Raw genomic sequence first — 55,773 nt, 5'->3', positions numbered from 1 at the left:
TCGACGATGCGCAGCCCTGGCGTGCCGCGCCGGACGAAGGCCAGGACCTGCCTGCCGTCGTCGTTCAGCGCCTTGACCGCCACCCAGTGGGCGAACAGGGCGCCGGTGGAATAGAACTTCTGGCCATTGAGCAGGTAACCGTCGCCGTCGGCGCTGATTCGTGCCTTGAGTTCCAGGGTGTTTTTGGTCCCGCGCTCCGGGCCGGCGTTACCGATGCGCCAGCCTTCCAGCACGCTCTGGAACAGCTGCTTTTTCTGCCGTTCGGTGGCGCTGCCGAGGATCAGGTTGAGAATGCCGAACTGGTTCTGCGGGATCTGTCCCAGGGCCGGATCGGCCGCGGCAATGATCGCGAAGACTTCGGCCAGGGTGACGAAGGAAACCTGCGGGCCGCCGTACTCACGGGGGATGGCAATACTGCCCAGGCCACTGCGGGTGAAGTGTTCGATTTCCGCCCACGGCAGCTTGCGCTGCTGGTCGCGCCGGGCCGCCTGCTGGCGGGCGACGGTGGCCAGTTCATGGGCGGCTTGAAGGGCTTCTGCGTCGTTCAGCAGAACCCGTGCGGGCAACAACAGGGGGGCGACATCCAGATCGCTCTGGACATTTGCATCGGCCAGATTGGACATCAGTGCCACTCCTTGGCTGCACGCAATGCCCTGGCGATCTGCACTGGGGTGATTGTGTTCCGGACCATACCTACCTCACATCTTTGGAAGTGCCGCGCCGTGGCGGCGAAATCGGGTTCAAGAATGTCCGGTGGTCCGGTGCATATACCCTATGCGCGTATAAAAATTAAATAAACTAACTTTTAGGAATATGTATAGAAGGGGTTTACGTATACGGCAGGTAGGAAAAGGCGAAGGGTAATGGGAGATAGATCTGAGGCCTGTAGCCGCTGGCGCAGCCTGCGCGCGGCGGCGTAGCCGTCGTAAAAACCGGGGCATACGGTTTTCCGGGCGCAATGCAGTGGCGGGCCTGGCGGCCGCTGTGTCGGAATGCCGCCCAGACCGATCGCAGCCTCGCGGAGCTCGGCAGCGGCTACAGGGGGGGCGGTTACAGGGGCGCGTGGTTTCTGTAGCCGCTGGCGCAGCCTGCGCTCGGCGGCGCAGCCGTCGTAAACCGGCGCATGCCATGTGTCTGGCGGAATGTGACGGCGGGTTTGCGTTCGCTGCACAGCCCATCCTGGGCTCGGCAGCGAGGGCGCCGCTCAGGCCTGGGGATGGCCCGAGGTGAGGAACTTGCTGAGGAATTGCCGGGTGCGTTCTTCCCTGGGGTTGGCGAACAGCGCCTTGGCTTCGCCCTGTTCGACGATCACCCCCTTGTCGAAGAAGATCACCCGGTTGGCCACGTCGCGGGCGAAGCCCATTTCGTGGGTGACGATGACCATGGTGCGCCTCTCTTCGGCCAGGCCGCGGATGGTCGCCAGCACTTCGCCCACCAGCTCCGGGTCGAGGGCCGAGGTCGGTTCGTCGAACAGGATCACTTCCGGCTCCATCGCCAGCGCCCGGGCAATCGCCACGCGCTGTTGCTGGCCGCCGGAGAGGCGCCGCGGATAGGCGTCTTCCTTGCCCGCCAGGCCAACCTTGGCCAGCAGTCCGCGGCCCAGGGCCAGCGCCTGCTCGCGGGGCGTCTTCTTCACCACCAGCGGGCCTTCGATGACGTTTTCCAGCGCGGTGCGATGGGGGAACAGGTTGAAGTTCTGGAACACGAAACCCACCTGCTGGCGCAGTTGCCGCACCAGGCCCTGCTGCTGGGTCAGCGGGCGGCTGCCATCGATCTCGATGTTGCCGACCTTGATCCGGCCGCTGGTAGGTTCTTCGAGGAAATTCAGGCAGCGTAAAAAGGTGGTCTTGCCCGAGCCGCTGGGGCCGATGATGGCGACCACCTCGCCTTCCGCCACCGTCAGGTCGATGCCATTGAGGACGGTCTGACCCTTGAACTGCTTCGTCAGTTTTTCAACCACAATCATGGGTTCAGGACTCCTGGTCGTGCCGATTGACCCGCTCTTCCAGTCGGTTCTGCAGGTGCGCCAGCACGCTGGCCAGAACCCAGTAGATCAGCGCGGCGGCAAGATACATGGTGAAGACTTCGAAGGTCCGGGCGGTGATCAGCTGTGCCTGGCGGAACAGTTCCGGGACCTGGATGGTGGCGGCCAGGGCCGTGTCCTTGACCAGCGAGATAAAACTGTTGCCCAGGGGCGGCAGGGCCGTGCGCATGGCTTGTGGCAGGATCGCCCGGCGCAGGGTCTGGGCCCGGGTCATGCCAATGCTGGCCGCCGCTTCCCACTGCCCGCGCTCGATGGAGCCGATGGCCGCGCGCAGGATCTCGCAGGCGTAGGCCGCCATGTTCAACGAGAAGCCGATCAGCGCCGCCGGCAGCGGGTCAAGCTCGATACCCAGCTGCGGCAGGCCGTAATAGATCACGAACAGTTGCACCAGCAACGGCGTGCCGCGAAAGAACGACACATAGACGCGGGCGATCCAGCTCAGCAGCTTGAAGCGCGACAGGCGCATCAGCGCCAGGGCGAACCCCAGCGCCAATCCGAAGAACATGCCGCCGAGGCTGAGGATGACCGTGAAATACGCGCCCTTGAGCAGGAAGGGCGCGGAGTTCAGCAACAGCTGCGTGGTTTCGGCGATTTGCTGGCTCAACTGCGGGAAAGACAGTTCGAACTGAAAACCTGCTTCCATTATTGAGTGACGTCAGCGTTGAAGTATTTTTCCGAGAGCTTTTTCAGCGTGCCGTCGGCGCGCAGTTCCTCGATTGCCTTGTTCACCGCGGCCAGCAGCTCGGGTTCGCCTTTGCGCAGGGCCACGCCGGCTTCCTGGCGGGAGAAGGGTTCGCCGGAAACGGCCAGGGTGTCGTTGGTTTTCTTGATCAGCTCGAAGGCGGCCAGGCGGTCCACCAGGATCGCGTCGATGCGGCCTACGCGCAGGTCCTGGTACTTGGTCGGATCGTCGTCGTAGGTCTTGATGATGGCTTGTGGCACGTTGTCCTTGAGCCATTGTTCGTAGTTGGTGCCCAGGCCGACACCGACCTTGTGCCCGGCCAGGTCGGCGGCGGTCTTGAACTTGCCTTCGTTCTTCTTCTGGGTCAGGGCCTGAATGCCGGAAACCGTGTAGGGGGTGGAGAAGTCGTATTTTTTCTTGCGCTCATCGGAGATGGTCACCTGGTTGATCACCGCGTCCAGACGCTTGGACTCCAGGGCGGCGAGGATGCCGTCCCACTTGGTCGGCTGCAGTTTGACCTTCACGCCCAGCTTCTGCGCCAGGGCTTCGGAGAACTCGACTTCGAAGCCGGCCAGCTTGCCGCTTTCGTCGACGTAGCTGAACGGTGGATAAGTGCCTTCCAGGCCGACGTTGATGGTGCCGGCGTCCTTGATCTTCTGCAGTTGCTCACCGGCAACCGCTTGCCCCAGCAACCCGGCACCGAGGGCCAGACCCAGCGAGCCAATGAGGATATTTCGACGTAGTGCGGAAAAAATCATGACAAGCCCCTGTGTTTTCTTATGCAGATGCGGTTGGGAGATGCAGGTCAATCGGTGAGCGGGAACGAGCGCCTTATCCTGCACTAAATGCAGCGTATGCGTCTCGCGGCAAATTCGCCTGCGGCGCGACTATAAGTGGCTGCTTATAGATGTAAAAATAATATAAATTCACATTGTTATTCTTTTTATAAATATACATCCCTGTAGCCGCTGCCGCAGGCTGCGATCGATTGGACGGCATTCCGACGTAGCAGGCGCAAATCCGGCGAACGTGTCTCTTCCGATACGCCGCATATGCAGGTTTTACGACGGCTGCGCCGCCGAGCGCAGGCTGCGCCAGCGGCTACAGGCATTTGTTAGGCAAACGAACCGGCATAAGCGAACAGCGCCGGCGCGCCGCCGGTGTGCAGGAAGATGATCGGGCCGTCGTCGAAGCGCTGGCGGCCGATGCCGTCGAGCAGGCCGGCCATGGCCTTGCCGGTGTAGACCGGGTCCAGCAGCAGGCCTTCCTGGCTCGCCAGCAGTTTCACCGCGGCCAGGGTGCCGGCATTCGGTTCGCCATAACGCGGGGCGAAATATTCGTCCCACAACTCCACCTTGAAGCTCTCCGGCAACGTCACCCCGAGCAATTCGGCGGTGCGTTCGGCCAGGCCCTGGACCTTCGGCCGTTGCGCTTCGTCGGTGCGCGACACGGTGACGCCGATCACCGGCAACTGCGGCAACACTTCGCTCAAGGCCAGGGCCAGGCCGCTGTGGGTGCCGGCGCTGCCCGAGGCCAGCACCACGGCGGCGAAGTCGAGCCCGCTGTTGTTGATCTGCTCCGCCAGCTCCAGGCCGGCGCGCACGTAACCCAGCGCGCCGAGGGCATTGGAGCCGCCAATCGGCACCAGGTATGGCTGCTTGCCGCTGCTGCGCAGGCGCTCGGCCAGGGCCTGCAACTGCTCGTCGGCGTTGTCCAGGTTCTCCACCAGCTCGACCTTGGCGTCGAACAGGTCGAGCAGCAGGCGGTTGCCGTTGCCCAGGTAATTGCCGTCGTCGGTGCCGATGGGGTTTTCCAGCAGGGCGACGCAACCCAGGCCGAGCTTGGCGGCCAGGGCCGCGGTCTGGCGTACGTGGTTGGACTGGATGGCGCCCGCGGTGATCAGGGTGTCCGCGCCCTGGGCCAGCGCATCGGCGGCCAGGTATTCGAGTTTGCGCAGCTTGTTGCCGCCCATGGCCAGCGGTGTGGTGTCGTCGCGCTTGACGTAGACATCGCGGCCCAGCCAGGTGGACAGGCGTTCGAGTTTTTCCAGGGCGGTGGCGCCGCCCAGCAGGTCGAGACGGTTAAAACGGTCGAGCTGTCGTTTGATCATGAGGCCGCACAGGTTGTCAGAGGTGTCAGGGACTATAGGCAGCGATATTTACCGGGGCAACCGTCAATCGCTTATGCCAAAAGGTACTTAGGCCAGCACAATTAGTTCTTAATTTGGCCTGGGACGCATACCGTAAAGTGACGTCGTTTACGCGGCCAGACCGTCCGGCCGCCTGAGTGAGGAGTCTTATCGTGAGCGAGCGTTCCAGCCATTGGCAATTGCAGACCATAGTCAGTCAACTGCGTGATGCCCGCGACCAGTGGCGTACCCGCAACGGGCGGGTCAGTGGTGAGCAGGGTGGTCGGGAACTGCCGTCGCGCGCGGCCATGGCCGAGATTCTCGAAGCACTGTGCGGCGCCCTGTTCCCGATGCGCCTGGGCCCGGTGGACCTGCGCGAGGAAAGCGAGGACTTCTACGTCGGCCACACCCTGGACGCGGCCCTCAATGCACTGCTCGCCCAGACCCGCCTGGAACTGCGTTATGCCGCGCGCCAGAGCGGCGAGGCGGACGAAGACGTCAACGCCAGGGCCATCCGCATCATCCAGGATTTCGCCCTGGCCCTGCCGGGGCTGCGAGTGTTGCTCGATACCGATGTGCTGGCCGCCTACCATGGCGACCCGGCGGCGCGCAGCGTCGATGAAGTGCTGCTGTGCTACCCGGGCATCCTGGCGGTGATCCACCATCGCCTGGCCCACCATCTGTATCGCGCCGGCCTGCCGCTGCTGGCGCGGATCAGCGCGGAAATCGCCCACTCGGCCACCGGCATCGACATTCACCCGGGGGCGCAGATCGGCCGCAGCTTCTTCATCGACCACGGCACTGGTGTGGTGATCGGCGAGACCGCGATCATCGGCGAGCGTGTGCGCATCTACCAGGCGGTGACCCTGGGCGCCAAACGCTTCCCGGCGGACGAGGACGGCCAGTTGCAGAAGGGCCATCCGCGCCACCCGATCGTCGAGGACGACGTGGTGATCTACGCCGGCGCGACCATCCTCGGGCGCATCACCATCGGCAAGGGCTCGACCATCGGCGGCAACGTCTGGCTGACCCGCAGCGTGCCGGCAGGCTGCAACCTGACCCAGGCCAACCTGCAGCATGACGATGGGTCGCAAAAATAAGCCGAGGTGCTTGCATTATGTAGCCGCTGCTGCAGGCTGCGATCGCCCCGAGAGGGGCGCCGCTCTGGGGTCTTTTGCAGGCCCTGCGGGCCTTGGCGCAGCCTTCGGCGGCGGCTACAGAGATCGGCATAATTTAACGCTGAACGATTCCCTCCGCGACACATCAGACCTTTCCTAAAACCTGCGAAATCAGGCGACCGCCGAGCCCGGCGATTAGTCCTTGCGCGCCTATCCGTGTTTAACTTGAACGCTTGTTCAAGTTAAACCGGCAGCTCGCTGCCCGCTCACAACAGGAGGCTTACCTTTGCTGAGTCCGATCTTTTCAGCCGCGTTTTACCCCCTCGAGGTGCACGTTTCATGAGTGCATCGTCCATTCCCGCCAGCGGCCTGATCCGCATGAATCCGCCGGTGTTCTACTTCGCCGCGAGCTTTATCCTGGCCTTCGGCCTGGTGGTCATTGCCCTGCCGGAACAGGCCGGCGCCTGGCTGCTGGCCGCGCAAAACTGGGCGGCCAATACGGTCGGTTGGTACTACATGCTGGCCATGACCCTGTACCTGATCTTCGTGGTGGTCACCGCCTTGTCCGGCTACGGCAAGATCAAGCTCGGTGCCGACCACGACGAACCGGAATTCAGTTACCTGTCCTGGGCTGGCATGCTGTTCGCCGCCGGGATCAGCATCACGCTGTTTTTCTTCTGCGTGTCGGAACCCCTGACCCACATGCTGCAACCGCCCCAGGGCGAGGCCGGGACCGCGGATGCGGCGCGCCAGGCCATGCAGATTCTCTTCCTGCACTGGGGCCTGCATGGCTGGGGCGTGTTCGCCTTCGTCGGCATGGCCCTGGCGTATTTCGCCTATCGGCATAACCTGCCGCTGGCCCTGCGTTCGGCGCTGTACCCGCTGATCGGCAAGCGCATCAACGGCCCCATCGGCTACGCGGTGGATGGCTTCGGCATCATCGCCACGGTGTTCGGCCTCGGCGCCGACATGGGCTTTGGCGTGCTGCACCTCAACTCCGGCCTGGACTACCTGTTCGGTATCGCCCACACCCAGTGGGTCCAGGTGGGCCTGATCACCCTGATGATGGGCGCGGCGATCATTGTCGCGGTGTCCGGCGTCGACAAGGGCGTGCGGGTGATGTCCGACATCAACATGCTGCTGGCCTGTGCGCTGCTGCTGTTCGTGTTGTTCGCCGGCCCCACCCAGCACCTGCTCAACACCCTGATCCAGAACCTCGGCGATTACCTCGGCGCCTTGCCGACCAAGAGTTTCGACCTCTACGCCTATGACGAACCCAGCGACTGGCTGGGCGGCTGGACCGTCTTCTACTGGGCCTGGTGGATCGCATGGTCGCCGTTCGTGGGCCTGTTCATCGCGCGGATTTCCCGTGGCCGGACCATCCGTGAATTCGTGTTCGGCGTGCTGCTGATTCCCCTGGGCTTCACCCTGGCCTGGATGTCGATCTTCGGTAACAGCGCCATCGACCAGGTGCTCAACCATGGCATGAGCGCGCTGGGCATGTCGGCCATCGAGAACCCCTCGATGACCCTCTACCTGCTGCTGGAAACCTACCCCTGGAGCAAGACTGTCATCGCTGTGACGGTGTTCATCAGCTTCGTGTTCTTCGTCACCTCGGCCGACTCCGGCACCGTGGTGCTCTCGACCCTGTCGGCCAAGGGCGGCAATGCCGATGAAGACGGGCCGAAATGGCTGCGGGTGTTCTGGGGCGCGATGACCGCGCTGGTCACCAGCGCGCTGCTGTTCGCCGGCAGCATCGACTCGCTGAAGTCGGCGGTGGTGCTGACCTCGCTGCCGTTCTCGATGATCCTGCTGCTGATGATGTGGGGGCTGCACAAGGCCTTCTACCTCGAGTCGCAGAAGCAGATCGCCCAGTTGCATTCGCTGGCGCCGGTGTCGTCGTCCTCGCGTCGTGGCAAGGGTGGCTGGCGCCAGCGCCTGAGCCAGGCGGTGCATTTCCCGTCGCGCGACGAGGTCTATCGCTTCCTCGATCAGACGGTGCGCCCGGCCATCGAAGAAGTGACCGCGGTGTTCGTCGAGAAAGGCCTGAACGTGATCACCCAGCCGGACCCGGCCAACGACAACGTCAGCCTGGAAATCGGCCATGGCGACCAGCATCCGTTCGTCTACCAGGTGCAGATGCGTGGCTACTTCACCCCGTCCTTCGCCCGTGGCGGCATGGGGCCCAAGGAGATGCGCAACCGGCGTTACTACCGGGCCGAGGTGCACCTGGCCGAGGGTAGCCAGGACTACGACCTGATGGGCTACACCAAGGAGCAGATCATCAACGACATCCTCGACCAGTACGAACGCCATATGCAGTTCCTGCACCTGGTGCGTTGATCGCGGGGCGGTGGCGTTTGTGCCACCGTCATCGCGGGCCTCAGGCCCGGCCCAATACCGTGAACAACACCAGCGCCGCCACCGGCACGCCGAACACCACACTGCCGACCGCCAGCTCCGTGCTCAGGGGCTGGCCGGCGTGGACCATCCCCACCGCGCCGTTGATCACCGTCAGCGCCAGCCAGAGTACGACGAAACTGTAGGCTAGGGTCTGGCGACCGAGGCCGAGCTTTTCGCCGATAAACAGCATCAGCGCCAGGAGAATCAGGCCGAAGCAAGTGATGATCGCGGTGTGCATGATGAAGTCCTCGCGGGCGGAATTCAGGGGTGAGTCCAGGGTCGATGGCGGTTCAAGGCTCCCGACCTAGAGTGTGGTCCAGGGAGTGGCGTCCTGCTCCGCGAAAAGCGAAGGCCGGGATCAGCAGGGTGGGTCGGGCGCATGAGTGTCTCCGCGAATAAGCCGGTGGAAAGCAGCGATGGCCCGGGGAGTGCCCGGGCCACCCATGCCGTTGTTTCAGCGAACGGTGGGCTTGAGCAGGTCTTCCAGGCCGATGCGGCGGAACATCTCGGCGCGCACCCGGTCGGCCATGGCATTGACGATCTCGGCACCGTCCTGGGACGGGTCGATATGCCGGCGCAACGGCCGGGAGCCGAAGGGCAGGCCGACGATCTCGACGATGGCCCTGGCCACCTCGGCGACATCGGCGTCAGCCGGCTCCAGGGCGGCCAGGCCGTCGAGTGCCTGCTCCGGCACACCGGCATAGGGGCCCTGGTTGTACTCGGCGGCGCGGGCCTGGTCGGCCGGGGCTCCGGAGTGCGCGAAGTGGTTGGTGCCCTGGGTGAAGGCGCCCGGCACGATGATCGAGGTCTCCACGCCCCAGCGCGCCAGCTCCCCGGCATAGGACACCGCCAGGGAGTCCATCGCCGCTTTGGCCGCGAAGTACGGCGCCAGGTAGGGCGGGGTGCCGCCGCGGGCGCTGCTGGAGGATACCCACAGCACCAGCCCCCGGCCCTGCTTGCGCAGTTGCGGCAGGGCCGCGCGGTTGACCCGCTGGGTGCTCAGTACGTTGATGTCGTAGAGCTGGGCGAACTGTTCGGGGGTGAAGGCTTCGGCGGGGCCGAAAGCCATGTGCCCGGCGTTGTGGATGATCACGTCCAGCCGGCCGCAGTCGGCGACTATCCGGGCGACACCGGCCTCGACCGAGGCGCTGGAGGCGACGTCCAGTTCGACGCTGCGCAAATCGACCCGGTGCTCGTCGGCGTAGCGCCGCACCTCGGCCACCTGAGGCGCATTGCGGCCCAGGGTTTCACGCATGCTGGCGTAGACGATGTGGCCGGCGTCGGCGAGGGCGCGGGCGGTCAGGGCGCCAAAACCACTGGAGGCGCCGGTAATCAGGATGACGGATTGCATGGCATTGATCTCTTCGGGTGAGGGTGGTTTCAGGCACGCCGGGGCAGGCGTTGTTGTACGGCGTGGGACAGCCAGCCGGCGAAGGTGCCCAGGGCTTGAGGTGGCTCAGACGAGCCCGCCGTTGGCGCGCAGGACCTGCCCGTTGACCCAGGCCGAATCAGGGCTGACCAGGAAGGACACGACGCGGGAAATATCTTCGGGTTGAGCCAGGCGCTCCAGCGGGGCCATCTTGGCGAAACCCTGGATCTGCTCTTCGCTCTTGCCGTGCAGGAACAAGTCGGTGGCCACCGGGCCCGGTGCCACTGCATTGACGGTGATATTGCGACCGCGCATTTCCTTGGCGAACACCTGGGTCAGGGATTCCACCGCCGCTTTACTGGCGATGTACACCGCGTAACCCGGCAGGTTCATGCCGACGGTGCTGCTGGAGAAATTGACGATGCGCCCGCCGGCGTTCAGGCGAGTCGCGGCTTCACGCAGGGTGTTGAAGGTGCCGCGAGCGTGGATGTTGAAGTTCTGCTCGAACAGTTCGTCCGTGTGTTGCGCCAGCGGCAGGACCTTGAGGATGCCGGCGTTGTTGATCAGCACGTCGACCTTGCCCAGTTGGATTTCGGTCTCGTCGAACAGGCGGCGCACGTCATCGGCGTTGGCCACGTCGGCCTTGACCGCTATGGCCCGGTGGCCGGCCTGGCGCAGCTCCACCACCAGGGCTGAGGCTTCGCTGGCGCTGTTGGCGTAGTTGATGGCGACGGCGAAGCCTTCGCTGGCCAGTTGCCGGGCGATCACCGCGCCGATGCCGCGGGAGGCGCCGGTCACGATGGCAACTTTCGAAGTCTGGGTAGTCATGGCGAATTTCCTTCTGGGTAACGAGTGATTGGCTGTGGTGTGGAAGCAGATTCACATGTTTACCCAGGGTGATAAATGCGCCAGAGTTGGCTTGACTGTTCAATAATCGCCAACAATCAATGAGCCCTGGAGCCCGTCGTGGATCAAGTCAAAGCGATGAAGGTGTTCGTGCGGATCTACGAGCGCAGCAGCTTCACCCTGGCCGCCGAGGACCTGAACCTGCCGCGCGCCACCCTGACCCATACCCTCAACCAGTTCGAGGCCTGGCTCGGTACCCGTCTGCTGGAACGCAGCACCCGCCGCGTGCGCCCGACTCTCGACGGCGAGGCCTATTACCAGCGCTGCGTACAGCTGCTGGCGGAGCTGGAAGAGGCCGAACTGGCGTTTCGCACGGTGGCGCCGAAGGGGCGTTTGCGGGTCGACCTGCATGGCACCCTGGCCAAGTACTTCGTGATTCCGGCCCTGCCCGAATTCATGGCGCGCTATCCGGAGATCGAGCTGTCCATCAGCGAGGCCGATCGTTTTGTCGACCTGATCGCCGAAGGGGTGGACTGCGTGTTGCGCGCCGGCACCCTGGGCGATTCGTCGCTGATCGGCCGGCGCGTGGCCGGCCTGCAGCAGATCACCTGCGCCAGCCCGGCGTACCTGCGCAAATACGGCGAGCCGAAGAGCCTCGACGAGTTGTCGCGGCACCGGGCGGTGAACTATGTCTCGCGCACCACCGCCAAGCTGTTTCCCTTCGAATTCATGGTCGATGGCGAGCTGCGGGAAGTCGCCATCGAGGGTGCGCTGTCGGTGTTCGGCGCGGAAATCTATGCTGCTTCGGCCGTGGCCGGGCTGGGCATCATCCAATGCCCGCGCTACCGCATGGCACAGCAGATTTCCCAGGGGCTGGTGCAGGAGATCCTCACCGATACCCCGCCGCCGCCCATGCCGGTTTCCGTGCTGTACCCACACAACCGTCAGATGTCGCCACGGGTGCGGGTGTTCGTCGACTGGCTGGCGGAGGTTTTCGCCAGGGCGGTCTGAGCAGGGCAGCGCCGGTCATCGCTGCTTTCTGTATTGATTGTCTGGATGTGTATAGTGTGTATTGTTCGCCTTTGACTGTGTACGGTGGCTTTTCGGGACGTATCGAAAGGACACGGCAATGCGCAGTCGGGAGCTGATCAGGATGATCGAGGAGGACGGGTGGTATCTGATCGCGGTCAAAGGCCGTCATCACCAATACAAGCATCTGCACAAGCCGGGGCGGGTCACTATTCCCCACCCGGATGCGGATCTGCCCAAGGGCACGATCCACAGCATCTTGAAACAGGCGGGCCTGAAATGAGGCCGGCCTTGAACGAAGAGGTCAACGAGATGAAATTCCCGGTCGTGCTGCACAAGGATGCCGACTCCGGATATGGCGTGATCGTCCCCGATGTGCCGGGCTGTTTTTCCGCCGGCCATACCGCGGCAGAAGCCTTCGAGAATGTGAAAGAGGCCCTGTCGCTGCATTACGAAGGCCTGGTCGCCGATGGTGAACCGCTGCCCCAGGTGCATGAGGTCGACGTGCATATCGACAACCCCGATTACGCCGGTGGCGTGTGGGGCATGATCGAGTTCGATATCACGCCTTACTTCGGCAAGGCGGTGCGCTTCAACGCCACCCTGCCGGAGCAACTGCTGGAACGCATCGATCAGACGGTGAAGCGCGATCAGCGCTACCGCTCGCGTTCGGGCTTCCTCGCGGCTGCCGCTTTACGCGAACTCTCCGCCTAGGCATTGCCCGCCCCCATGGTTCCCATGGGGGCATGCCTGGCATCTGTCCCTCGATATTTTCCTCTACCACCCAGGCTTTGGAACCCTTCGTTTCGGCCCGGCAGGGTGGCGTTTTAGCGTCTATAAACAACGGGTGCAGCGCCTTGTTCGATGCCGCCATTCCTGGTTTTTCCAGGCGGTGCAGCACCGCCAGGGCCCTGTGTTTCCGGGGTTTTGTCCGCTGATCCGGCTTCCGGTCGACGGCGTCATTTAGTCGGGATTTTCATCGGCTGAGCTTCCCCTCCAGCTACGATTTCGTAATGTGGTACGTGGTACGTAATTAAATATTTCGACAGTAATATCTATTTCCTGTTTTCGAACATCCGATTTGGGCAATAGCGCGGTGCCAATGCCACGTTCGAGCGTTCCGCCAGCGGGTGTCAGATCGTTTCTGTCATTGGCCACTCCTGCAGTGGCCGCGAGCGCGCCTGGGCGTATGCTGGGCAACTTTCTGGCGTTTGGCTGATTCATATGCTGCAAGGGCGCTGCCCCACACCCATGTGCATTCGCTTAAACCCGGGCGTTCAGGACCAAGAGAGGATTCGATGACTTACCTTGCTGCCGAAAACCGCTACGACTCCATCCCCTACCGCCGCGTCGGACGCAGCGGCCTGGTGCTGCCGGCGCTGTCCCTGGGCCTGTGGCACAACTTCGGCGACAGCACGCCGATCGACACCCAGCGTTCGTTGCTGCGCACCGCCTTCGACCTGGGCATCAATCACTTCGACCTGGCCAACAACTACGGCCCGCCCTATGGCAGCGCCGAGATCAACTTCGGTCGCCTGCTGCGGGAAGACTTCAAGCGGTATCGCGACGAGCTGATCATCTCCAGCAAGGCCGGTTGGGATATGTGGCCCGGTCCGTATGGCCAGGGCGGTGGCTCGCGCAAATACGTGCTGGCCAGCCTCGACCAGAGCCTGCAGCGCCTGGGCCTCGACTATGTGGATATCTTCTATTCCCACCGCTTCGACCCGGACACCCCGTTGGAAGAAACCGCCAGCGCCCTGGCCACAGCGGTGCAGCAGGGCAAGGCGCTGTATATCGGTATCTCGTCCTATTCCGGGGTGAAGACCCGCGAGATCGCAGCCTTGCTCAAGGAGTGGAAAGTACCGCTGTTGATCCACCAGCCGGCCTATAACCTGCTCAACCGCTGGGTGGAAAAGGACCTTTTGGACACCACCGAAGAACTCGGCGCCGGGGTGATTGCCTTCACGCCGTTGGCCCAGGGCCTGCTGACCGACAAGTACCTCAACGGCATTCCCGAGGATGCGCGGGTCAACCGCCCGGGCGGTGGTTCGTTGCAAGCCTCGCACCTGTCCGAGGCCAACCTCGCCCATGTGCGCGCCCTCAACGAAATCGCCCAGCGTCGTGGCCAGAGCCTGGCACAACTGGCCCTGGCCTGGACTCTGCGCGACCCGCGGGTGACCTCGGCCCTGATCGGCGCCAGCCGGCCGGAGCAGATCGTCGAGAACGTCGGCGCATTGCAGAACCTGAACTTCAGTGCCGAAGAGCTGGCAGAGATCGATCGTTTTGCCCGCGAAGGCGGGATCAATCTGTGGGAGAAACCTTCAACCGCGGAATAGAACCTGCCGTCATGTTGCAAGGCTGCCGCGGCTTCTGTAGGAGCCAGGCTTGCCGGCGATCGCGGCGGTGTGTTGTGTCAGGCATGCCGCCATCGCGAGCAAGCTGCGCTCCTACAGAGCCGGGTTCAAATTTCGAGCGGCAGCCAGGGGTTGATAACGATCAACCCGGTGTCGCTGAAGTCCTTGGCGTTACGGGTGGCGATTGCCGCGTCGTGGACGCGGCATATGGCCGCAATTTGCGCATCCACCAGGCTGATCGGACGCCCCAGGCTTTCCCGGTGCGAAATCAGATGGGCGTAGTAAAGAGCCGCCTGGGTCCCGAAGGGCACGATGCGGTCGATGAAATCTTCCTCGAACATCGCCAGGGCCGACGCATGGAGCATCTGTTTGCGCTTGCCGTGGGGCAGGCGCGCGATGCCGTGAAGAATCTCGGCCATGGTCATGGCGCTGATGTAGAGGTCTTCGACAGGTTGCGCTTCGATCCACAGCAATACCGATGCGTCCGGTTGGGGACGCATCAGTTCCGACAGCACATTGGTGTCGAGCACGATCATTCGCCCAGATCCACCACGCGTGCCGGCTCGGTACGTTCGGGCAGCTCAAGCTTCACTCCGCCGGCCTCGGCAAAGCGTGCCCGGATACGACTGGCCAGGCCTTGGCTGTCGGTTGTTCTGTTCAGGGCGCGGCGCAAAATCAAGCGGGCTTCTTCTTCCATGGAGTGGCCGTTGTGGGCGGCTTCGATGCGCAGGCGCTCTTTGATGTGGTCGTCCAGGTTTCGGATTGTCAGGCTGGCCATGGGCTCCTCCGAATGAAATCAATGCAATCATTGATAGCATAGCTATGTGTCATCGAGGATGGGCAACCACTTGTCGTTTGGTGATGCCGCAATCCCCCGCCAGTCCTGCGTCATGGGCAAGCTGGCGAGTATCGGTTATCGGAAAAACGGCACATCCCCGAGAATCGTCGCGCGGTGCATCACGCGGCGTTGCGGGCGGTAGTCGTCGACCGCGTAGTGCTGGGTCACGCGGTTGTCCCAGAAGGCCACGTCGTTGGTCTGCCAGCGCCAGCGGATAGTGAATTCCGGGCGGGTGGCGTGGGCGAACAGCAGTTTCAGGATGACTTCGCTTTCGCTGTCCGACAGCTCGTTGATCCTGGTGGTGAAGCCTTCGTTGACGAACAGCGACTTGCGCCCGCTGACCGGGTGGGTGCGGATCACCGGATGCGACAGCGGCGGGTTTTTCCGCTTGGCTTCTTCCCAGCGCGCCAGGTCCTGCGGAGTATTGCCGAAGCGCTCCAGGGGGAAGGACTTGATGAACTCGTGAGTGGCGGTCAGGCCTTGCAGCAGGTTCTTCATCGGCTCCGAGAGCGCCTCATAGGCCGCGATGCCGCTGGCCCACAGGGTATCGCCACCGTAGGCCGGCAACAGCTTGGCGCTGAGCACCGCGCCCAGGGCCGGGGTCGGCAGGAAGGTCACGTCGGTGTGCCAGATGGCGTTGTCGCGTACGTCGGTTTGCGCGGTGTCGAGGATCAGCACTTGCGGCTGTTCCGGCACGTTGGGGTAGATCGGATGGATATGCAGGTTGCCAAAGTTCGCCGCGAAGCGCGCCTGTTGCTGCGGGTCGATCGGCTGGTCGCGGAAGAACAGCACCTGATGCTGGAGCAGCGCCTGCTCGATGATGTCGCGCTGTTCGCCGGCCAGCGGTTGGCTGATATCGACGCCGCTGATCTGGGCGCCCAGGGCGGAGCTTAAAGGGGTGATGGTCAGGCTCATGTCGTTCTCGAATTCAGGTGTGGCCGCTTGTAGCCGCTGCCGAGCGTAGCGAGGCTGCGATCGCCTGCGAAGCAGGCGCAGGCTTTGGCTTTGGCTTTGGCGAGCGCGTTGCGCTCGATCGCAGCCTCGCTGCGCTCGGCAGCGGCTACAGGGCTACAGATACAGGGTTTCAATGGGCCTGGCCGTGCCAGGGCACCAGCTTGCGCTGCAGGGCGCGCAGGCCCATTTCCATGGCGAAGGCGATCAGGGCGATGACCAGGATCCCCAGTACCACCACATCAGTGACCAGGAACTGCGCGGCGGACTGCACCATGAACCCCAGGCCGCTGGTGGCGGCGATCAGTTCGGCGGCGACCAGGGTCGACCAGCCCACCCCGAGGCCGATGCGCACGCCGGTGAGGATGTCCGGCAGGGCGCTGGGCAGGATCACATGGCGAATCAGCTGGGCCCGGGTCGCGCCCAGGGACTGCGCGGCGCGCAGCCGGGTCGGGTCCACGGTGCGTACGCCGGTGGCGGTGGCGATGGCGATCGGGGCGAAGATCGCCAGGTAGATCAGCAGCACCTTGGACAGCTCGCCGATGCCGCACCAGATGACGATCAGCGGCAGGTAGGCCAGGGGTGGAATCGGCCGGTAGAACTCGATCAGCGGGTCTAGCACGCCACGGGCGATACGGTTGTGGCCGATGGCGATGCCCACCGGGATCGCGCTCAGCACGGCAAAACCCAGGGCCAGACCGATGCGTCCGAGGCTTGCGCCCAGGTGCTGCCACAGGGTGGAGTCCATATAGCCGCTGGTCACCAGCAGCCAGCCCTTTTGCAGCACGGCGGAAGGTGGCGGCAGGAACAGCGGTTCGATCAGGCCGCTGGCCGTCACTGCCCACCACAGGGCGAGCAGCACGACCAGGGTCAGCACGCTGATCCAGCGAGTGCTCAGGCTGCGGCGCAGGGGCACCGTGGTGTGCGGGTTAGCGGCTTTGGTCGTGGTGGCCGGAAGGTCGTAGCTGTTCATGCGCGCTCCTGCCGCAAGACGGCACTGCGTTGGGAGAACACCCGGGCCAGCACATGTTCGCGGGTTTCGATAAAGCGTGGATCGGACTTGATTGCTCGGGCCGATTCGCCGGCCGCGTAACGCTGGCCGAAGTCCAGGCTCAAGCGCTCGACGATTTGCCCCGGGTTGGGGGCCAGCAGGATCAGGTCGGTGGCGAGGAACACCGCTTCCTCGATGTCGTGGGTAATCAGGAACACCGGCTTGGCGGTGCGTTGCCAGACTTGCAGCAACAGCTCCTGCATCTGCTCGCGGGTGAAGGCATCGAGGGCGCCGAAGGGTTCGTCCATCAGCAGCAGCCGCGGGTCGGCGGCCAGGGCGCGGGCCAGGCCCACACGCTGGCGTTGTCCGCCGGAGAGCTGCCAGATGCGCCGTTTGTCGAAGCCGGCCAGGTCCACCAGCGCGAGCATTTCCCGGGCGCGGGCTTCGCGCGGGTCGCGGGCGATGCCGGCCAGTTCGAGGCCGAAGCCGACATTGGCCAGCACGTCCTGCCAGGGCAGCAGGGCATCGTCCTGGAACACCACGCCGCGTTCGGCGCTCGGGCCGGCGACTGGCACGCCGTCCAGGGTGATTCGTCCGGCGCTGGGTTCGACGAAACCGGCGATCAGGTTCAACAGCGAAGTCTTGCCACTGCCGGAAGGGCCGAGGGCGACCAGCAGCTGCTGGGGCCCGAGCGTCAGGGAAATATCCGCCAGCACCGGTTCGGCGGCGCCGGGGTACTGTGCGCTGATGCGCTCCAGTTGTAGCAAAGCCATGGCGGCGCGCTCCTTGTTCAAATGCAGCCTTTGTCGAGGTGAGACGCTGTACGAGAAGCGCCGGGCCTGGGCCCGGCGACCTCTGCGGCTGACCTTCAGTGGGTGATGTACTTGGCGCTGACGTATGGCGCGTAATCCGGCAGTACCGCCTCGACCTTGCCCTGTTCCTTGAGGAACACCGCGGTGTCGGTGATGGCCTTGGTGGTCGGCGCGCCAAGGCTGATGACCTGGTCGGCCGCCAGTGGGTAGACGTTGCCCTGCAACAGCAGCGGAATGTCGCTGGCCTTGGCGCCGGAGAGTTTCACCAGCTTGTCGACGTTACTCTGCTCGGCCAGCCAGGCTTTTGGGTCCTTGCGGTAATCGGCGTAGGCGTCGAGGGTCACCTTGGCGAAGGCGGTAACGATTTGCGGGTGCTTCTCGGCGAAGTCCTTGCGCACGATCCAGGCGTCGAAGGTCGGCGCGCCGAACCGGGCCAGTTCGCCGGAGGTGATCAGCACCTTGCCGTTTTCCTTGGCCACGCCCAGCGCCGGGTCCCAGACGTAGGTGGCGTCGATGTCGCCGCGTTTCCAGGCAGCGATGATCGCCGGTGGCGCCAGGTTGAGAATCTGTACTTTCGCCGGGTCGATTTTCCAGTGCTTGAGCGCGGCCAGCAGGCTGTAGTGACCGGTGGAAACGAAGGGCACGGCGACTTTCTTGCCGACCAGGTCCTGGGGCGTGTTGATCCCGGATCCGTCGCGGGCCACCAGGGCCTCGGCGGCGCCGATCTGGGTGGCGATGAGGAAGGTTTCCACCGGCACCTTGCGGGTGATCGCGGCGGTCAGCGGGCTGGAGCCGAGGTAGCCGATCTGTACGTCACCCGAGGCGATGGCGGCGATGATGTCGGCGCCGTTGTCGAACTTGCGCCAGTCGATCCTGGCCTGGGTGGCCTTTTCGTAGGTGCCGTCGGCCTGGGCGACTTTCGCCGGATCGACGGTGGTCTGGTAGGCGACGGTGACCTCGGCTGCCTGGGCGAACAAGCTCACGGTAGCCAGGGATACGGCCGCCAGAAGGCGAAGGGGAAAGTGCATTTTCATCATGAAGCTCCTCGACAGGCGGCCAAGTGTGGGCGTGAGAGGAGACTAAATGATCTAAGAATCTAAAAATAAATAACTTTTTAGAATTAGCTTAAAAGAGGAATCTTCTAAAGAGAGCACTTTTTTGAAGGGGAGCGCTTTGCGCTCCATCGCGAGCAAGCTCGCTCCTACAGGACAGTACTGTGTAGGAGCGAGCTTGCTCGCGATACAGGCGGCGCGGTGTGTCAGTTACTGATTGCCAGGATACTCGCCTGGTACGAGCCGACAAACACGTCGAAATCACCGACTTCGTTGCGTTCCAGCTCGGCCTGTTGCAGCAGGGAGCTGCGCGCGGCTTCTTCGAAACGCGTCTGGTCTTCCTTGCTCAGGGGCTCGCTGCGGAAGAACTCGGCGTGGGCCAGGCTCTGGCGCAGGGAAAACTGGCTGAAGCTTTCCTTGTGCTCCTGCATGGCGGCCAGGACCTGGGCCGAAGGCGTCAGGGACGAATCCTTGACCTTGGCCAACTGGGCGTCCAGCGCCTTGCCGTGGGCATCGCTGCCGTGGCTGCGATCGAGCAGGGCGGCCAGCGGCGCGATTTTTTCCAGCAGCTCGCCGGCCCATTCCTTGAGCTCCACCAGTTGCCCCTGGCGCAGCAGGTGCAGGCCCGGACGACGACCTTCCTTGACCACCTTGAGGAAGTTCGAGGTGGCGTTGCCGCACTCATTGTTTTCCAGCAGCGGACTCTCGTTGAGCGCGCAATACAGCAGGAAGGCGTCGAGGAAGCGGGCTTCCTGCACGTCGATGCCCATCGGCAGGAACGGGTTGATGTCCAGGCAGCGCACTTCGACGTACTGGATGCCGCGGGCCATCAGCGCCTGGATCGGCCGCTCGCCGGTGTAGGTCACGCGTTTCGGGCGGATGTTGGAGTAGTACTCGTTTTCGATCTGCAGGATGTTGGTGTTGAGCTGGACCCACTCGCCGTCCTGGTGGGTGCCGATCTCCACGTAAGGCGCGTACGGCGTGGCGACGGCCTTGCGCAGGCTGTCGGTGTAGCTGTTCAGGTCGTTGTAGCAAGGGGTCAGGCCGGCCTGGGCGTTGCTCTGGTAGCCCAGGTCGCTCATGCGCAGGCTGGTGGCATACGGCAGGTACAGGGTCTCGGCGTCCAGTTGTTCCAGCTGGTGCGAGCGCCCGCGCAAGAAACCCGCGTCCAGCGCCGGCGAGGCACCGAACAGGTACATCAGCAGCCAGCTGTAGCGGCGGAAGTTACGGATCAGCGCGATGTACGCCGACGACTGATAGTCGCGGTCGCTGCCGACGAAACCTTCGGCCTGCTTGAGAAGCGGCCAGAGCTGCTCCGGCAGGGAGAAGTTGTAGTGGATCCCGGCGATGCACTGCATGGTCTTGCCGTAACGCAGGGCCAGGCCCTTGCGGTACACATACTTGAGCTGGCCGATGTTGGAGGTGCCGTAATAGGCGATCGGGATGTCTTCCTCGGCCGGCAACGGGCACGGCATCGATGGACTCCACAGGTACTCGTTGCCGAGCTTGCTGTAGGCGAAACGGTGAATCTTGTCGAGGCTGGCCAGGGTGTCAGCCGGATCGGCCAGGGCCGGAGTGATGAACTCCAGCAGCGACTCGGAATAATCGGTGGTGATCTGTTCGTTGGTCAGCGCGGAACCCAGTTCTTCCGGGTGCGGGGTCTGTGCCAGGCGCGCTTCGCCGGTCACGCGCAGGCATTCGCGCTCGATACCGTGCAGGCACTGCTCGAGCAGAGAGAGGTTAGCGCGCTCGCCGAGCAGAGCCAGGCGGCGGTTGAGAAGTTCGCTCAAGTTGGATTCCTTCACGCGTCAGTCGCCCCAATATGGGGGTGGGCAGGACGGTCTACAAGGGTGAAGTTGAAACTGGCGTTTTCGCCTGGTCGTTGAGCCTTGCCGGCCCGCTTTGCAACGCCATTGCTTCATCCTTGAACTGGCTCTTGCACGCGCAAAAAATTCCGGCGCCGTGTGTGCAGCGCCGAAATTAACTCAAATCGAGGTTGAGGGGCTATAGAACAGCGAACGTGCCTTGTGCTTTAGCGACCAGTTTGTCGCCTTGCATCACATCGGCCTCGACCACCAGGGTGCGGCGGCCCGGGTGGAGCACCCGGGCGTGGCAGAGCACGTCGCCCTCGGCGACGGCGCGGATGTAGTTGATCTTGCACTCGATGGTCGCGCTCTGCTGGTCGAAGCCGTGGGAGCTGGAACAGGCCAGCCCCATGGCGATGTCGACCAGGCTGAAGATCGCCCCGCCGTGCAGCTTCTGGCCGCGATTGCGCAGCTGCGGCGTCAGCGTCAGGGCGACGTCGGCTTCCCCGACCTCCAGGCGCTGCAGACGGCAGCCGAGCAGTTGGCTGAACGCGCTTTCGGTCAAGCCGGCCGGGATCTCCATCAGCGTTTCTTCAACTGCTTGGCGTTGGCGAACAGCGACGCCATGGCGTTGTTGGTCGGGGCCGCGGCCACGGTTTCCTTGCGCGGGGCGCTGTTGCCTGACGAGCGTGGCGCCGAGCCTGGGCGCGAGCCACGAGCGCCGTCGATCTTCTCGCCCGGGGTGTCGCTCATGCGCATCGACAGGCCGACGCGTTTGCGCGGGATGTCGACTTCCATGACCTTGACCTTGACCACGTCGCCGGCCTTCACCGCCTCACGCGGGTCCTTGATGAACTTCTCCGACAGCGCCGAGATGTGCACCAGGCCGTCCTGGTGCACGCCGATGTCGACGAAGGCGCCGAAGTTGGTGACGTTGGTCACCACGCCTTCGAGGATCATCCCCAGTTGCAGGTCCTTGAGGTCTTCGACGCCTTCCTGGAACTCGGCGGTCTTGAACTCGGGACGCGGGTCGCGGCCCGGCTTGTCCAGTTCCTGGAGGATGTCGGTGACGGTCGGCAGGCCGAAGGTCTCGTCGGTGAACTTCTTCGGATCCAGGCGCTTGAGGAAGCCGCTGTCGCCGATCAGCGAGCGGATGTCGCGGTCGGTCTCGGCGGCGATGCGCTGCACCAGCGGGTAGGCTTCCGGGTGTACCGCGGACGCGTCCAGCGGGTTGTCGCCGTTCATCACGCGGAGGAAGCCGGCGGCCTGTTCGAAGGTCTTTTCACCCAGGCGGGCAACCTTCTTCAGCGCGGCGCGGGTCTTGAACGCACCGTTTTCATCGCGGTGGCTGACGATGTTCTGCGCCAGGGTGGTGTTGAGGCCGGAGATCCGCGCCAGCAGGGCCACGGACGCGGTGTTGACGTCCACGCCGACGGCGTTCACGCAGTCCTCGACCACCGCATCCAGGCCACGGGCCAGCTTCAGCTGCGACACGTCGTGCTGGTACTGGCCGACGCCGATGGATTTCGGATCGATCTTCACCAGCTCGGCCAGCGGGTCCTGCAGGCGGCGGGCGATGGACACCGCGCCACGGATCGACACGTCGAGGTCGGGGAATTCCTTGGCGGCCAGTTCCGACGCCGAATACACCGAAGCGCCGGCCTCGGAGACCATGACCTTGGTCATGCGCATGGCCGGGTATTTCTTGATCAGCTCGGCGGCCAGCTTGTCGGTTTCACGGCTGGCGGTGCCGTTGCCGATGGCGATCAGGTCCACCGAGTGCTTGGCGCACAGCGCGGCCAGCACGGCGATGGTCTGGTCCCACTTGTTGTGCGGTACGTGCGGGTAAACGGTGGCGTGGTCCAGCAGCTTGCCGGTGGCGTCCACCACCGCCACCTTGCAGCCGGTACGCAGGCCAGGGTCGAGGCCCAGGGTCGCGCGCGGGCCGGCCGGAGCGGCCAGCAGCAGGTCGTGCAGGTTGTGGGCGAAGACGTTGATCGCCTCGGTTTCGGCGTTGTCGCGCAGCTCGCCCAGCAGGTCGGTTTCCAGGTGGGTGTAGAGCTTGACCTTCCAGGTCCAGCGCACCACTTCGCCGAGCCACTTGTCGGCCGGGCGGTTCTGGTTCTGGATGCCGACCTGCTGGCCGATCATGCCTTCGCACGGGTGCATGGTGCCGGGCAGTTCGTCGCCGACTTTCAGCGCGGAGCTGAGGATGCCTTCGTTGCGGCCGCGGAAAATTGCCAGGGCGCGGTGCGACGGCATGCTCTTGAGCGGTTCGTCGTGTTCGAAGTAATCGCGGAACTTGGCGCCTTCCTCTTCCTTGCCGGCGATCACGCGGGCACTGAGGGTGGCTTCCTGCTTGAGGTAGTTGCGCAGCTTGTCCAGCAGGCTGGCGTCTTCGGCGAAGCGCTCCATGAGGATGTACTTGGCGCCTTCGAGGGCGGCCTTCACATCGGCCACGCCTTTTTCCGCGTCGACGAAGCGCGCGGCTTCGCTTTCCGGGGTCAGGCTTGGGTCGTTGAACAGGCCGTCGGCCAGTTCGCCGAGGCCGGCTTCCAGGGCGATCTGGCCCTTGGTGCGGCGCTTCTGCTTGTACGGCAGGTAGAGGTCTTCGAGGCGGGTCTTGGTGTCGGCGAGCTTGATGTCGCGGGCAAGTTCCGGGGTCAGTTTGCCTTGCTCCTCGATGCTGGCGAGGATGCTGATGCGCCGTTCGTCGAGTTCTCGCAGGTAGCGCAGGCGCTCTTCCAGATGACGCAACTGGGTGTCATCGAGGCTGCCGGTTACTTCCTTACGGTAGCGGGCGATGAAGGGCACGGTGGAGCCTTCATCCAATAGAGCGACGGCCGCTTCGACCTGTTGTGGGCGTACGCCGAGTTCCTCGGCAATGCGGCTGTTGATGCTGTCCATAAAACCACCTGACAAATTGTGAAGCAGGCTCGCCGGCACGGAAAATTGGCCTCGGCGAGTCTGGTTGAGCGGCCTGGCGTGCGCCGCTGCCTGGATCAAAAGGCTGCCTGTTGACCCGTGAAATCGAACAATTACTGCCTGGCCGGGAAAAATAAAAAGTGGCCACGGGCGGTAACGATCAGACGTTGCCTGACACAAAAGGCGGCGCATTATAACCAGCGTTCCAGTCTTCGGGGGTATTGGCCCACTGGCGGCCGACGGTGGGTTTTCTGGCGGTAGAGGAAAAATCTGCTAACAATGCACACGGTGCGTATAACGGCAGCTACGCCATAATGCGCACCGAGATAAAAGGAGCATCTGATGAGCAGCACTGCACAAACTGCCGAAGGCGAAAAAATTCTTATCGTTGATGACGACCCCGGGCTGAGCAGCCTGCTGGAGCGCTTCTTCGTCAGCAAGGGCTACCGTGCCCGCGCGGTTCCCAACACCGAGCAGATGGACCGTCTGCTGGGTCGCGAAGTCTTCAACCTGGTCGTCCTCGACCTGATGCTGCCTGGCGAAGACGGCCTGACCGCATGCCGCCGCCTGCGCAGTGCGAACAACCAGATCCCGATCATCATGCTCACCGCCAAGGGCGACGAGCTGAGCCGCATCAAGGGCCTGGAACTGGGCGCCGACGATTACCTGGCCAAGCCGTTCAACCCCGACGAGCTGATGGCGCGGGTCAAGGCCGTGCTGCGTCGCCAGTCGGCTCCGGTGCCGGGCGCGCCGGGCAGCGAAGACGAAAACGTCACTTTCGGCGACTACGAACTGTCCCTGGCCACCCGCGAACTCAAGCGCGGCGCCGAAGTGCACATGCTCACCACCGGTGAGTTCGCAGTGCTCAAGGCCCTGGTGATGAACGCTCGCCAGCCGCTGACCCGCGACAAACTGATGAACCTGGCCCGTGGCCGCGAGTGGGATGCCCTGGAGCGTTCCATCGACGTGCAGATCTCCCGCCTGCGCCGGATGATCGAACCTGATCCGTCCAAGCCGCGTTATATCCAGACGGTCTGGGGCGTGGGTTATGTGTTCGTGCCGGATGGCACCACCACCAAGTGACCGATGATTTGTAGGAGCGAGCGCGGCTCGCTCCTGCAAAGCGTGTAATGGCTGTTTATGAAAACCCCGCTGTGGTTCCCGCAAAGCTTCTTCTCCCGCACCCTCTGGCTGGTGCTGATCGTGGTGCTGTTCTCCAAGGCGCTGACCCTGGTTTATCTGCTGATGAACGAGGACGTGCTGGTGGACCGCCAGTACAGCCACGGCGTGGCCCTGACCCTGCGCGCCTATTGGGCCGCCGACGAATCCAACCGCGACCAGATCGCCGAGGCCGCCGGGCTGATCAAGGTGGTCGGCAGCGGTGTGCCGGCGGGCGAGCAGCATTGGCCCTACAGCGAGATCTATCAGCGGCAGATGCAGGCCGAGCTGGGCGCCGACACTGAAGTGCGCCTGCGCATGCATGCGCCGCCTGCGCTCTGGGTGCGCGCGCCGAGCCTGGGCGACGGCTGGCTGAAAGTGCCGCTGTATCCGCACCCGCTGCGGGGGCAGAAGATCTGGAGCGTGCTCGGCTGGTTCCTGGCCATCGGCCTGTTGTCCACGGCGTCGGCGTGGATCTTCGTCAGCCAGCTCAACCAGCCGCTCAAGCGCCTGGTCTATGCCGCCCGGCAACTGGGGCAGGGGCGCAGCGTGCGCCTGCCGATCAGCGATACGCCAAGCGAGATGACCGAGGTGTACCGCGCCTTCAACCAGATGGCCGAGGATGTGGAGCAGGCCGGGCGCGAACGCGAGCTGATGCTGGCGGGGGTGTCCCACGACCTGCGCACGCCGCTGACCCGCCTGCGCCTGTCGCTGGAGTTGATGGGCAGCCACAACGACCTGACCGACGACATGGTTCGCGACATCGAAGACATGGACGCGATTCTCGACCAGTTCCTGGCCTTTATCCGCGACGGCCGCGACGAATCGGTGGAGGAGGTCGATCTCAGCGACCTGGTGCGCGAAGTGGCGGCGCCCTACAACCAGAACGATGAAAAGGTGCACCTGCGCCTGGAACCGATTCCGCCGTTCCCGTTGCGTCGGGTGTCGATGAAGCGCCTGCTGAACAACCTGATCGGCAACGCGTTGAACCACGCCGGTACCGAAGTCGAAGTCGCGGCCTATGTGTCGGGCGACACCAGCGCGCCTTATGTGGTGCTGAGTGTGATGGACCGAGGCGCGGGCATCGATCCGTCGGAGCTGGAGGCGATCTTCAACCCCTTCACCCGCGGCGACCGTGCCCGGGGCGGCAAGGGCACCGGCCTGGGCCTGGCCATCGTCAAGCGGATCGCCTCGATGCACGGCGGCAATGTCGAATTGCGCAACCGCGCCGATGGCGGCCTGGAAGCGCGGGTGCGCTTGCCGTTGGGATTGTTGCTGCCCAGGGATGCGGTTTAGGGGCAGCTGCAAGCCATAAGCTGCAAGCTGCAAGAGAAGAGCCTGCGCTGGCCCGCTTTTCTCTTGCAGCTTGCAGCTAAAAGCTTGCCGCTGCTCTTACCCTTTGCCCTTGGTCCGGGTCATGTTCGGGCCACCGTTCTTCTCGATGTGCTCGATGATGATCCCCGCCACGTTCTTGCCTGTGGTGGTCTCGATGCCTTCCAGGCCCGGCGAGGAATTCACTTCCATCACCAGCGGCCCGTGGTTCGAGCGCAGGATATCCACGCCCGCCACGCTCAGGCCCATGACCTTGGCCGCGCGCAGGGCGGTCATGCGTTCTTCCGGGGTGATCTTGATCAGGCTGGCGCTGCCGCCACGGTGCAGGTTGGAGCGGAACTCGCCGGGCTTGGCCTGGCGTTTCATCGCGGCAATCACCTTGTCGCCGACCACGAAGCAGCGGATGTCGGCGCCGCCGGCTTCCTTGATGTACTCCTGGACCATGATGTTCTGCTTCAGGCCCATGAAGGCTTCGATCACCGACTCGGCCGCCGTGGCGGTTTCGCACAGCACCACGCCTATGCCCTGGGTGCCTTCCAGCACCTTGATCACCAGGGGTGCGCCGTTGACCATCTCGATCAGGTCGGGAATGTCGTCCGGCGAGTGGGCGAAGCCGGTCACCGGCAGGCCGATACCGCGCCGCGATAGCAGTTGCAACGAGCGTAGCTTGTCCCGCGAGCGGGCGATGGCCACCGACTCGTTGAGCGGGAACACACCCATCATTTCAAACTGGCGCAGCACCGCGCAGCCGTAGAAGGTCACCGAGGCGCCGATCCGTGGAATCACCGCATCGAAACCTTCCAGCGGCTTGCCGCGGTAGTGGATCTGCGGTTTGTGACTGGCAATGTTCATATAGGCGCGCAGGGTGTCGACCACCACCATTTCATGGCCACGCTCGGTGCCGGCTTCGACCAGGCGACGAGTGGAATACAGACGCGGGTTACGCGACAGCACAGCGATCTTCATGCAACACCTGTGGCAGAGGTAGTGGACACCGGGAACACCGGTTTGTCTTGAACGTATTTGATCCCTGGATTGACCACCAACTGGCCATCGATCAGGGCTTTGGAACCGAGCAACAGTCGATAGCGCATGGCCTTGCGGCAGGCGAGGGTGAACTCCACCCGCCAGACCCGATCGCCGAGCGCCAGGGTGGTGCTGATCACGTAGCGCACCTGTGCCTGGCCGTTGGAGCTTTTAATGGTTTTCATCGCCACCAGCGGTGCTTCGCAACGCCGGTGACGCAACTGCACCACGCTGCCCAGGTGCGCGTTGAAGCGCACCCATTGCTCACCGTCGCGCTCGAACGGCTCGATCTCGGTGGCATGCAGGCTGGAGGTGCTGGCGCCGGTGTCGATCTTGGCGCGCAGGCCGGCGACTCCCAAATCCGGAAGCGCCACCCACTCGCGCAGACCCACGACGGTCAAATGGTCAAATGTCTTCAAATGTGCTCAACCGCTGAGGAACCCGCTCGTACCGTCAAGCGGCCGAATTCGCGGTATTCACGCAGAATAATGGGTAAAAGGCGACAGATATCTAGGCCCGGATCCACAGCGCCCGGACGGGCTGCTGCGAAGCCTCGCATTCTAAACCGAGCCATCGCAATTCATGGCACGGGAGAAACGGTAGTACAGTTCGAAAATATTTCAGAATGAGGACATGCCATGGCACAAAAAGCCGAAGACGACGACAAGGTCCGTCTGGATAAATGGCTGTGGGCGGCGCGCTTCTACAAGACCCGTGCCTTGGCCAAGGCCGCCATCGAAAGCGGCAAGGTGCACCACCGTGGCGAGCGCTGCAAACCGGGCAAGGAGCCGAGGGTCGGCGACGAGTATGAGATACGCACCGGCTTCGACGAGCGCACCGTGGTGGTCCAGGCCCTGTCGATCGTGCGTCGTGGGGCGCCGCAAGCGCAGGCTCTTTATACGGAAACCGCAGCCAGCATCGCCAAGCGAGAAAACGCCGCGGCCCTGCGCAAGGCCGGCGCCCTGGGTGTGAGCACCGATGGCAAGCCGACCAAGAAACAGCGGCGCGACCTGTTCAAATTCCGCAGCAGCGAATAGACCCTTGGCCTTCTGAACCCTGCGGGTTCAATCGCCAGCAAGCTGGCTCCTACACAGCCGGCGCACCGCTCAACCCCCTGTAGGAGCGAGCTTGCTCGCGATCCGCGGCAAAGCCGCGACAAGCAGCAAATCCGAAGAGTCAGGCCGCCCGCACCACGCTCAGGCGCGACAGCAGCGGTAGCTTGCCCAGCAGGTTGAACAGCGGGTTGGTCGCCCGCAGCAGGAAGTCCGAGGCCTTGGCCGCGTACGGGGTGTAGTAGCCCCAGCCGAGGGCCCAGACCGCCAGCAGCACGCCACCGATATAGTCGTCCTGGCCCCAGTGCGCGCCGGCCACCAGGCGCGGCATCATGAACAGCAGGGTCAGGCCCCAGATCACCAGGAATTGGCCGACGCCGCGGCTGAACACACTCATGAACAGCGCCCAGATCAGCAGCACCGAGGCGTGGTCACCGGGGAAGCTCTGGCTGGAACGGTCCTTGAGCTCCCAGGTTTTTTCCCAGTGCGGGAAATAGTCGCTCATGTGCACGGCATCCTGGAGCATCATCGACGGGCTGTCGTGCTGCCAGCCCATGGCGTCGGCGAGCCTGGAGAACAACAAGCGGATAATCAGCATCAAGACCAGGATCGACAGGAAGCCGAAAAAGGCCCGGCGCACGTCCACGGCCTTGAACACCCAGTCACCGCGGATCAAAAGGGTCAGCAGGATCAGCCCGACTATCGCGTCGAAAGGCCGCAGGCTGGCCACGGCCCAGATATGCAGCCAGGTGGAGTTGCTCGCAAGGGGAGCATTCAGCAGGCGGAACAGCCATTCGTCGAACATCACACACAGCATGTGCCCGCTTGGCCATAACCAGAAACCCAGCAGTGCCAGAGGGAGCAAATTGCACAACACCAGCTTGCCGAGGTTCCACCTTGCTTGGAACAAACCCGGATTGTTCATAAAATGCCTCCAATGGCAGAAAATCGCGCACCGTAACAGTGCAAAAAGCGCAATTTTCATATCTTGTAACCATTTTGTCATCACTTCAGATACCCAAACCTATGACTCATTTGCCGGATACCGACTTCACCCAACGCTTCATCTTCGATGACAGCGACGCCCGCGGCGAGCTGGTGGCGTTGGAGCGCAGCTATGCCGAAGTCCTCGCCAAACACGCTTACCCGGAGCCGGTCGCGCAACTGCTCGGCGAGCTGATGGCGGCGGCCGCGCTGTTGGTCGGCACGCTGAAGTTCGATGGCTTGCTGATCCTCCAGGCCCGTTCCGAAGGCCCGGTGCCATTGCTGATGATCGAGTGCTCCAGCGAGCGCGAGATCCGTGGCCTGGCCCGCTACGACGCGGAGCAGATCGCCCCGGATGCGACCCTGGCCGACCTGATGCCCAATGGCGTGCTGGCCCTGACCGTCGACCCGACCCACGGCCAGCGCTACCAGGGCATCGTCGACCTGGATGGCGCCACCCTGTCGGAATGCTTCACCAACTATTTCGTCATGTCCCAGCAGGTCGGCACCCGTTTCTGGTTGCATGCCGACGGTCGTCGCGCCCGTGGCCTGCTGCTGCAGCAACTGCCGGCCGACCGCCTCAAGGATGAAGAAGAACGCGCCGCCAGCTGGCAGCACATCACCGCGCTGGGCAGCACCCTGACCGCCGACGAACTGCTGAGCCTGGACAACGAAACCGTGCTCCATCGCCTCTACCATGAAGAAGCCGTGCGCCTGTTCGATGTGCAGCCGTTGCGCTTCCGTTGTAGCTGCTCGCGGGAACGCTCGGGCAATGCGCTGGTCAGTCTGGGTCTGGAAGATGCGCAGAAGCTGGTGGTCGAACACGGCGGCAGCATCGAGATCGATTGCCAGTTCTGCAACGAGCGCTACCTGTTCGATGCGGCCGATATCAGCCAATTGTTCGCCGGAGCGGGTGTCGAGTCACCGTCAGATACTCGTCACTAAAACGGTTCAGCGCAGGTAAATCACCTGGCAAGCGCCGGATTAACGCCGTTCTGACGGGAGGGCCCTACTCTTTTTGGGCTTTTCTGGCATAATCCGGCGCACTTTTTTCGCGGTAGTAGTGCACGACTTTCTACTACAAAACGTTTGGAGCACTCGGCCACTGGCCGACGGGGAACCTCATGACGCAAGCCAATAACGCCGTGTACACCGATCTGAGTGTTGATGATCTGGTCAAAGAAGCCCTGAAGCGCGGTGAAGGCGAGCTTGCCGATACCGGCGCGCTGGTTGTTCGTACCGGTCACCGTACCGGCCGTTCGCCAGTCGATCGTTTCATCGTTGAAGAGCCGAGCACCCAGGACGCTATCGCCTGGGGCCCGATCAACCGCAAGTTCCCGGCCGACAAGTTCGATGCCCTGTGGGCTCGCGTCGAGGCGTTCAACAACGCGCAAGAGCATTTTGTTTCCCATGTGCATGTAGGTGCTTCCGACGAGCACTACCTGGCCGTGAAGATGACCACCCAGACTGCCTGGCAGAACCTGTTCGGTCGTTGCCTGTTCATCAACCCGGCCCAGTACAACCCGGCTGGCCGTGATGAGTGGCAGGTGCTCAACGTTGCCAATTTCGAATGCGTTCCAGAGCGTGACGGCACCAACTCCGACGGTTGCGTGATCCTCAACTTCGCTCAGAAAAAAGTGCTGATCGCCGGCATGCGCTACGCCGGTGAAATGAAGAAAGCCATGTTCTCGGTACAGAACTTCCTGCTGCCGGCCGCCGACGTGCTGCCGATGCACTGCGCCGCCAACATCGGCGAAGAGGGCGACGTGACCCTGTTCTTCGGTCTGTCCGGCACCGGCAAGACCACCCTGTCCGCCGATGAAAGCCGTTACCTGATCGGTGACGACGAGCACGGCTGGGGCGAGGGCGTGGTGTTCAACATCGAAGGCGGTTGCTATGCCAAGTGCATCGACCTGTCCGAGAAGAACGAGCCGGTCATCTGGAAAGCCATCAAGCATGGCGCCGTGCTGGAAAACGTTGTGCTGGACGACGCCAAGAAGGCTGACTACGCCGACGGCAGCCTGACCCAGAACAGCCGCGCCGCCTACCCGCTGGAGCACGTCGAGAAGCGTTCCGAGAAAAACCTCGGTGGCGAGCCGAATGCCGTGATCTTCCTGACCTGCGACCTGACCGGCGTACTGCCGCCAGTCTCGATCCTCAGCGAAGAACAAGCTGCCTACCACTTCCTGTCCGGCTACACCGCTCTGGTGGGCTCGACCGAAATGGGCTCGGGCGCCGGCATCAAGTCGACCTTCTCCACCTGCTTCGGCGCACCGTTCTTCCCGCGTCCGGCAGGCGAATACGCAGAGCTGCTGATCAAGCGCATCCGCGGCTTCGGCTCCAAGGTCTACCTGGTCAACACCGGTTGGACCGGCGGTGGCTATGGCGTTGGCAAGCGCTTCAACATCCCGACCACCCGTGGCGTGATCGCCGCCATCCAGAGCGGCGCTCTGGTCGGTGCCGAGACCGAGCACCTGGGCACCATCAACCTGGACGTGCCACTGGCCGTTCCAGGCGTCGAAACCGGCCTGCTCAACCCACGCAACACCTGGGCTGACAAAGCCGCCTACGACGAGGCCGCCAAGGCCCTGGCCGGCCTGTTCATCGAGAACTTCAAGAAGTTCGACGTGAGCGACGCCATCAAGGCTGCTGGTCCGAAGCTGTAAGCATCGGGCAAGTGGTTCAAGAAGCCGCCCTTCGGGGCGGCTTTTTTGTGGGCGTCATTCAGTCCTGTTCAAACACTAGGCGGCTTGTCCGGGCGGTTCAATAAGCCAGATTCGACGCGATTTGTAGGGTAAATCCTTGTGTCCTGTCGTAGACCGTTTAGGGCCAATCGCAGGGCATGAACGAAAAAGAAAAGTCGCTCGACCAGCTCGGATTTGCCTGACAGCCAGGGCCCCCTCGCACTGGTTACCGTGAGATCCCCGGTTGAAGGCCGGGGTTTCCCAGGCGACCGAGCAAAGGACTATGGCCCGCAACAAGGATGTGTCCCAGGTATGGCAGCACTACGACGCTGACGGCGGTGGTTATCGTCGCCTGCGCGATATGACTGCGAGCGAATTGGCCGAGCGTGATGAGGCGCAGCAGGGTTACGAGCAGATGCTCGCTCGTCAGCAGGCCTATGAAGAGCGGCTGCCGACCACACAGGTGGAATCGCAACCAACGCCCGTCGGTTGCGTATTTGCCAAGTCTTGCAAGCTGCCGAACGCAATCATCGACTACGTCACCCCGACGGGCTTCATACCCACTGATTCGGTGGCGAATTACGGCGCGTTGACGCTGCTGGGTGGCCGCGAGGTCGAGGCGGGTGGGCGAGTGCCCCTCAAGCGCATCATCGGCGCGCTGCCGGCCAATCTCGGTGCCTTGACCCTGGGTGGTGTCTCCGTGGGTTCTGGTACCACCGGCAGTGGCTTGGGGCTGATCTCCTCGGGCGTGGCGGCCGGTGCGTTGCTGGGGCTGGTGGCCTTGCTCGCTCCATCGAGTTTGGGTGACGGCGCGCTGTACAGCGAAGAGCAACTACGCAACCTCAAGCAGGCCCGCACCCGCTTACGACTGCGGGTCGAACAGCAGGCCGATGGCAGCCTCAAGGGCTACGGTTTCAACACCCAGGGGCGCCGCGAGTGGGAAATGATTCCGGTGGTTGAGTTTGAGGCTCGTGATGAGCAGCAAGTGGCCGATCTGGGTGATGGCATCACCCTTATCTGGACTCCAGCGGTGGACCCCTCGAGCACCGCAGGGATACCACCGCTGGAAGCGGCGCCACAGACACCACCGATCTGGGTTTTCCCGCCGACGGAAGCGGCGGAACGGATCATCGTCAGCCCAATTTATCCGCCGGAGTATCGGGATTTTATTTTGGTGTTTCCGCCGGGGTCTGGAGTTCAGCCGCTGTACATTGTGCTGAGCACACCGGTATCAGGATATGTTCCTGCACCGAGCGCCTTGCCTGGCTTTCCTGATGCTATTAGGGCAAAGCGGAAAACTTCTGTCCAAGGAGGTGGTGGGCGGAGTAAGCGATGGAAAACGGCAAAAGGGCTCATTTTAGAATGGGACTCTCAACATGGCGCAGTTGAAATGTATGACAAGCACGGCCGCCATCTTGGCGAATTTGATCCGCTTACTGGTGAACAAACTAAAGCAGCTGATAAAGCAAGGAGCGTAGAACCATGAAGTTTCTCGTTGAGGCTTTTGACAAGAAAACCGAGATGTTGGTTTTTGACGTAGAACTGCCGGCCGACTGTGACGAGCGGGTGAAAGAGATCATGGGCTGGACAGTGGACCCTCAAGGTTGGGAAGGCTATGACCTGAGTGCAGCGCAGTTGGTGGAGTTTGAAAAGATCACGGAGAAGAAATTTGATCTCTGTGCATACGATTTCCAACTGACAGCTAATGGCTGAGTATTTTCGGAGGGGCACTGAAAAAGAAGTGGATGCGCTTGTACCTCATTTCCAAAAGTTGAGCGAATACTCAGCAGGCTCCGATCTGATTTTCTACCCAGAGGACGGTGCCGATGACTCGTCCGAAGGCATCACACGGATAGTGAAGGAGTGGCGAGCGGCTAATGGTTTGCCCGGTTTCAAATCTGTCTGAAAAGGTTTTGCCATCCCGGCCCCTCAGCAAACTTCAGGGATTCCCACAGCCCCCATCTTTCCCAATGGATTAGCAAGCAAATCCCGAAAAAACTGTGTATCGTGCGCGCGAAATCTGCCGGGTACCTTTGGGTGCCGACTTCATACACTTAAAGGGAATTAGGTATGCGATTGTTTCGCGTGACTTCGATTTTTTCGTTGTGGGCATTGGCGTTTTCGGTGACGGCGCAGCAGCTGCCGGTCGAGGTGCTGAGTGCGGTGGTCAAGGACCAGAAGATCGCCGACGCCGAAGTGCTGGTGCAGCGCAATGGCGCGCAGAGTGTGGTCGGTCGTACCAATGCTCAAGGCCAGGTGACCCTGACCACCGACTTCGCCGATGACCCCAGCAACCTGCTGATCATCAAGAAACCCGGCTATTCCAACCTGGTGGTCAAGTGCCCATGCAGCGGCATGACCTACGCCATCAGCCCGGTGATGCAGAACCTCGACGGTCTGCGCGTGGTGCTGACCTGGGGCGCGAACCCCAGCGATCTCGACTCGCACATGATCTTTCCGGGCAACAACATCTACTTTCGCAACCAGCAAGGCGATGACGCCCACCTGGACGTCGACGATGTCGACAGCTATGGCCCGGAAACCATCACCCTGGAAAAGAAACACTACGGCGAAAGCTATGTGTACGCGGTGCATGACTACAGCAACCAGAGCCGCCCGGCGTCCCGCCAGCTCTCTGCCAGCCAGGCCAAGGTGTTCGTGTACATGGGCCAGTCGCTGGTGCGCACCTACTACGTGCCGCAGGACCGCAGCGGTAACCTGTGGACCGTGTTCCGCATGACCGGCAATGGCGACTTCCAGGACATCAACACCCTCAGCGGCGTGACCGTCGACGCGCAGGACGTGCTGAACGAAGTATCGCCGCTGCTCGACGACAAAGTGGAAGTGGCCGCTGTCGCCGTCAGCAGCAGCGCGCAAGCCGATGCGAAAACCCTGAACCGCAAGGGCGAAGAGGCTTACCACGCCGGTAACCTGCAGCAAGCCATCGACTTCTACCGTCAGGCCATCGAGCTGAACAACGGCTACGGCCAGGCCTACAGCAACCTCGGCCTGGCCTATCAGAAAGCCGGCAACACTGCCGAGTCGATCTGGGCCAACCGCAAGGCCATCGCCCTGGCCAGCGGCAACTCGGCGGCCACCGTGCGCGCCAGTTCCTACTACAACATCGCGCGGATCTACGAAGCGGCCGGCCAGTTCGCCGATGCCCTGCGTCACTATCAGTTGGCCAAGCAGCAGAAGGCCAACCCGGTGTACGACAAAGCCATCGAGCGTGTGCAAAACCGTTGATTCACGGGTGTTGATCTGACCCCCATAACGCGCCGTCCCACGGCGCGTTATGCATTTATGGAGGTTGTTATGCGGGTTCTGGTTGTTGCTTTGATGTTGTCCCTGTGGACGGCCGTTGCCCAGGCTGCCGGCCCGATGGTGTTCGCCACTATCGACCGCAGCACCTGGCCGGGTTCGCTGGCCACGCAAGCGGGTTTCGATACTGCCTCGCGTGCGGAAATCCTGATGTTCGGCAAGGCCCTGCTGGCCAGCGAGGCGCTGGACGATGCGAGCCTCAAGCAGCGCCTGGGCGTCAAGGCGCTGGAGCATCATTCGGTCGAGCAAGTGCGCGATCGTTTCTGGATACGCCTGCTCAGCAGTTACCACAGCGCCAGCCAGGACTGTGAAGGTGCCGCCTTCTGCCCGCCGGTGCGTAACCTGGATGACTTGCGGCAACTGGCCCAGGGCTTCACCGGGACGGTCAGCCCGGCCTATGACGCCTGGGCCCAGGCAAGCCGGCAGTTTCATGAGCAGTATCTGAACGAACAGCTGCGCCTGGCGGCCTTGTTTCCGAAGATCAGCAGCGAGATCGAGCGTTTCGACAGCGCCGAGCTGATGGGCGACGAATTGGCGGATCGGCAGTTTCTACTGACCTTCGACGACGGCCCGACGGCCGCGGGTGGCCACACCGATACGCTGGCCAACGTGCTGCGGGCCAATGACCTGCACGGATTGTTTTTCGTCCTGGGCGAGCCGTTCCAGGCACGTCTGCGCAAGTCGTCGCCGGCGCAGATGCGCGAGTTGTACAGCGGCCAGTGCGTTGCCCTGCATGGCTGGACGCACAAGTCCCACAGCGCCTGGAGCGAATGGCAGCAGTCCATCACCCGTTCCGCGACCCTGGTGCGCGGCACCTTGCCGGATGACTACCAGCCGCTGTTCCGTCCGCCTTATGGCCAGCGTTCGAGTGACAGCCCGGCGTTCTTCAAGGCCCAGGGCATCAAGGTGATGCTCTGGGGCGTCGACTCCCAGGACTGGAGCAAGAGCATCAGCGCCAGCGCGGCGAGCCAGCGGGTGCAGACGCTGATGCTGCTGTGGCGCCGGGGAATCATTCTGTTCCACGACATTCACAACAAGGCGCCTGCCGCAGTGCCGGCGCTGATCGCCGCGAACAAGAGCAATGGCGTGAAGTGGGTGGATTGCCGCGCGACGCGCTAAGAGTACGATTTCTATCGCGAGCCATCGCGCATCGACCGGTGCCCGATGGCTTGCGATACACCCTGAAAAACTCCGCGTCATCCCCAGCCGAACGCCGTTCTCCGTCCCCCTGTATCATCCCGTATCCTTTTCCTCCCGACCTTTTCTCGACCCGCTGACTGGCCGCGCTAGGCTTCAAGGCACGTCAGCGGTCAAAGGAGTGACAGCTCATGCACAACACCCTCGAACAGGTCTTCGGTTATCCACAGTTCCGTCCCGGCCAGGAGGCGGCGGTCAGTGCGGTGCTGGCCGGGCGCTCGGCGGCGGCGATCTTTCCCACGGGCTCCGGCAAGTCGCTGTGCTACCAGCTGCCGGCCTTGCTGCTGCCGCACCTGACCCTGGTGGTTTCGCCGTTGCTGGCGCTGATGCAGGATCAGCTGGCGTTCCTCCAGCGGCACGGCATCGCCGCCGCGAGCATCGATTCGGCGCAGAGCCGCGACGACGCCAACGAGGTCATGGCGCGGGCGCGCTCCGGTGAGCTGAAGATCCTAATGATCTCGGTGGAGCGCCTGAAGAACGAGCGTTTTCGCAACTTCCTGCAGCAGGTGCGGATCTCCCTGCTGGTGGTGGACGAGGCGCACTGCATCTCCGAATGGGGCCATAACTTTCGCCCCGACTACCTCAAGCTGCCGGACTACCAGCGCCAGTTCAATATTCCCCAGGCACTGCTGCTGACCGCTACCGCCACGCCCAAGGTGATCGCCGACATGCAGGCGAAATTCGCCATCGCCGGGCAGGATGTGGTGACCACCGGTTTCTACCGGCCCAACCTCAACCTGCTGGTGGAGCCAGTGCGCGGCCAGGACAAGCGCCGGCGCCTGGTGCAGTGGATGAGCGAGCGTCCCGGCCAGCCGAGCATCGTCTATGTCACCTTGCAGAAAACCGCCGAGCACATCGCCGAGCATCTGAGTCGCAACGGCATCCAGGCCCAGGCTTATCACGCCGGTCTGCCCCATGAGCAGCGCGAAGCCATCCAGCGGCAGTTCATGGCGGGCCAGTCCAATTGCATCGTCGCCACCATCGCTTTCGGCATGGGCATCGACAAGAGCGACATCCGCAATGTGGTGCATTTCGACCTGCCCAAATCCATCGAGAACTACAGCCAGGAAATCGGCCGCGCGGGGCGTGATGGCCAACCTTCGGACTGCCTGGTGCTGGCCAACCGCGACAGCCTCAACGTGCTGGAAAACTTCGTCTACGGCGACACGCCGGAGCTGGAAGGCATTCGTTGTGTGCTGGACGAGCTGCAGGGCGCAGCGCCTGACGGGCAATGGGAGTTCCTGTTGGGGCCGCTGGCGGACCAGAGCAATATCCGCCAGCTGCCGCTCAAGACCTTGCTGGTGCAGCTGGAACTGCGCGGCCTGATCGCGCCGCGTTACGCCTACTTCGCCGAATACCGCTTCAAGTTCCTTGAGGAACCGCAGGCGCTGCTGGCGCGTTTCGAAGGTGAGCGCCGGGACTTCGTGGCGGCGATCATCGAGACCTCCAGCCGTGCCCGGACCTGGGCCACAGTGAATTTCGACGCGCTTTATCAGCAGCATCAGGCCGAGCGTAACCGGGTGGTGAAGGCCCTGGACTACTTCCAGGAAAAGGGCTGGGTCGAGCTGGAAAGCAAGCAGATGACCGAGGTCTACAACCTGCTGGAGACGGGCTTCGATGCCGCGACCCTGAGCCAGCAACTGCATGCCTACTTCAAACAGCACGAAAGCAGCGAGATCGCGCGGATCCACGCGATGCTCGCACTGTTCGCCACCGAGCAGTGCCTGGGGTATCGCCTGGCGCAGTATTTCGGCGACGACCAGGCGCCGCAGCGGTGCGGGCATTGCTCGGTATGCCATGGCCAGGTGGCCCGCCTGTCGGAGCCGCCAGCCTTGCCCGCGCTTGTGGATAAAAACTTCGAAGCGCTGTGTGGCGAATTTATCCACAGGCACCACCAATACAGCGGCACGGTTCCAGGGGCGGAACGGCTGACGCGTTTCCTGTGTGGGATCAGCGTGCCGCTGTTCACCAAGCTCAAGGCGCGGTCGATCCCGGGTTTTGCGGTGCTCGAGGATTACCCCTACGCCGAAGTACGCGATTGGGCCGAACATCACCTCCAGGATTGATATCTGCCCGATCCATCTGCTGAATGCCGCTCATCACAGGAATAAATTTCAAAAATGCCCTAGGCCTGATTATGGTGGTTTGCGTCTTTGAGCCACCTACAGGGGAGCCACTATGAGCCAGATCGATATTCAGCGCGCCGCGGTGATCGGTGCCGGGACCATGGGCCGCGGGATCGTGATGTGCCTGGCCAATGCCGGGGTCGCGGTGCAGTGGGTGGACAACAATCCGCAGATGCTCGAACAGGCGCTGACAGCGGTGACCGAGACTTATGCACACAACGTGCGTCAGGGGCGGATCGATCAGGCAGAGGCCGATGCGCGTCGGGCCCGGATAAGCGCGGCGGCGGATTATCCGGCGATCCGCAATGTGGATCTGGTGATCGAGGCGATCTACGAGAACCTCGAGCTGAAGCAGCAAATCTTCCGCGAACTCGATGGCCTGCTCCAGCCGCTGGCGATCCTCGCCAGCAATACCTCGGCGCTGGATATCGACGCCATCGCCGCAGTCACCCGGCGCCCAAGACAGGTGCTGGGCCTGCACTTCTTCAGCCCGGCCCACATCATGAAGCTGCTGGAAATCGTCCGGGGCGCCGCGACTGCGCCGCAGGTGCTCGAGGCCGCGCTGGCGCTGGGCGAGCGCATGGGCAAGGTCAGTGTGGTGTCCGGCAACTGCCCTGGATTCATCGGCAACCGCATGTTGCGCACCTATGTGCTGGAGGCGCGCAAGATGTTGCTGGAAGGGGCTTTCCCTTATCAGGTGGATGCCGCATTGCAGGGCTTCGGTTTTGCCATGGGCCCGTTCCGCATGTACGACGTGGTCGGCATCGACCTGGAATGGCGTGCCCGGAAGCTGGCCGGCAAAGGCCAGGAGGCGCACGAAGTGCAGGTGGATAATCGCCTGTGCGAGGCGGGTCGTTTTGGCCAGAAGAGTGGCAAGGGTTATTACCAGTACGAGCCCGGCAGTCGCCAGGCTGAGCACGATGTACAGGTCGATGCCCTGGTTCAGGAGGTCAGCGAAGGCCTGGGCTACCGCCGTCGCGACATCGGTCCTGAGGAAATCCTCGAGCGCTGCCTGCTGGCGCTGGTCAACGAAGGCGCGAAGATTCTCGAGGAAGGCATTGCCGGCTCGGCCCACGACATCGACCTGGTGTACCTCAACGGTTATGGCTTTCCGGCGGACAAGGGCGGGCCGATGAACTGGGCGGACCGTCAGGGGCTGGTGTCTATCCAGCAGGGGCTGCTGCGGCTGCAAGCCGAGTCGGGCGCGCACTGGAAGCCGGCGCGGTTGATTGACGAGCTGGTGCAGGCTGGTAAAGGGTTTGCCGATCATCGGGCCATCGGTTGAAATAGGCGTCGCCTGATCGACCACACCATGGTTGCTTTCCAGACACCTCGCCTTCGAGAACCCGCCAATGACCGACCGCATGCCGCAACGCACCGACTACCGCCACTTCCAGCCCATCATCACGCGCTGGCACGACAACGATGTGTACGGTCATGTGAATAACGTCACCTACTACAGCTTCTTCGACACGGCGGTGAACACCTACCTGATCGAGGAGGGCGGCCTGGATATCCATGACGGCGAGGTGGTGGGCTTCGTGGTGAGTTCGGCCTGCGATTACTTTGCCTCGATCGCTTTCCCCGAGCGCATCGAGATCGGCCTGCGTGTCGGCAAGCTGGGCAACAGTTCGGTGCAGTACGAGCTGGCGGTGTTCAAGGCGGGGGAAACCGATGCCTGCGCGGCGGGGCGCTTCGTGCATGTGTTCGTCGATCGGGCATCGAATCAGCCGGTAGGGATTCCCGCCGGGCTGCGTGGAGCGCTGGAACGCTTGCTGGTGTAAGCACAAAAAAGACCGCAGATCGGGCGGCTCCTTGGGGTTCATCCCGGGGGTGATGAACCCTGTCTGGCAGGAGCTGCCGTCAGGCTGCGGTCTTTGTGTCAGCGGGTTGCGACCGTTTCAGGTCTTAGTCGCGCCAGTGACGTTTGTGCTTGCGATGCCCGTAGGCATGGCCACGACCCGGATGGCCGTCGCGGTAGTAGCGACGGTCGTCGTCGTAGTCGCGGTAGCGGCGATCGTCACGATCGCTGGAGTTGCCCATATGGTTACCCAGTGCGCCACCGACGCCACCGCCCGCGGCTGCGCCGATCAGGCTGCCAGTGGTGCCCCCCACGCTGCGACCGACCACGTTACCGCCGGCTGCGCCCAGCGCACCACCGATAGCGGCTTCGCCACGGCTGCGTCTGTCGGCACCCACGGCACTGCCGCCCGCGCCGCCCAGTGCGGCACCGATGGTGGAACCGGTGTTGCCACCAATCGACTGACCGACGACCGAGCCTAGAACCCCGCCCAATGCGCCGCCCACACCTGCTTCTGTGGTGCCGCCGGCAGAGGCGACGCCGCTGACCAGGCCAAGGGACAACAAGAGAATCGAGGAGAACTTCATAGAGGAGCCTCAAAGGGATGACGGCGCGATCCTGAGGCTGTGTTGAGGCGCTTACAATCGAAATCCGACGAATAGCACGAGTTGTACACAATCTCGTAACTTATTGTTTTTAGTAGGGAACTTATCCCGTTTTTGCGAGTCTGTAGCTACTTGGAAAAGGCCGCTTCTGGATGGAAGCGGCCTTTTTTGTGCCTGCGATTTCGCCGCCGCTGGAACCTCCTGACTGTAGCCGCTGCCGCAGGCTGCGATCGGCTCCGTAGGAGACGTTGCTCTTGAGGGCCCTGGAAGGCGCTGCGCGCCTTATCGCAGCCTGCGGCAGCGGCTACAGGGCCAGCGATTTCGTCGATCAGGCCGACCGGGCCATGATCAAGCCGCTGTCGCTGGCCGCTTCCAGGCGGATCGCGACGAACTTCGAGGTCGGGGTGTAGCTGCCGTCCCCGATGCTTTCCAGCGGCACCAGCGGGTTCACCTCGGGGTAATAGGCCGCGGCCTGGCCAGCCGGAATATCGAAGGCCAGCAGGGTGAAACCCTTGACCCGACGCTCGCGGCCGTCATCCCACAACGAGACGATGTCGGCTTTCTGCCCCGGCTTGAAGCCCAGGCGGATGATGTCGGCTTCGTTGACGAACAGCACGTCGCGCTGGCCCTTCACGCCACGATAGCGGTCGTCCAGGCCGTAGATGGTGGTGTTGTACTGATCGTGGGAGCGCATCGACTGCATGATCAGGTCCGGCAACTGCCCGGTGGCGCGGGTGCGTTCGTGCACCAGATCCTTGGGCAGCAGGTTCGGGCGGAAATTGGCGCGGCCCGACGGGGTGTTCCAGCGCCGCGCGCCGGCCGAGTTGCCGAGGTAGAAGCCGCCAGGGTTTTTTACCCTCTGGTTGAAGTCCTTGAAGCCGGGAATGGTGTCGGCGATCAGGTCGCGGATACGGCTGTAGTCGGCCACCAGCCAGTTCCAGTCCACCGGATGGCTGCCCAGGGTGGCGGCGGCGATGCCGGCGAGGATCGACGGCTCCGAACGCATCTGTGGCGACAGCGGCTGCAATTGGCCGTTGGAGGCGTGGACCATGCTGAAGGAGTCCTCCACGGTCACCGCTTGCGCGCCTTCGCTCTGCAGGTCGATGTCGGTGCGGCCCAGGCACGGCAGGATCAGTGCCTCCTTGCCATGGGCCAGGTGGCTGCGGTTGAGCTTGGTGCTGATCTGCACGGTCAGGTCGCAGTTGCGCAGGGCCTGGAAGGTCCGCGGGCTGTCGGGGGTGGCCTGGGCGAAGTTGCCGCCCAGGCCGATGAAGACTGTCGAACGGCCTTCGAGCATGGCGTGGATCGCCTCGACCACGTTATGGCCGCTCTCGCGTGGCACCTTGAACTGGAAGCGCCGCTCCAGGGCGTCGAGGAAGGCCACCGGCGGCTGTTCGTTGATGCCCATGGTGCGGTCGCCCTGCACGTTGCTGTGGCCGCGCACCGGGCACAGGCCGGCGCCCGGACGGCCGATATTGCCGCGCAGCAGCATCAGGTTGGCGATTTCCTGGATGGTCGGCACCGAGTGGCGATGCTGGGTGATACCCATGGCCCAGCACATGATCACGTTCTTGCCCTTGGCGTACATGCGCGCCGCGCGCTCGATCTCTACCAGGGTCAGGCCGGACTGCTCGACGATGTCGTCCCATGGGGTGTCGTCGATGACGCTCAGGTAATCCAGCACGGCGGCAGTGTGTTCGTTGAGGAAGTCGTGATCGAACACCGCCGGCGCACCAGTCTTCTGGGCGTCGCGTTCCCATTGCAGGAGGAACTTGGCCATGCCGCGCACCACCGCCATGTCGCCGCCCAGGGCCGGGCGGAAGTAGGCGGTGTTGGTCGGCTTGTTGCCGTTGGTGAGCATTTCGATCGGGTGCTGCGGATGCTGGAAGCGTTCCAGGCCGCGTTCTTTCAGCGGGTTGATGCACACCACCTGGGCTCCGCGTTTCACTGCTTCGCGCAGTGGCTCGAGCATCCGAGGGTGGTTGGTGCCGGGGTTCTGGCCCCAGACGAAAATCGCATCGGCATGCTCGAAGTCGTCGAAGGTCACGGTGCCTTTGCCGACGCCGACGCTTTGCGCCAGGGCCACGCCGCTGGCTTCGTGGCACATGTTCGAGCAGTCGGGGAAGTTGTTGGTGCCATAGGCGCGCACGAACAGCTGGTACAGGTACGCCGCTTCGTTGCTGGCGCGGCCCGAGGTATAGAACTCGGCCATGTCCGGGCTAGGCAGTGCTCGCAGGTGCTTGCCGATCAGGGCGAAGGCGGCTTCCCAGCTGATGGGCTTGTAGCGATCGGTTTCGGCGTCGTAGCTCAGGGGCTCGGTCAGGCGGCCCTGGTATTCGAGCCAGTAGTCGCTCTGCTCCAGCAGCGAGCTGACGCTGTGTTTGGCGAAGAACTTGCCATCCACGCGGCGTTTGGTGGCCTCCCAGTTCACCGCCTTGGCGCCGTTCTCGCAGAACTTGACCATGCCGCTTTCCGGCGAGTCGCCCCAGGCGCAGCCCGGGCAGTCGAAACCGCCGTTCTGGTTGGTCTTGAGCATCATGCGCAGGTTTTTCAGGGCGTTGTCACTCGTCAGCCAGGCCTGGGCGACGCTGATGAGCGCGCCCCAGCCGCCGGCCGGGCCCTTGTAGGGCTTGTAGCGCGGGGTGGGTGTCTGGTCGGCTTGGTGATGAGTGGTCACGCTTGTTTCTCCATCGCAGGGCTATAGACCCGTGGCGCACTTTTTTGCGGCAGGTGAATGAGATTGAGGTTGTGTCGGCGTGCCCATTGCAGGGCCAGGCCGGTGGGCGCCGACAGACTGACCAGGGTCTGGATGCCGGCACGCAGGACTTTCTGGATCAGTTCCAGGCTGCAACGGCTGGTGACGATGGCCACGCCGCCGGCAGTAGGTATGTTCTGGCGGATCAACGCACCGATCAGCTTGTCCAGGGCGTTGTGCCGGCCGATATCTTCACGGCCCAGCAGCAGCTCGCCCTGGGCGTTCATGAACACCGCCGCATGCACCGCACCGGAGTGCTGGCCCAGGGGCTGGAAGGCGCTGATGCGCTGGCGCAGGCCATCGAGCCATTGGGCGGGCGGCAATGGCGCGCCGGGCAGCACCTTGAGGTCCGGCAGGGCCTGTTCCACGGCTTCCACGCCGCACAGGCCGCAACCGCTGGTGCCGGCCAGTTGCCGGCGTTGCTGCTTGAGGTTCCAGAAGGCGCGGCTGGAGATCTGCACCTGGGCGTACTGGGCCGAACCGCTGCCGCTCAGTTGCAGGTCGTAGATGTCCGAGGCGTCGCCGATGATGCCGCTGCCGAGGCTGAAGCCGACGATGAAGTCTTCCAGGTCGCTGGGGGTGACCAGCATCACGGCCTGGCTGATGCCGTTATAGGCGATCGCCAGCGCGACTTCCTCGGCGAGCGCGGTGCTGGCCGATTCCGTGTGGTCGAGGTTGCTGTAGCGGTAGTTCTGACTGGCGGCGGGCGCGGGCGTTTTCGCAGTGGGCGTCGCGCAAGCCGGGCGCTGGGGTTTCATGGGGCATCACCGGCGGAATATCCAGCCCTAAGACTAAGCGCGTCAAAGTGTCGCGTCTAATTGCTAGTACTGATGTGCCGATAGATGCCGTCGATCAAGACTCGCTCGGTGATTTCTGCTGCAGGGCGAAGCACGCCTCGGCCAGGGCCGAGCGCGGTGCGCTGCGGCGCATGATCAGGCCCAGGTGCGCCAGGGTGTTGGCGTCTGCTATGGGCTGCAGGCGCAGGTGTTCGGTGAGGGCTTCCAGGCCGCCGTCCAGCGGCATGATCGCGCAGCACAGGCCGCCATGTACGGCTTGCAGCAATTGATGCACGGCATCGGTCTGCAGCAGCGGTTGAGGGGTGAGGCCGCGACTGTGGAAGTTATGGTCGATGGACTGGCGAAAATGCATGCCGCTGGTCAGCATGCCCAGCGGCAGTTCGATCACCGCCTCCCAGCTCAGGGGCTGCTCGCCGAAGCTGAAGAAGCGTTGGTCGTAGAGCAGGCCCATGCGGGTTTCGCCCAGGGCCAGGGATTCGAAGCGTTCGCTGTCCAGGCGCTCCAGATAGGAAACGCCGATATCCAGGCGATTGCTCGCCAGCTGTTCGAGGATCTGCTCGGAACTGAGCGCCGACAACTCGAAGCGCACATTCGGGTGCGCCTGGTGCAGGCGCTGCATCAGTGGCAGCGGGTCGAAGCTCGACAGCGGCACCACCCCCAGGCGCAGGGTACCGACCAGATTGCCGCGACAGGCGGCCGCCTCGGCCTGCAACCCGTCGTAGGCGGCCAGCACGCTGCGGGCCCAGGCCAGCACCCGTTCCCCCGGAGCGGTGAAGCCCTCGAAACGCTGGCCGCGGTTGACCAGCGGCAGCTCGAGTTCTTCCTCGAGGTTGCGCAGGCGCATGGACAGGGTCGGCTGGGTGATGTGGCAGCGCGCGGCGGCCTGGCCGAAATGGCGGGTTTCGTCGAGAGCGATGAGGAATTTCAGCTGCTTGATGTCCATCTTCGCTTCCTGGGCGCGGGGGGGAGGCGATTCTAGCGTGCTTGCCGTGCACAGCGTCATCGGTCGATTTTGAACCTCGTCTCTCAAGGCTGGTCTAGTCTTTCGCGTCTGGACCTACTAAACCCAAGGAGTGTGCACCATGAGTATTTTTAGCTTTGTGAAAGAAGCGGGCGAAAAGCTTATCGATTTGTTGACGCCGGGTAACGCCAATGCGAGCGAACAGCTGAAGGACCACATCGCCAAGGTCGGCCTGGGTAACCCCAACGTCCAGGCTACCGTGGAAGGCGACAAGGTCATCGTGACCGGTGAAGTGGCCAGCCAGGAAGAGAAGGAAAAGATTCTGCTGGCCGTGGGTAACATCGAAGGTGTCGGCAGCGTCGACGACCAGATCACCGTCACCGGTCCTGTGGCGGCTGCTGCGCGTTTCGTCACCGTGAAAAAAGGCGACACCCTCAGCGCCATTTCCAAGGCCGTGTACGGCGACGCCAACAAGTACAACAAGATCTTCGAGGCCAACAAGCCGCTGCTGTCGCACCCGGACAAGATCTATCCGGGCCAGGTACTGCGCATTCCCGAGTAATGCTCGGTCTGTAGCCGCTGCCGAAGGCTGCGATAAGGTCCGAAGGACCTTTGGCGATCAACATCGCTACGACCCTTTCACGGTCGATCGCAGCCTGGGGCAGCGGCTACAGGATTGCTCTACAACCCTTCGATCAATGCTCGATAGTCCCCCAGCGCGGCAAATTCCGCCGTGTCTTTCGGCCCCTTGCGGCTGTCCGGTTCACTCACCGCCAACAGATGAGCCACGCCGAAATCTCGCGCGCTGCGCAGGATCGGCAGGGTGTCGTCGATAAACAGGCTGCGTGCCGGATCGAAGCCGATATCCGCTTGCAACGCATCCCAGAACTGCGGGTTCTCCTTGGCGAAGCCGTAATCGTGGGAACTGATCAAACGCTCGAAATAGGGCGCCAGCTCGACTTTTTCCAACTTCAATGACAACGAATCGCGGTGCGCATTGGTGATCAGCACCACGCGTTTGCCAGCCTGCTTGATCGCCGCGAGAAAGGTATCGGCGTCCGGGCGCAGGGCGATCAGGTGGGCGGTCTCCAGCTTCAGTTCGCGCACCGGCAATTTCAGTTCGGCGCTCCAGAAGTCCAGGCAATACCACTGCAACTGTCCGGCATTACGCTCGAACAGCGGCTGCAATTCCATTTCCGCCATGGCGCGGCTGACGCCATGCAGCTCGGCATAGCGCTGGGGCAGGTGCTCCATCCAGAAGTGGTTGTCGTAGTGCAGGTCCAGCAAGGTACCGTCCATATCCAGCAGAACGGTATCGATGTCGCGCCAGGGCAGTGAAGGCATGGAAAACGTCTCGAACGGTAGAAAGATATCCGACACAAACAATCGGGAAAGCCGCGTTATAGTAGCGCGTTCACGCCAAGGAGCCTTTTATGCGCCAGAAACCCACCGTACTTGCCCGCGAGATCGTCGCCACCAGCCGTCTGTTTTGCGTCGAAGCGGTGCAGTTGCGCTTTTCCAACGGTGTGGAGCGCACCTACGAGCGCCTGGTGGGCAAGGGCGCGGGCTATGGCGCGGTGATGATTGTGGCGATGCTCGATGCCGATCACGCGGTGCTGGTCGAGGAATATTGCGGCGGCACCGACGCCTACGAGCTGTCGCTGCCCAAGGGCCTGATCGAGCCTGGCGAGGATGTGCTGGCCGCCGCCGAGCGTGAGCTCAAGGAGGAGGCCGGTTTTGGCGCGCGGCAACTGGAACACCTGACCGAGCTGTCGTTGTCCCCCGGCTACATGAGCCAGAAGATCCAGGTGGTGCTGGCCACCGACCTCTACGAAGAGCGGCTGGAGGGCGACGAGCCCGAGCCGATGCGCGTGGACAAGATCAACCTGCGCGAGCTGTCGAGCCTGGCGCAGAACCCGCAATTCACCGAGGGCCGCGCCCTGGCCGCGCTGTATCTGGCCCGCGACCTGCTGACCCAGCGCGGCGCCTTCCAAGCATGAGTGAACCATCGATGAATTTTCCCCATCCGTTGCTGGCGCCGGTGATCGACCTGGCCTTGCAGGCGGGCGAGGCGATCCTGCCGTTCTGGCGCGCCAACGTTGCCGTCACCAGCAAGGCCGACGAGTCGCCGGTGACCGCCGCCGACCTGGCGGCCCACCACCTGATAGTGCAAGGCCTGACCGCGCTGGACCCGAGCATCCCGGTGCTCTCCGAAGAAGACGCCGACATTCCCCAGGACGTGCGTGCCGGCTGGCAGCGCTGGTGGCTGGTGGACCCGCTGGACGGCACCAAGGAGTTCATCTCCGGTAGCGAAGAGTTCACCGTCAATATCGCCCTGATCGAAGACGGGCGGGTGGTGTTCGGCGTGGTATCGATGCCGACCAGCGGTCGCTGCTATTTCGGCGGCGCCAGCCTTGGGGCCTGGCGCGCGGACAAGGGCCAGGCGCCGGTGGCGATCCACGTGCGTGACAGCCTGACGGCGGGCGAAGCCTTCACCGTGGTCGCCAGCCGTCGGCATACCAGCCCCGAGCAGGAGCGTCTGCTGGCCGGGTTGAGCGCGACCCTGGGCGAGTTGCAGCTGGCGAACATCGGCAGCTCGTTGAAGTTCTGCCTGCTGGCCGAAGGCGCGGCGGATTGTTATCCGCGACTGGCGCCGACCTCGCAGTGGGACACCGCGGCGGCCCAAGGCGTGCTGGAGGGCGCTGGAGGCGAGGTGCTGGATCTGAATGGCGCGCCGTTCTGCTACCCGGCGCGGGAGTCGCTGCTCAATGGCTTCTTCCTGGCGCTGCCGGCCAAGGCCGCATGGCGTGGGCGCTTGCTGGAGCTGGCGCGCGGCTGATCCTTGTAGCCGCTGGCGCAGCCTGCGCGCGAAGCGGCTGTGGATCGACTGGCGATATTCCGTCTGACACACCGCGCTGGCCGTTTACGACTGCTGCGCAGCCGATCGCAGGCTGCGCCAGCGGCTACAGGCTCATCGGTGCAGCACGTACTGCCCGGTGAAACGCACCGCATCTTCATCGCTGCCGGCATTCACCACCCGGGTGTGCAGGATCAGCCGCGCGCGGCCGTAGCGCTCATACATGGTCAAGAACCGGTGCCACACCTCTTCGCTCGGCGCGGCGCAGATGGCCGTGGCGTCGCTGGTCACCGGTAGCGGGTAATTGATCTGCCCTTCCTGAATCACGATGTGCCCGTCGTCGATCCCCGCTTCTTTCAATCGCAGGTGCAGCCAGCCCCAGCCGGCCAGCACCGCGCCGCAATACAGGCTGCCGCCGAACATGGTGCTCTTGTGATTGACGTTGGCTTCCAGCGGCAGTTGCAGGCGCAGCTCATGCGCGTGCCAGTCGAGCACTTTCAGGCCCATGTCCCGCGTCAGGGGAATGTCGTGATGGAGGATGGATTCCAGGTGACGACTGTCGCGGTTCATGCAGGGCCTCGGTGGTGAAATGGTGCATTAACAAGATTAGTCGGCATCGCTCACTCGATATCGTCGCCGCCCGAACTGGCGCCGCTGTCGCCGAAGCTCAGGCCGTGTTTGCGCAGTTTGTCATGCAGGGTCTTGCGCGGAATACCCAGGGCTTCGGCGAGGCTGCGCAGGGAGTTGTGGGAGCGGGCCAGCTCGGCGGCGATCAGGCTCTTTTCGAAGTTCTCCACCTGTTCGCTCAGGCCGCCCTCGACCACCGTCGGCGCCGGCTGCGAGGAGCCGCCATCCGCCGCGCTGTTGTCCAGGGCCAGTTCCAGGCCGAGGGCGAAGCGTTCGGCGGCGTTCTGCAGTTCGCGCACATTGCCCGGCCAGCTGTGGCGCAGCAGCAGGGCGCGCTGCCCAGGTTGCAGTTCGTGGGGCGGCAGGCCGTGGCGGGCGCTGGCCTCGTCGGCGAAATGCTGGAACAGCAGCAGGGCGTCTTCGCCACGCTCGCGCAACGGTGGAATACGCAGCGGCGCGACATTCAGGCGGTAATACAGGTCGGCGCGGAAGCGCCCCTGGTCGGCCGCCTGGCGCAGGTCTTCCTTGGTCGCGGCGATGATGCGGATGTCCAGCGGGATCAGTTGATTGCCACCCAGGCGTTCCACCACCCGCTCCTGCAGCATGCGCAGCAGCTTGACCTGCACGTCCAGGCTCATGCTTTCGATTTCATCGAGGAACAGCGTGCCGCCGTTGGCGAATTCGAACTTGCCGATGCGGCGTTTCTGCGCGCCGGTAAAGGCCCCCGGCTCGTGGCCGAACAGTTCGCTTTCGACCACCGATTCGGCCAGGGCGCCGGCGTTGATCGCCACGAACGGGCCGTTGCGCCGGCTCGACAGGTCGTGCAGCGCCCGCGCCACCACTTCCTTGCCGGCGCCGGTCTCGCCGAGGATCAGCACGTCGGCCTTGGTCGCCGCCAAGGCGCCGATCTGTTCACGTAAACGCAGGATCGGCGCCGACAGCCCGACCAGTCGCGCGCTGAGCTCCTGGCGATCGCTCAGGGCCAGGCGCAGGCTGCGGTTGTCCAGCACCAGGCGGCGCAGGGCCAGGGCGCGGCGTACGCTGTCGAGCAGGGCGTCGCTGGCGAAGGGTTTCTCCAGGAAGTCATAGGCCCCGGCGCGCATCGCCTGCACCGCCAGCGGCACATCGCCGTGGCCGGTGATCAGCAGCACCGGCAGCTCAGGGTCCTGGCCGTGCAGTTCGCCGAGCAGTTCGAGGCCGTCCATGCCGGGCATGCGGATGTCGCTGACCACTACCCCCGGCCAGTCGCGCTCCAGGCGCGCGGCCAGGCCCTGGGCTTCGCCCAGCGGCAGGATCTTCAGCCCGGCCAGGTCCAGGGTCTGGCTCAGGGCCTGGCGCAGGTGCGGATCGTCGTCGATCAACACCACCTGCACGTCACTGGTGATCGGTGTACTCATACGCTGCGGTCCTCGGACGGTTGCAGGCTCACTCCCGGCGCGCCGGCGCGCAGCCGCAGGGTAATCAGGGCGCCGCCTTCGCGGTGGTTGGAGAATGACAGTTCACCACCGAAGGCGCGCATCAGGGTGTCGCAGATCGCCAGGCCCAGGCCAAGGCCCTGGGTGCGGGTCTTGGTGGTGTAGAAAGGCTCGCCGGCGCGGCCCAGGGCCTCCATACAGAAGCCCGGGCCGTTGTCGCGAATGTACAGATTGACGCCCGTGGCGGTGGATTCGGCACTCAGCCAGAGTTTGCGCGGCGGGCCTTTTTCGGTCAGCGCGTCCAGGGCGTTGGCCAGCAGGTTGCCGAGCACCTGGCGCAGTCGCGTCTCCCCGGCCTCGACCCACAGGGTGGCCGCCGGCAGGTCGCGGATCAGCTCCACTTCCATCGCCCGTCGACGTTTGGCCAGCAGTGCCAGGGCATCGTCCAGCGCCGGTTGCAGGGCGACGCTTTCCGGCGCGTGGCGGTCGCGGCGGGCAAAGGCGCGCAGGTGGGCGATGATCGAGGCCATGCGCCCGGTCAGTTCGCTGATCAGCTTGAGGTTGCCGCGGGCGTCCTCGGTGCGCTGATGGTCCAGCAGCACCTCGGCGTTTTCCGCGTAGCTGCGGATCGCCGCCAGCGGCTGGTTGAGTTCATGGCTGATGCTCGCCGACATGGTGCCCAGGGCCGAGAGCTTGCCGGCCTGCACCAGGTCGTCCTGGGCGCGCACCAGTTCCTGCTGGGCGTGTTCGCGCTCCAGCACTTCCTGCTTGAGGCGACGGTTCAGGCCTTCCAGGTCGCTGGTGCGTTCGGCCACGCGCATTTCCAGCTCGCGCCGGGCCTTGGCTTCGAAGGCGATGCGTTCCAGGTAGTGGCGACGGCGCTGCATCATCAAGCCGAGCAGCAGCATCAAGACCAGCAGCGTGGCGCCGCCCACCGCCACCACGGTGCGCACCGGGCGATCGATCAGGGTACGCGGGGCGAGGATGCTCACGCTCCAGCCGGTTTCGTCGATCTGCCGGGTCTGCGTCAGCCAGGCATTGGAGTCGAGGTTCAACGGCCGTGGATCGCGGGTCGGGTAGGGCTGGATGGCGCCGATGGCCTGGCTTTCGTCTTCAGTCAGCGGGCGGGTCGAGCGGAAACGCCATTCCGCGCGCGAAGTGAGGATCACCACGCCATTGTGATCGGTGACCACCAGTTGCTCGGGGGTCTTGCCCCAGAGACTTTCGGTGTGGTCCAGGTCGACCTTGACCACCAGCACGCCGATGATTTTCTCGCCGTTGCGCACGGCGGCGGCGAAGAAATAACCGCGCTTGGCCGAGGTGGTGCCCAGGCCGAAGAAACGCCCCAGGCGCCCGGCCATGGCTTCGCTGAAATAGGGGCGGAAGGAGAAATTGCGGCCGACGAAACTGTCGTGCTTGTCCCAGTTGGACGCCGCCAGGGTGTTGCCGGAGGTGTCCATCAGGTACATCACTTCGGCCCCGGTCTGGGCGCTGATGTTTTTCAGCAGGCGGTTGGCGTTGCCCTGGGTCACACCGTCGTCCGGCGCACCGAGGACCGCACGCAACGCCGGCAGCTCGCCGAGAATCTGCGGCAGCACCTCATAGCGGTGCAGGGTGCCCAGCAGGTTGGCGACGTAGAGGTCGAGGGTCTGGCGGTTCTGGCCCGCCAGTTCGCTGCGGTAATAACGCTCGGCCAGGTGCTCCAGCGGCCACAGCAGCGGCGCCAGGCACAGGGCCAGCAAAGCCAGGCTACGCCAGCGGGGGCGTCGGGGGAGAGGTGGGGTCATGGGGACGATGCGCCTGTGGGTACAGGCGCATTATGCCTACCCCTGCTCGGCAAGACACTCGTGCAATGCGCTGCGCCACTCAGGCTGGCGCACGCCCCACTCGCGCTCCAGGCGGCGGCAATCGAGGCGCGAGTTCAGCGGCCGTGGCGCGGGTGTCGGATAGGCGCTGGAGGGGATCGCCTCCAGGGTCGCGCAGGCTTTGCCTTGGGCCAGCAGGTGCTCGCCGATGGCCTGGGCGAAGCCGAACCAGGAGGTCTCGCCAGCCGCGGTCAGGTGGTAGGTTCCCCAGGCTCCTGGCTGGCCGGCCTGCCAGCGCTCGATCAGGGCGGCAGTGCTGGCGGCGATGGTACCGGCCCAGGTAGGCGCGCCGATCTGGTCGGCGACCACGCGCAAGTGCGGTTTTTCCTGCAGCAGGCGTTGCATGGTCAGCAGGAAGTTCTTGCCGGTGTTCGAATACACCCAGCTGGTGCGCAGGATCAGGTGTTCGCCACCTGCCGCGGCGATGGCCCGTTCGCCGGCGAGTTTGCTCTGGCCGTAGACGCTCAGCGGGTGGGGTTCATCGTCTTCGGTGTAGGGGGCCTGCTTGCTGCCGTCGAAGACATAATCGGTGGAGTAGTGAATCAGCGGGATGCCCAGTTCCCGCGCTTCCTCGGCGAACACCCCGGGGGCGCTGGCATTGATCGCAAAGGCCAGGTCCGGCTCACTCTGGGCCTGATCGACGGCGGTGTGGGCGGCCGCGTTGATGATCAGCTGCGGGCGCAGGCTGCGCATTTGCTGGCGAATGGCGTCCGGGCGTGTCAGGTCGAGCAGGCCGCGCCCGGGCACGATCAATTCATGCTGGTTTCCCAGGCGCTGTTGCAGGGCCTGGGAGACCTGGCCGTGCTGGCCGCTGATCAGGATCTTCAACCGGCCGCTCATGGGAACAGCTCGGCTTCGCTGAGCAATTTGCCGGCCTGATCCTTGGCCGAGAGTTGCGCCGGGCCTGTGAGTTGCCAGTCGATGGCCAGGGTCGGATCGTCCCAGCGAATGCAGCGTTCGGACGCCGGGGTGTAGTAGTCGGTGGTCTTGTAGAGGAACTCGGCGTACTCGCTCAGCACCACGAAACCATGGGCGAAGCCTTCCGGTACCCACAGCTGGCGATGGTTGTCCGCGGACAGCCGCACCCCGACCCACTTACCGAAGTGCGGCGAGCTGCGACGGATGTCCACCGTCACGTCGAGTACTTCGCCGGCGACCACCCGCACCAGTTTTCCCTGGGTGTTTTCGATCTGGTAGTGCAGGCCACGCAGCACGCCCTTTTGCGAGCGCGAATGGTTGTCCTGGACGAACTGGGTGCGCACGCCGGTTGCTTCTTCGAACGCCTTGGCATTGAAGCTCTCGTAGAAAAAACCGCGCTCGTCGCCAAACACCTTGGGCTCGATGATCAGCACGCCGGGCAGTTCGGTGGCCAGGACCTTCATTGGGTTTCCCCCGCCAGGCTATAGAGGTATTGGCCGTAACCGGTCTTGCCGAAGTACTTGGCGTGTTCGAGCAGATGCTCGCGGTCGATCCAGCCCTGGTTGTAGGCGATTTCCTCGAGGCAGGCGACTTTCAGGCCCTGGCGGTGCTCGATGGTCTGCACATACTGCGAGGCTTCCAGCAGGCTGTCGTGGGTGCCGGTGTCGAGCCAGGCGAAGCCACGGCCGAAACGTTCGACGCTGAGGTCGCCGCGTTGCAGGTAGGCATTGTTGACGTCGGTGATTTCCAGTTCACCGCGCGCCGAAGGCTTGACCGCCTTGGCGATCTCGACCACCGCGTTGTCGTAGAAGTACAGCCCGGTCACGGCATAGCTGGACTTGGGGTGCTGGGGCTTTTCCTCGATCGAAAGAGCGTTGCCCTGTGCGTCGAAGTCGATCACGCCAAAGCGCTGCGGGTCCTTGACCCAGTAGCCGAAGACCGTCGCTCCGGAGGGTTTCGCCGCGGCGTTCTGCAGCTTCTCGGTGAAGTGTTGGCCGTGGAAGATGTTGTCGCCGAGGATCAGGCACACAGGGTCGTCGCCAATGAATTCCTCGCCGATCAGGAACGCCTGCGCCAGGCCGTCCGGCGATGGTTGTTCGGCGTAGCTGAAGCGCACCCCGAACTGGCTGCCGTCGCCCAGCAGGTTGCGGTACTGCGGCAGGTCCTGGGGGGTGGAAATCAGCAGGATGTCCTTGATGCCGGCCAGCATCAGCACCGAGATCGGGTAATAGATCATCGGTTTGTCGTAGACCGGCAGCAGTTGCTTGGACACACCCAGGGTGATCGGGTGCAGCCGGGTGCCCGAGCCACCCGCCAGAACGATACCTTTCATCATGCGATCAGATCCTTGAAGTCAGTGAAACCGAGCCGTTGCCCTTGATAGCTGCCGTCCTGCACGTGCTGGCACCATTCCTGGTTGTCCAGGTACCACTGCACGGTCTTGCGCAGGCCGCTGGCGAAGGTTTCTTGCGGTACCCAGCCCAGTTCGCGCTCGATCTTGCCGGCGTCGATGGCGTAGCGCAGGTCGTGGCCGGGGCGGTCCTGGACGAAGGTGATCAGGTCGGCGTAGTGCTGCACGCCTTCGGGCTTGCGTGGCGCCAGCTCTTCCAGCAGTTGGCAGATGCCGCGCACCACGTCGATGTTTGTCTGTTCGTTGTGGCCGCCGATGTTGTAGGTCTCGCCGACCACGCCTTCGGTCACCACCTTGAGCAGGGCGCGGGCGTGGTCTTCGACGAACAGCCAGTCGCGCACTTGCAGGCCGTTGCCGTACACCGGCAGCGGTTTTCCGGCCAGGGCGTTGAGGATCACCAGCGGGATGAGTTTTTCCGGGAAGTGGAACGGCCCGTAGTTGTTCGAGCAGTTGGTGACCAGTACCGGCAGGCCGTAGGTGCGCTGCCAGGCGCGGACCAGGTGGTCGGACGCGGCCTTGCTGGCGGAGTAGGGCGAGCTGGGGGCGTAGGGCGTGGTTTCGGTGAACAGGTCGTCGACGCCGTGCAGGTCGCCGTACACCTCGTCGGTGGAAATGTGGTGGAAGCGGAAGGCGCTTTTTTCCGTCGGCGGCAGGGCCTGCCAGTAGGCGCGGGTGGCTTCCAGCAGGCTGTAGGTGCCGACGATGTTGGTCTGGATGAAGTCCGACGGACCGTCGATGGAGCGGTCGACGTGGGACTCGGCGGCCAGGTGCATGATCGCCTGGGGCTGGAAACGCGCGAGCAGGGCGCTGACGCTGGCCTGGTCGACGATATCGGCCTGGACGAACTCGTAGCGGGTGTCGGCGGCGATACTCGAAAGCGACTCCAGGTTGCCTGCGTAGGTCAGCTTGTCGAGGTTGAGCACCTCGTGTTCGGTGTTGCGGATCAGGTGGCGAATCAGCGCCGATCCAATAAAACCGGCACCGCCGGTAACGAGAATGCGCATATGGGTAGGCCTTCTTCCCTAAGACATGGAGTCGCGAATGGAGCATAGCTTGTCGGCAGCCAGCGGCCGCTGCAAGGGCCGCCGATGTCTGGCCCGGGTATTGGCATCCTGTTTGCCTTCCCGGTGGCGGTGCAGCCCTTGTCGGCTACCCGGGCCAGGGGGTTGCGTAACGCCTGGCGCAGTGGCGATATACGCATCTGACAATAATTCCAGGGGTCGTTCCATGTTGCTCGCCACGTTGATTCACCGCGCCAGTCTGCCCGGTCCGCAAGTCACCCCGCAGCAGGCGCTGGACCTGCTCGCAGTGCACTACGGTCTTGGCGGCACGCTGCAATCGTTGGGCAGCCAGCAGGATCTCAACTACCGGCTCGACAGTCCCCAGGGGCGTTTTGTCCTGAAGATCTGCCGTGGCTACTACGCCGCCCTGGAACTGCAGGCGCAACATGCGGCGCTCAAGCACCTGGGCAGCCACCCCGAGCTGCACGTACCCCGGGTGATCCCGGCGAAGAACGGCGCCGACCTGTTGTCCC

The 55,773-nt window shown here is 63.6% G+C and carries 54 protein-coding genes and 1 pseudogene (2 of these 55 cut by a window edge); 23 read left to right on the top strand and 32 right to left on the bottom strand.

The genetic code is table 11. The annotated features are described in order from the left end of the window. The 5 genes from J4E58_RS03925 to J4E58_RS03905 all read right to left on the bottom strand — a co-directional run. A protein-coding gene (locus tag J4E58_RS03925; protein WP_087089566.1) for an SfnB family sulfur acquisition oxidoreductase crosses the window boundary here: on the bottom strand, window positions 1-623 show its 5' portion. 619 nt of this gene lie to the left of the window's left edge; only the first 623 of its 1,242 coding nucleotides appear in the window; the start codon lies at window positions 621-623; its stop codon lies beyond the left edge, outside the window. A 581-nt stretch (window positions 624-1,204) separates the two neighbouring features. Further along, on the bottom strand, window positions 1,205-1,966 hold the full coding sequence (tcyN, locus tag J4E58_RS03920) for an L-cystine ABC transporter ATP-binding protein TcyN (protein ID WP_087089568.1): 762 nt from the start codon (window positions 1,964-1,966) through the stop codon (window positions 1,205-1,207). Between the two features lie 4 nt (window positions 1,967-1,970). Beyond that, window positions 1,971-2,636, bottom strand: coding sequence for a cystine ABC transporter permease (gene tcyL, locus J4E58_RS03915; protein WP_037005081.1), 666 nt, complete (start codon window positions 2,634-2,636; stop codon window positions 1,971-1,973). Between the two features lie 50 nt (window positions 2,637-2,686). Beyond that, complete coding sequence (gene tcyJ, locus J4E58_RS03910) at window positions 2,687-3,484, bottom strand: cystine ABC transporter substrate-binding protein (protein ID WP_007925306.1); 798 nt, start codon at window positions 3,482-3,484, stop codon at window positions 2,687-2,689. A 356-nt stretch (window positions 3,485-3,840) separates the two neighbouring features. Continuing rightward, the gene (locus J4E58_RS03905; protein ID WP_087089570.1) at window positions 3,841-4,836 is read right to left on the bottom strand and encodes a D-cysteine desulfhydrase; all 996 of its coding nucleotides are present in this window, start codon (window positions 4,834-4,836) and stop codon (window positions 3,841-3,843) included. 191 nt (window positions 4,837-5,027) lie between these two features. Between J4E58_RS03905 and epsC the strand changes: the two genes are divergently transcribed. Together epsC and betT are read left to right on the top strand one after the other, a co-directional pair. Next, window positions 5,028-5,954, top strand: coding sequence for a serine O-acetyltransferase EpsC (gene epsC, locus J4E58_RS03900; protein ID WP_087089572.1), 927 nt, complete (start codon window positions 5,028-5,030; stop codon window positions 5,952-5,954). Window positions 5,955-6,350: 396 nt separating this feature from the next. Then, window positions 6,351-8,315, top strand: a complete 1,965-nt coding sequence (betT, locus tag J4E58_RS03895) for a choline transporter BetT (protein ID WP_172963077.1) — start codon at window positions 6,351-6,353, stop codon at window positions 8,313-8,315. Window positions 8,316-8,355: 40 nt separating this feature from the next. Here the strand turns inward: betT and J4E58_RS03890 are convergent, their stop codons facing one another. The 3 genes from J4E58_RS03890 to J4E58_RS03880 form a co-directional block, all read right to left on the bottom strand. After that, on the bottom strand, window positions 8,356-8,613 hold the full coding sequence (locus J4E58_RS03890) for a hypothetical protein (protein WP_053259255.1): 258 nt from the start codon (window positions 8,611-8,613) through the stop codon (window positions 8,356-8,358). 216 nt (window positions 8,614-8,829) lie between these two features. Beyond that, window positions 8,830-9,726 carry an SDR family oxidoreductase gene (locus J4E58_RS03885; protein ID WP_087089576.1) on the bottom strand — a complete coding sequence of 299 codons (897 nt, stop codon included), beginning with the start codon at window positions 9,724-9,726 and terminating at the stop codon, window positions 8,830-8,832. Window positions 9,727-9,831: 105 nt separating this feature from the next. Continuing rightward, the gene (locus tag J4E58_RS03880) at window positions 9,832-10,572 is read right to left on the bottom strand and encodes an SDR family oxidoreductase (RefSeq protein ID WP_087089578.1); all 741 of its coding nucleotides are present in this window, start codon (window positions 10,570-10,572) and stop codon (window positions 9,832-9,834) included. Window positions 10,573-10,710: 138 nt separating this feature from the next. On the opposite strand from J4E58_RS03880, the gene J4E58_RS03875 reads away from it, so the two are divergent. The 4 genes from J4E58_RS03875 (at window position 10,711) to mgrA (ending at window position 13,955) form a co-directional block, all read left to right on the top strand. Beyond that, entirely contained in the window at window positions 10,711-11,601 is an 891-nt protein-coding gene (locus tag J4E58_RS03875) for a LysR family transcriptional regulator (protein WP_087089580.1), read from the top strand. 118 nt (window positions 11,602-11,719) lie between these two features. Next, window positions 11,720-11,902: a type II toxin-antitoxin system HicA family toxin gene (locus J4E58_RS03870; RefSeq protein WP_087089582.1), complete on the top strand. Its 183-nt coding sequence runs from the start codon at window positions 11,720-11,722 to the stop codon at window positions 11,900-11,902. Between the two features lie 29 nt (window positions 11,903-11,931). Then, window positions 11,932-12,333, top strand: a complete 402-nt coding sequence (locus tag J4E58_RS03865) for a type II toxin-antitoxin system HicB family antitoxin (protein ID WP_009041686.1) — start codon at window positions 11,932-11,934, stop codon at window positions 12,331-12,333. A 584-nt stretch (window positions 12,334-12,917) separates the two neighbouring features. Then, window positions 12,918-13,955 carry an L-glyceraldehyde 3-phosphate reductase gene (mgrA, locus tag J4E58_RS03860; protein ID WP_053259262.1) on the top strand — a complete coding sequence of 346 codons (1,038 nt, stop codon included), beginning with the start codon at window positions 12,918-12,920 and terminating at the stop codon, window positions 13,953-13,955. 125 nt (window positions 13,956-14,080) lie between these two features. Here mgrA and J4E58_RS03855 read toward each other — a convergent pair whose 3' ends face one another. The 9 genes from J4E58_RS03855 to J4E58_RS03815 form a co-directional block, all read right to left on the bottom strand. Next, on the bottom strand, window positions 14,081-14,509 hold the full coding sequence (locus J4E58_RS03855; protein ID WP_007925281.1) for a type II toxin-antitoxin system VapC family toxin: 429 nt from the start codon (window positions 14,507-14,509) through the stop codon (window positions 14,081-14,083). Then, entirely contained in the window at window positions 14,506-14,751 is a 246-nt protein-coding gene (locus J4E58_RS03850) for a FitA-like ribbon-helix-helix domain-containing protein (RefSeq protein WP_062823999.1), read from the bottom strand. Before J4E58_RS03850 ends, J4E58_RS03855 begins: the two co-directional genes overlap by 4 nt. A 135-nt stretch (window positions 14,752-14,886) precedes the next feature. After that, a complete protein-coding gene (gene tauD, locus J4E58_RS03845) occupies window positions 14,887-15,726 on the bottom strand; it encodes a taurine dioxygenase (protein ID WP_087089584.1) in 840 nt (279 codons plus the stop codon). A 169-nt stretch (window positions 15,727-15,895) separates the two neighbouring features. Then, window positions 15,896-16,735, bottom strand: coding sequence for a taurine ABC transporter permease TauC (gene tauC, locus J4E58_RS03840; protein WP_087089586.1), 840 nt, complete (start codon window positions 16,733-16,735; stop codon window positions 15,896-15,898). Further along, window positions 16,732-17,526 carry a taurine ABC transporter ATP-binding subunit gene (gene tauB / locus J4E58_RS03835; RefSeq protein WP_085533376.1) on the bottom strand — a complete coding sequence of 265 codons (795 nt, stop codon included), beginning with the start codon at window positions 17,524-17,526 and terminating at the stop codon, window positions 16,732-16,734. Before tauB ends, tauC begins: the two co-directional genes overlap by 4 nt. Window positions 17,527-17,621: 95 nt before the next feature. Continuing rightward, a complete protein-coding gene (gene tauA, locus J4E58_RS03830; RefSeq protein ID WP_087089587.1) occupies window positions 17,622-18,599 on the bottom strand; it encodes a taurine ABC transporter substrate-binding protein in 978 nt (325 codons plus the stop codon). Between the two features lie 224 nt (window positions 18,600-18,823). Next, window positions 18,824-20,407 (bottom strand): glutamate--cysteine ligase, encoded by a 1,584-nt coding sequence (gene gshA / locus J4E58_RS03825; RefSeq protein ID WP_087089589.1) that lies wholly within the window; start codon window positions 20,405-20,407, stop codon window positions 18,824-18,826. Between the two features lie 214 nt (window positions 20,408-20,621). Further along, a complete protein-coding gene (locus J4E58_RS03820) occupies window positions 20,622-21,005 on the bottom strand; it encodes a PaaI family thioesterase (RefSeq protein WP_087089591.1) in 384 nt (127 codons plus the stop codon). Further along, window positions 21,005-23,329, bottom strand: a complete 2,325-nt coding sequence (locus J4E58_RS03815) for a Tex family protein (RefSeq protein ID WP_087089593.1) — start codon at window positions 23,327-23,329, stop codon at window positions 21,005-21,007. The genes J4E58_RS03820 and J4E58_RS03815 overlap by 1 nt, the downstream gene beginning before the upstream one ends. A 360-nt stretch (window positions 23,330-23,689) precedes the next feature. On the opposite strand from J4E58_RS03815, the gene ompR reads away from it, so the two are divergent. Beyond that, a complete protein-coding gene (gene ompR / locus J4E58_RS03810) occupies window positions 23,690-24,430 on the top strand; it encodes a two-component system response regulator OmpR (RefSeq protein WP_007925257.1) in 741 nt (246 codons plus the stop codon). A gap of 57 nt (window positions 24,431-24,487) precedes the next feature. After that, window positions 24,488-25,801, top strand: a complete 1,314-nt coding sequence (locus tag J4E58_RS03805) for an ATP-binding protein (protein ID WP_007925244.1) — start codon at window positions 24,488-24,490, stop codon at window positions 25,799-25,801. A gap of 96 nt (window positions 25,802-25,897) precedes the next feature. Here the strand turns inward: J4E58_RS03805 and rimK are convergent, their stop codons facing one another. After that, complete coding sequence (gene rimK / locus J4E58_RS03800) at window positions 25,898-26,803, bottom strand: 30S ribosomal protein S6--L-glutamate ligase (protein ID WP_007931744.1); 906 nt, start codon at window positions 26,801-26,803, stop codon at window positions 25,898-25,900. Next, window positions 26,800-27,282 (bottom strand): ATP-dependent zinc protease, encoded by a 483-nt coding sequence (locus J4E58_RS03795; RefSeq protein WP_007931742.1) that lies wholly within the window; start codon window positions 27,280-27,282, stop codon window positions 26,800-26,802. The genes rimK and J4E58_RS03795 overlap by 4 nt, the downstream gene beginning before the upstream one ends. 219 nt (window positions 27,283-27,501) lie before the next feature. Here J4E58_RS03795 and J4E58_RS03790 point away from each other — a divergent pair, with 219 nt between their 5' ends. Further along, window positions 27,502-27,900: an RNA-binding S4 domain-containing protein gene (locus J4E58_RS03790; RefSeq protein ID WP_087089596.1), complete on the top strand. Its 399-nt coding sequence runs from the start codon at window positions 27,502-27,504 to the stop codon at window positions 27,898-27,900. Window positions 27,901-28,039: 139 nt separating this feature from the next. On the opposite strand, the gene J4E58_RS03785 is transcribed toward J4E58_RS03790, so the two are convergent. Beyond that, window positions 28,040-28,840 carry a phosphatase PAP2 family protein gene (locus J4E58_RS03785; protein WP_087089598.1) on the bottom strand — a complete coding sequence of 267 codons (801 nt, stop codon included), beginning with the start codon at window positions 28,838-28,840 and terminating at the stop codon, window positions 28,040-28,042. A gap of 101 nt (window positions 28,841-28,941) precedes the next feature. Here J4E58_RS03785 and hslO point away from each other — a divergent pair, with 101 nt between their 5' ends. From hslO to J4E58_RS03735, 10 genes and pseudogenes are all read left to right on the top strand, one after another. After that, entirely contained in the window at window positions 28,942-29,844 is a 903-nt protein-coding gene (gene hslO / locus J4E58_RS03780) for an Hsp33 family molecular chaperone HslO (protein WP_007931739.1), read from the top strand. Window positions 29,845-30,023: 179 nt separating this feature from the next. Next, window positions 30,024-31,565 carry a phosphoenolpyruvate carboxykinase gene (locus J4E58_RS03775; protein WP_087089600.1) on the top strand — a complete coding sequence of 514 codons (1,542 nt, stop codon included), beginning with the start codon at window positions 30,024-30,026 and terminating at the stop codon, window positions 31,563-31,565. 301 nt (window positions 31,566-31,866) lie between these two features. Beyond that, complete coding sequence (locus tag J4E58_RS03770) at window positions 31,867-33,069, top strand: colicin E3/pyocin S6 family cytotoxin (protein ID WP_087090446.1); 1,203 nt, start codon at window positions 31,867-31,869, stop codon at window positions 33,067-33,069. Further along, window positions 33,066-33,296, top strand: a complete 231-nt coding sequence (locus J4E58_RS03765; protein ID WP_087089602.1) for a hypothetical protein — start codon at window positions 33,066-33,068, stop codon at window positions 33,294-33,296. The genes J4E58_RS03770 and J4E58_RS03765 overlap by 4 nt, the downstream gene beginning before the upstream one ends. Before the next feature lie 25 nt (window positions 33,297-33,321). Further along, window positions 33,322-33,489, top strand: a pseudogene (locus J4E58_RS03760) (bacteriocin immunity protein); the annotation flags it as partial. 164 nt (window positions 33,490-33,653) lie between these two features. Continuing rightward, window positions 33,654-34,829 carry a tetratricopeptide repeat protein gene (locus J4E58_RS03755; RefSeq protein WP_007931735.1) on the top strand — a complete coding sequence of 392 codons (1,176 nt, stop codon included), beginning with the start codon at window positions 33,654-33,656 and terminating at the stop codon, window positions 34,827-34,829. A 69-nt stretch (window positions 34,830-34,898) separates the two neighbouring features. Next, window positions 34,899-36,023: a polysaccharide deacetylase family protein gene (locus tag J4E58_RS03750; protein ID WP_087089606.1), complete on the top strand. Its 1,125-nt coding sequence runs from the start codon at window positions 34,899-34,901 to the stop codon at window positions 36,021-36,023. A 209-nt stretch (window positions 36,024-36,232) separates the two neighbouring features. Continuing rightward, window positions 36,233-38,167, top strand: a complete 1,935-nt coding sequence (locus tag J4E58_RS03745; RefSeq protein WP_087089609.1) for an ATP-dependent DNA helicase RecQ — start codon at window positions 36,233-36,235, stop codon at window positions 38,165-38,167. 112 nt (window positions 38,168-38,279) lie between these two features. Then, window positions 38,280-39,512, top strand: a complete 1,233-nt coding sequence (locus J4E58_RS03740) for a 3-hydroxyacyl-CoA dehydrogenase (protein ID WP_087089611.1) — start codon at window positions 38,280-38,282, stop codon at window positions 39,510-39,512. Window positions 39,513-39,579: 67 nt separating this feature from the next. Continuing rightward, entirely contained in the window at window positions 39,580-40,011 is a 432-nt protein-coding gene (locus J4E58_RS03735) for a thioesterase family protein (RefSeq protein WP_007931728.1), read from the top strand. Window positions 40,012-40,135: 124 nt separating this feature from the next. On the opposite strand, the gene J4E58_RS03730 is transcribed toward J4E58_RS03735, so the two are convergent. From J4E58_RS03730 to J4E58_RS03715, 4 genes are all read right to left on the bottom strand, one after another. Next, on the bottom strand, window positions 40,136-40,615 hold the full coding sequence (locus tag J4E58_RS03730; protein ID WP_009041712.1) for a glycine zipper domain-containing protein: 480 nt from the start codon (window positions 40,613-40,615) through the stop codon (window positions 40,136-40,138). A 346-nt stretch (window positions 40,616-40,961) separates the two neighbouring features. After that, window positions 40,962-43,310, bottom strand: coding sequence for an FdhF/YdeP family oxidoreductase (locus J4E58_RS03725; protein ID WP_087089613.1), 2,349 nt, complete (start codon window positions 43,308-43,310; stop codon window positions 40,962-40,964). Further along, window positions 43,307-44,146 (bottom strand): formate dehydrogenase accessory sulfurtransferase FdhD, encoded by an 840-nt coding sequence (fdhD, locus tag J4E58_RS03720; RefSeq protein WP_009046475.1) that lies wholly within the window; start codon window positions 44,144-44,146, stop codon window positions 43,307-43,309. The genes J4E58_RS03725 and fdhD overlap by 4 nt, the downstream gene beginning before the upstream one ends. Before the next feature lie 94 nt (window positions 44,147-44,240). Further along, window positions 44,241-45,128, bottom strand: a complete 888-nt coding sequence (locus tag J4E58_RS03715; RefSeq protein ID WP_007931721.1) for a LysR family transcriptional regulator — start codon at window positions 45,126-45,128, stop codon at window positions 44,241-44,243. A gap of 139 nt (window positions 45,129-45,267) precedes the next feature. Here J4E58_RS03715 and lysM point away from each other — a divergent pair, with 139 nt between their 5' ends. Next, window positions 45,268-45,708, top strand: coding sequence for a peptidoglycan-binding protein LysM (gene lysM, locus J4E58_RS03710; RefSeq protein ID WP_007931719.1), 441 nt, complete (start codon window positions 45,268-45,270; stop codon window positions 45,706-45,708). 119 nt (window positions 45,709-45,827) lie between these two features. Here lysM and yrfG read toward each other — a convergent pair whose 3' ends face one another. After that, window positions 45,828-46,490, bottom strand: a complete 663-nt coding sequence (gene yrfG / locus J4E58_RS03705) for a GMP/IMP nucleotidase (protein ID WP_007931717.1) — start codon at window positions 46,488-46,490, stop codon at window positions 45,828-45,830. An 89-nt stretch (window positions 46,491-46,579) separates the two neighbouring features. Here yrfG and nudE point away from each other — a divergent pair, with 89 nt between their 5' ends. Together nudE and cysQ are read left to right on the top strand one after the other, a co-directional pair. Beyond that, entirely contained in the window at window positions 46,580-47,146 is a 567-nt protein-coding gene (gene nudE / locus J4E58_RS03700; protein ID WP_007931715.1) for an ADP compounds hydrolase NudE, read from the top strand. An 11-nt stretch (window positions 47,147-47,157) separates the two neighbouring features. Continuing rightward, a complete protein-coding gene (gene cysQ / locus J4E58_RS03695) occupies window positions 47,158-47,985 on the top strand; it encodes a 3'(2'),5'-bisphosphate nucleotidase CysQ (protein ID WP_087089615.1) in 828 nt (275 codons plus the stop codon). A 132-nt stretch (window positions 47,986-48,117) separates the two neighbouring features. On the opposite strand, the gene J4E58_RS03690 is transcribed toward cysQ, so the two are convergent. From J4E58_RS03690 to rfbB, 7 genes are read right to left on the bottom strand one after another with little or no spacing between them, the layout of a single operon-like run. Beyond that, window positions 48,118-48,573 (bottom strand): YiiD C-terminal domain-containing protein, encoded by a 456-nt coding sequence (locus J4E58_RS03690; protein ID WP_062823983.1) that lies wholly within the window; start codon window positions 48,571-48,573, stop codon window positions 48,118-48,120. A 50-nt stretch (window positions 48,574-48,623) separates the two neighbouring features. Further along, window positions 48,624-50,027, bottom strand: a complete 1,404-nt coding sequence (locus J4E58_RS03685) for a sigma-54 dependent transcriptional regulator (RefSeq protein ID WP_087089617.1) — start codon at window positions 50,025-50,027, stop codon at window positions 48,624-48,626. After that, a complete protein-coding gene (locus tag J4E58_RS03680) occupies window positions 50,024-51,832 on the bottom strand; it encodes an ATP-binding protein (RefSeq protein WP_087089619.1) in 1,809 nt (602 codons plus the stop codon). The genes J4E58_RS03685 and J4E58_RS03680 overlap by 4 nt, the downstream gene beginning before the upstream one ends. Window positions 51,833-51,868: 36 nt before the next feature. Beyond that, a complete protein-coding gene (rfbD, locus tag J4E58_RS03675) occupies window positions 51,869-52,750 on the bottom strand; it encodes a dTDP-4-dehydrorhamnose reductase (protein WP_087089621.1) in 882 nt (293 codons plus the stop codon). Then, window positions 52,747-53,292, bottom strand: coding sequence for a dTDP-4-dehydrorhamnose 3,5-epimerase (gene rfbC, locus J4E58_RS03670; protein WP_009041723.1), 546 nt, complete (start codon window positions 53,290-53,292; stop codon window positions 52,747-52,749). Before rfbC ends, rfbD begins: the two co-directional genes overlap by 4 nt. Further along, window positions 53,289-54,164, bottom strand: coding sequence for a glucose-1-phosphate thymidylyltransferase RfbA (gene rfbA, locus J4E58_RS03665; RefSeq protein WP_053259280.1), 876 nt, complete (start codon window positions 54,162-54,164; stop codon window positions 53,289-53,291). Before rfbA ends, rfbC begins: the two co-directional genes overlap by 4 nt. Continuing rightward, on the bottom strand, window positions 54,161-55,243 hold the full coding sequence (rfbB, locus tag J4E58_RS03660) for a dTDP-glucose 4,6-dehydratase (RefSeq protein WP_087089623.1): 1,083 nt from the start codon (window positions 55,241-55,243) through the stop codon (window positions 54,161-54,163). Before rfbB ends, rfbA begins: the two co-directional genes overlap by 4 nt. A 223-nt stretch (window positions 55,244-55,466) precedes the next feature. On the opposite strand from rfbB, the gene J4E58_RS03655 reads away from it, so the two are divergent. Next, window positions 55,467-55,773, top strand: partial view of an aminotransferase gene (locus J4E58_RS03655; protein ID WP_087089625.1) — the start only. It continues 2,606 nt past the right edge of the window; 307 of the gene's 2,913 nt are visible here — the first part of the coding sequence; the start codon lies at window positions 55,467-55,469; the stop codon falls past the right edge of the window.

The organism is Pseudomonas sp. FW305-25, from assembly GCF_017351415.1.
Taxonomy (GTDB): domain Bacteria; phylum Pseudomonadota; class Gammaproteobacteria; order Pseudomonadales; family Pseudomonadaceae; genus Aquipseudomonas; species Aquipseudomonas chlororaphis.
Note: the sequence above shows the minus strand (reverse complement) of the source record. Positions and strands in the feature narration are given on the sequence as shown.

Coding starts and splice junctions, on each gene's coding strand:
- tcyN (WP_087089568.1), bottom strand. CDS start 1,966: ATGATTGTGGTTGAAAAACTGACGAAGCAGTTCAAGGGTCAGACCGTC.
- tcyJ (WP_007925306.1), bottom strand. CDS start 3,484: ATGATTTTTTCCGCACTACGTCGAAATATCCTCATTGGCTCGCTGGGT.
- J4E58_RS03905 (WP_087089570.1), bottom strand. CDS start 4,836: ATGATCAAACGACAGCTCGACCGTTTTAACCGTCTCGACCTGCTGGGC.
- betT (WP_172963077.1), top strand. CDS start 6,351: ATGAATCCGCCGGTGTTCTACTTCGCCGCGAGCTTTATCCTGGCCTTC.
- J4E58_RS03890 (WP_053259255.1), bottom strand. CDS start 8,613: ATGCACACCGCGATCATCACTTGCTTCGGCCTGATTCTCCTGGCGCTG.
- J4E58_RS03885 (WP_087089576.1), bottom strand. CDS start 9,726: ATGCAATCCGTCATCCTGATTACCGGCGCCTCCAGTGGTTTTGGCGCC.
- J4E58_RS03880 (WP_087089578.1), bottom strand. CDS start 10,572: ATGACTACCCAGACTTCGAAAGTTGCCATCGTGACCGGCGCCTCCCGC.
- J4E58_RS03870 (WP_087089582.1), top strand. CDS start 11,720: ATGCGCAGTCGGGAGCTGATCAGGATGATCGAGGAGGACGGGTGGTAT.
- J4E58_RS03865 (WP_009041686.1), top strand. CDS start 11,932: ATGAAATTCCCGGTCGTGCTGCACAAGGATGCCGACTCCGGATATGGC.
- mgrA (WP_053259262.1), top strand. CDS start 12,918: ATGACTTACCTTGCTGCCGAAAACCGCTACGACTCCATCCCCTACCGC.
- J4E58_RS03855 (WP_007925281.1), bottom strand. CDS start 14,509: ATGATCGTGCTCGACACCAATGTGCTGTCGGAACTGATGCGTCCCCAA.
- J4E58_RS03850 (WP_062823999.1), bottom strand. CDS start 14,751: ATGGCCAGCCTGACAATCCGAAACCTGGACGACCACATCAAAGAGCGC.
- tauD (WP_087089584.1), bottom strand. CDS start 15,726: ATGAGCCTGACCATCACCCCTTTAAGCTCCGCCCTGGGCGCCCAGATC.
- tauC (WP_087089586.1), bottom strand. CDS start 16,735: ATGAACAGCTACGACCTTCCGGCCACCACGACCAAAGCCGCTAACCCG.
- tauB (WP_085533376.1), bottom strand. CDS start 17,526: ATGGCTTTGCTACAACTGGAGCGCATCAGCGCACAGTACCCCGGCGCC.
- tauA (WP_087089587.1), bottom strand. CDS start 18,599: ATGAAAATGCACTTTCCCCTTCGCCTTCTGGCGGCCGTATCCCTGGCT.
- J4E58_RS03820 (WP_087089591.1), bottom strand. CDS start 21,005: ATGGAGATCCCGGCCGGCTTGACCGAAAGCGCGTTCAGCCAACTGCTC.
- J4E58_RS03815 (WP_087089593.1), bottom strand. CDS start 23,329: ATGGACAGCATCAACAGCCGCATTGCCGAGGAACTCGGCGTACGCCCA.
- ompR (WP_007925257.1), top strand. CDS start 23,690: ATGAGCAGCACTGCACAAACTGCCGAAGGCGAAAAAATTCTTATCGTT.
- J4E58_RS03805 (WP_007925244.1), top strand. CDS start 24,488: ATGAAAACCCCGCTGTGGTTCCCGCAAAGCTTCTTCTCCCGCACCCTC.
- rimK (WP_007931744.1), bottom strand. CDS start 26,803: ATGAAGATCGCTGTGCTGTCGCGTAACCCGCGTCTGTATTCCACTCGT.
- J4E58_RS03790 (WP_087089596.1), top strand. CDS start 27,502: ATGGCACAAAAAGCCGAAGACGACGACAAGGTCCGTCTGGATAAATGG.
- J4E58_RS03785 (WP_087089598.1), bottom strand. CDS start 28,840: ATGAACAATCCGGGTTTGTTCCAAGCAAGGTGGAACCTCGGCAAGCTG.
- hslO (WP_007931739.1), top strand. CDS start 28,942: ATGACTCATTTGCCGGATACCGACTTCACCCAACGCTTCATCTTCGAT.
- J4E58_RS03775 (WP_087089600.1), top strand. CDS start 30,024: ATGACGCAAGCCAATAACGCCGTGTACACCGATCTGAGTGTTGATGAT.
- J4E58_RS03770 (WP_087090446.1), top strand. CDS start 31,867: ATGGCCCGCAACAAGGATGTGTCCCAGGTATGGCAGCACTACGACGCT.
- J4E58_RS03765 (WP_087089602.1), top strand. CDS start 33,066: ATGAAGTTTCTCGTTGAGGCTTTTGACAAGAAAACCGAGATGTTGGTT.
- J4E58_RS03755 (WP_007931735.1), top strand. CDS start 33,654: ATGCGATTGTTTCGCGTGACTTCGATTTTTTCGTTGTGGGCATTGGCG.
- J4E58_RS03750 (WP_087089606.1), top strand. CDS start 34,899: ATGCGGGTTCTGGTTGTTGCTTTGATGTTGTCCCTGTGGACGGCCGTT.
- J4E58_RS03745 (WP_087089609.1), top strand. CDS start 36,233: ATGCACAACACCCTCGAACAGGTCTTCGGTTATCCACAGTTCCGTCCC.
- J4E58_RS03740 (WP_087089611.1), top strand. CDS start 38,280: ATGAGCCAGATCGATATTCAGCGCGCCGCGGTGATCGGTGCCGGGACC.
- J4E58_RS03735 (WP_007931728.1), top strand. CDS start 39,580: ATGACCGACCGCATGCCGCAACGCACCGACTACCGCCACTTCCAGCCC.
- J4E58_RS03730 (WP_009041712.1), bottom strand. CDS start 40,615: ATGAAGTTCTCCTCGATTCTCTTGTTGTCCCTTGGCCTGGTCAGCGGC.
- fdhD (WP_009046475.1), bottom strand. CDS start 44,146: ATGAAACCCCAGCGCCCGGCTTGCGCGACGCCCACTGCGAAAACGCCC.
- J4E58_RS03715 (WP_007931721.1), bottom strand. CDS start 45,128: ATGGACATCAAGCAGCTGAAATTCCTCATCGCTCTCGACGAAACCCGC.
- lysM (WP_007931719.1), top strand. CDS start 45,268: ATGAGTATTTTTAGCTTTGTGAAAGAAGCGGGCGAAAAGCTTATCGAT.
- yrfG (WP_007931717.1), bottom strand. CDS start 46,490: ATGCCTTCACTGCCCTGGCGCGACATCGATACCGTTCTGCTGGATATG.
- nudE (WP_007931715.1), top strand. CDS start 46,580: ATGCGCCAGAAACCCACCGTACTTGCCCGCGAGATCGTCGCCACCAGC.
- cysQ (WP_087089615.1), top strand. CDS start 47,158: ATGAATTTTCCCCATCCGTTGCTGGCGCCGGTGATCGACCTGGCCTTG.
- J4E58_RS03690 (WP_062823983.1), bottom strand. CDS start 48,573: ATGAACCGCGACAGTCGTCACCTGGAATCCATCCTCCATCACGACATT.
- J4E58_RS03685 (WP_087089617.1), bottom strand. CDS start 50,027: ATGAGTACACCGATCACCAGTGACGTGCAGGTGGTGTTGATCGACGAC.
- J4E58_RS03680 (WP_087089619.1), bottom strand. CDS start 51,832: ATGACCCCACCTCTCCCCCGACGCCCCCGCTGGCGTAGCCTGGCTTTG.
- rfbD (WP_087089621.1), bottom strand. CDS start 52,750: ATGAGCGGCCGGTTGAAGATCCTGATCAGCGGCCAGCACGGCCAGGTC.
- rfbC (WP_009041723.1), bottom strand. CDS start 53,292: ATGAAGGTCCTGGCCACCGAACTGCCCGGCGTGCTGATCATCGAGCCC.
- rfbA (WP_053259280.1), bottom strand. CDS start 54,164: ATGATGAAAGGTATCGTTCTGGCGGGTGGCTCGGGCACCCGGCTGCAC.
- rfbB (WP_087089623.1), bottom strand. CDS start 55,243: ATGCGCATTCTCGTTACCGGCGGTGCCGGTTTTATTGGATCGGCGCTG.